Consider the following 57,671-nt stretch of genomic DNA (forward strand, 5'->3'; position numbering starts at 1 on the left):
CCGCCACAGACGGCGTCCCGGACGCCTCGGACCTCGGCTACCTGCTGCACAAGCATCCCGATCGGGTGCAGACGTTCGAGTTGTCCGTGGGCACCGCGACGGTGCTGTACCCGGAGTCGACCCGGGCGCGGTGCACCGCGGCGCTGCTGCTCGACGTCGATCCCATCGAACTCGCGCGCAGCAAGTTCCGCCGCGGCAGCGACGGATTCGCGCTGGGCCAGTATGTGAACGACCGGCCGTATGCCGGGTCGTCGATGCTGGCGGTTGCCCTGTCACGGGTATTCAAGTCGGCGTTGGCAGGCGTCTGCAAGACACATCCGGAGCTTGTCGACGCCGCGATGCCGCTGCAGATCACGATTCCGGCGATGCCCGCTCGTGGCGGGGCAGATCTGCCCGGCCGACTGTTCGGCCCGCTCGGCTGGGACGTGACTTCGATCCCGCTGCCCCTCGACGAGACGATTCCGCGGTGGGGCGACGCGGACTACGTGCGCCTCGAGCTGGCGGGAACCACGACACTGTCGGCGGCTCTGCGTCACCTGTACGTGCTGCTGCCGGTGCTCGACGACGTCAAGCACTACTGGGTGGGCGAGGACGAGGCGGACAAGCTGGTGCGGGTGGCCGGCGAATGGCTCGCCGGGCACCCCGAGACCGGACTGATCGCGTCGCGGTACCTCGCACACCGCCGAGAACTGGTGTCGTCGGTCGTCGATCGACTGACCGACGATGTGGCAGGGCAGGACGCCGACGCGCCCGCACCCGACACGAGCCTCGCGCAACTACGCCAGGACGCGGTGCTGACGACCCTCGAGAACCTGGGTGCAGCACGAGTGGTGGATCTGGGCTGCGGGGAGGGTCGACTGCTGCGGGCCCTGCTCGCCCGACCGTCGTTCACCAGGATCGTCGGCGTCGATGTCAGCGACCGCGCACTCCGCAAGGCCGAGAGCAGGCTCGGCGTCGACGAACTGCCGGACGGTCAGCGGGACCGTGTCGCGGTGCTGCAGTCCTCGGCCACCTACCGCGACGCGCGGCTTCGTGGCTTCGACGCGGTGGTGCTGATGGAGGTCGTCGAGCACGTCGACGAGTCGCGCTTGCCCGCCCTCGTGCAATCGGTCTTCGGTGACATGCGGCCGCGGGTGGTACTGGTGACGACACCCAACGCGGAGTGCAACGTGCTCTACCCGAACCTCGAGGCGGGCGCGTTCCGGCATCCGGATCACCGGTTCGAATACACCCGAACACAATTCGAGACCTGGGCGGCCGACGGCGCCGCCACGCATGGCTACGACGTGAGTTTCACCGGGATCGGCGAGCACGACGAGACCCACGGCGCGCCCACCCAGATGGCCGTATTCACCCGAAAGGAGGGCTCGTAGATGAGTGTCCTCGAGATTCCCGAACCGTCCTTGGTCGTGCTCGTCGGGATCAGTGGATCCGGCAAGTCTTCGTTCGCTGCCCGGCATTTCGGCCCCTACGAGGTGATCTCCAGTGATCACTGCCGGGGGCTCGTCAGCGACGACCCGAACGCGCAGGCCGCGACGGCCGACGCGTTCGAGGTGCTCGAGTTCATCGCGGCCAAGCGTCTGCGTGCGGGCAAACTGACCGTCGTCGACGCCACGAGTGTTCAACCGGCGGCGCGGAAGAAGCTGGTCGACCTCGCCCGCAGCCACGACACTCTTCCCGTGGCGATCGTCATCAACGTCCCGGAGCCCGTCTGTGCCGAACGCAACGCGGCGCGCGGGGACCGAGCCTTCGATCGCGCCGTGCTGCGCCGTCAGCACCAGCAACTGAGCCGTTCGTTGCGCGGGTTCTCCCGTGAGGGATTCCGGGTCGCGCACGTGCTCGACGGCGTCGACGCCGTCGAGTCGGCCCGGATCGTCCGACAGCCGCTGCGCAGCGACCGCCGCGACCTGACCGGACCGTTCGACGTGATCGGTGACATCCACGGTTGCCTCGGTGAGCTCGAAACACTGCTGGGTGCGCTGGGGTACACGGTGCTCCGCGATGACCTGGGTCGGGCGGTGGACGCGGTTCCGCCGGCCGGCCGGACCGCGGTCTTCGTGGGCGACTACGTCGACCGGGGACCCGACTCTCCCGGTGTGCTCCGGTTGGTGATGGGGATGGTCGGCGCCGGTCATGCGCTCGGCGTGCCCGGAAACCACGAGAACAAACTGGTCAAGGCGTTGCGCGGTAGGAAGGTCAGCGCCACGCACGGTCTCGAGCGCACTCTCGAGCAGCTGGCCGGCGAGCCCGAGGAGTTCCGCAGACAGGTCGCGGACTTCTGCGACGGGCTGGTCGCGCACCTCGTTCTCGACGGGGGACGCCTGGTCGTCGCGCACGCCGGGCTCAAGGAGGAATACCACAACCGCGCGTCGGGCCGGGTGCGCAGCTTCGCACTGTACGGCGAGACCACCGGGGAGACGGACGAGTTCGGGCTTCCGGTGCGCTATCCCTGGGCCGAGGACTATCGGGGTGAGGCAATTGTGCTCTATGGGCACACACCCGTGCCGGACGTGCGTTGGGTCAACCGCACCGCCTGCCTCGACACCGGATGCGTCTTCGGCGGCGCGCTCACCGCAATGAGATACCCGGAACGCGAAGTGGTGTCGGTGCCCGCCGAGCGGCAGTGGTACCGACCGGTGAAGCCGATCCACCAGCCCACCTCGGATCCGCAGGCCCTCGACATCGACGACATCCTTCGGGCCGGGGGAGTGGAGACGTCGACTCGCGGGCGGATCTCGGTTCGCCCGGAGAATGCGGCGGGCGCACTCGAGGTGATGAGCCGCTACGCGGTGGACCCGCGGTGGCTCACCTACCTTCCGTCGACGATGTCGCCGTGCGCGGCGTCCACACTCCCGGGACTGCTCGAGCACCCTGCTGAGGCCTTCGCTGCCTATCGAAAGGCGAAGGTGGACAAGGTGATCTGTGAAGAGAAGCACATGGGTTCGCGCGCTGTGGCGCTGGTGTGCCGTGATGCGTCCGTCGCCGCGGAGCGTTTCGGTGTCGGCGACGGGCTGTCGGGGATGGTGCACACCCGCACCGGTCGGCGCATGTTCGGAGAGACGCAGACCGAGTTGCTGGTCGCCAAGGTCGCGGATGCCGTCGGGGCCGCCGGGCTGTGGGACGAACTCGGCACCGACTGGCTGCTGCTCGACACCGAACTGCTGCCGTGGTCGGCGAAGTCGGAGGAGCTGCTGCGGTCGCAGTACGCGGCCGTTGGTGCGGCCGCGTCCGCGGACCTGTCCGCGCGCGCGGCGGTGCTCGATGGCGCGTCCGGGCGGGGACTCGATGTCGGTGCGCTGCTGGCCGTGACCAGGTCCCGAGCCGACGACGTCGAGCGCTACGTCGAGGCGTACCGGAGATACGTGTGGCCGACGGACGGGCTCGACGGCGTGCGGCTCGCGCCGTTCCAGTTGCTCGCGACCGAAGGGGCGAGCTACGGCGACCGTGACCACGGTTGGCACCTCGAGGTCGCCGACCGACTCGCCGACGTCGCGCCCACGCTGTTCACGACGACGCGGCGAGTGGTCGTGGACACGACAGTGCCCGAGTCGGAGGAGTCGGGCGTTGCCTGGTGGGAGGAGCTGACCGCGGCGGGCGGGGAGGGAATGGTGGTCAAGCCGTTCCACAACCAGAGCGGTGGCGGACGCGTGCAGCCGGGCATCAAGGTGCGGGGACGCGAGTATCTGCGGCTGATCTACGGCCCGCACTACACCGAGCCGGAGAACCTGGCCCGACTGCGGAATCGGAGCCTGGGCCACAAGCAATCGATGGCGTTGCGCGAGCACGCGCTCGGAATGGAGGCGATCGACCGGCTGATCAAGGCCGAGTCGCTGTGGCGGATCCATCAGGCGGTGTTCGCCGTCCTCGCGCTCGAGTCGGAGCCGGTGGACCCGCGGTTGTAGGTTGAGCCGACTAGGTCAGGATGATCAGTTCGCCGTCGGAGGCGGTCTCGACGGTGAGACCGGCCTTCGACGCGACGCGGGCGACACCTTTGATGTCGGTCGGCTCGGCGCGCGAGACGATCAGTGCCCGCGCGAGCAGGCCCTTGTGGTGCTTGTTGAAGTGGCTCACCACTTTTCGGGAGCCGTCCGGCTGCTCGGTGAGTACGGTCGCGATGATCGCACCCGGCACCGGGCCCAGCTGCTGGTAGGTGCCCGAGCGCAGATCCACCACCAGTCCGCCGGCCGCCTCGGCGACCAGGGCGTCGGAGAGTTCCGGCTTCCACAGCGACTGCAGCGTCCCGAAGCCGGGCAGCTTGGATCCGCCGGACAGCCGGTACGCGGGAATCGGGTCCCCGGCCCGCACCGCACCGAACAGCGCCGAGCCCATCCCGAGCCGGCGATACGCCTTCTCCCGCTGCACCTTCGTGAAGGACGTCGCATCGAGTGCGTCGAACAGCACTCCCGTGTAGCGCTCGAGCGCGGGCCGGGTGGCGGAGACCCACAGCTTCGCGTTGCGTTCGATCTCGTCGGCCTGCTTCGGGCCCAGTCCCAACGCCAGATTCGATGCCTCGGTGTCCTCCGCCAGGTCCACGAGCGCCTGCACCAGCATCTCGCGCGTCTCGGTCAGCTGCGGCATCGACAGCTCGCTGAGATCGAGCGGCGCGCCCTTGCCGCCGTCGGACTTGGTTTCGGAAGGGGGAAGCAGGACAAGCACGAACGCCAACGCTACCGGGCGGCCGCGGCGCCGACGCTCGCGGCGTGCGGATCTGAGTCGCGAACCGTCGGGCACACGAAACAGGTCTGGCCTCCGCTCCGGGGAGCGAAGGCCAGACCTCAGTTGTTCTGCGGGTTCAGCTCGGGTGCGACGACCTCAGGAGCGACGACCTCAGGAGCGACGACGCAGTGCCGTCACGGCCAGGCCGGCAGCGATGACGCCACCAATGGCCAGCGGAGCGACCGGCGGGCCCTCACCGGCGTCGGACTGGACGCTGGCGACGTTCTGGATCTCGGGAGCATCGACGACCGGTGCGGAAACCGGTGCGGCAGCAGGCGCCGTGAAGGTGATCGGGGTCTTGGTGTCCTGGCTGCGGTCCGTGGAGCCATGGGCCATGACGGTGTAGATCGAGCACGCGTTCACGAAGCAGTTCGAGACGCCGTTGACGGCGGTCGCGTTGATGGTGGCGGTCCAGGCACCGCCCACGATCTGACCTTTGGTGATGAATCCGGTGGTGATCCACGCGCCGGCGTTGGTGGTCGAGAACTGGTCGTCCTGGACGATGCCGTAGTACAGGCCGGTGCCGGCCGCGGCACCTTCGAAGCCGGTGCCCGAGACGGTGATCGTCTCGCCGACAGTCAGGTTGGTGGTCTTGTTCGCGGTCACCGCGGGTCCGGTGGGCACGACGACCGGCGGCGCGAAGGTGACCGGCGTCTGGGTGTCCTGGCTACGGTCGTCGATCGTGTTGTGATCGGCGAGCGTGAAGATCGAGCACGCGTTCTCGTAGCAGTTCGCGTCACCCTTGATCGCGGTGGCCTTCAGCGTGGTGGTGAAGCCGCCGTCCACGATCTGAGCGGCCTTGATCCACTCGGTGGAGTGGAAGGCGCTGCTGTTGGTGCCGGAGTACTTGTCGACCTGGGCGAGACCGACGTAGATGCGCTGGCCCTCGCGGCCGAAGCCGGTGCCGGTGACGGTGATCTCCTCGTCGTTCGTCAGACCGGTCGTCTTCGAGATCGTCACGGCAGGGCCGGCCGGCACGACGACGGGCGCCGCGAAACTCACCGGGGTCTGGGTGTCCTGGGTGCGGTCGGGCGAGCCGTGTGCGGCGACGGTGTAGATGGAGCAGGTGTTCTCGAGGCAGTTCGAGTCGCCCTTGACGGCGGCGACGTCGATGTCGGCGGTCCAGGCGCCGCCCACGATGTCGGTTGCCTCGAGCCACTTGGTGGTCATCCAGGCGGTGGAGTCGGTGGCGGAGTACTTGCTGTCCTGGATGAGGCCGACGTAGATGCCGGCGCCGGCGCCGGAGAAGCCGCTGCCCGTGACGGTGATGGTCTCACCGTCGGCGACGAGGTCGGTGGCCTTCGACAGCGACACCAGTGGCGTCACCTCGCCGGGTTCCTCGGTTCCCGGGTCGCTGGAGCCGAGGCTGCCCAGCGAGCCGAACGGGCTGGTCTGCGCTGCCGCGACGCCCAGCGGCATCGTGCAGGCGACCGTGGTGGCAACCGCCACGATCGCGGACTTTGTGAACGCGCGCATTTTCCTACTTTCTGATGTGGGCCGCCGGAACGCGGCAAAGATTAGGCAAAGCTAGCCTTAGTTGGATTCGCGGTAAAGGGGTAGCCGGAAGCAGATTTCAGGGCCGCGGATGTTCGCATGTAGCCAGTTCAGGGCACGTTCAGGTGAGGGGCATCCGGTTCGGATGCCCCTCACGCGAAAAGGGGTGGCGCTAGGTGCGGCGGCGCAGTGCGAACGTCGCTGCCACTGCAATTCCGGCTCCGACGACGCCACCGATGAGCAGTGGCAGGATCCAGGCGGTGCCGTCGGTGAACGCGTCCGACAGATTGCGGATCGCCGAGGAGGCGGTGTTCGAGTTGTCCGAGGAGGTCGTGCCTCCGTCGTTCGAGCCGCCGTCTGCACCCGCCGCCAGTGCTGCTTCTTCGGCCTTGTCGGCGTTGGGTGCGTTCGGGTCGTCGCCGAAGCTGACGGGAGTCTGCGTGTCCTGGCTGCGGTCGCTCGAGCCGTGAGCCGCGATCGTGTAGATCGAGCACGCGTTCTTGGTGCAGTCCGAGTCGCCCTTGACGGCCTGCACCTTCATGGTGGTCGACCAGGCGCCGTCCTTGATCCTGCTCGGCGTGATGAACGCCGTGGTCATCCAGGCGCCGGCGTCAGTGGTGGAGAACTTGTTCTCCTGGATCAGGCCGACGTAGATGCCGGGTTGCGCACCGGAGAATCCGGTGCCCGAGATGGTGATCTCGTCGCCCTCGACCTTGAGTCCCTTGGCCTTCGACAGCGTCACGGCCACGGTCTTCGCGGCGCCGGGAGCGCCGGCGGCATTCAGCACCGGAGGCGCCGTGACGGTGCCCGGTGCGACTCCGCCGACGAAGCTCACCGGGGTCTTGGTGTCCTGGCTGCGGTCCGAGGAGCCGTGGGCCATGACGGTGTAGATCGAGCACGCATTCTTGATGCAGTCGAAGGCGCCCTGGGTAGCGATCATTTCCACGGGGAGGGACCAGTTGCCACCGGAGATCTGCTCCGGCTTGATGAACGCCGAGGTCATCCAGGCCGACGCGTCGGCGGCCGAGAAGACGTTGTCCTGCACGAGGCCGACGTAGAGGCCCGGAGCGGCGCCGGAGAAGCCGGAGCCGGAAACCGTGACGGTCTCACCCGACGGGTTGATATCACTCGATTTCGAGAGCGACACCGACAGGCTGCTGTTCGCCGTGAACGTTTCGCCGGGCGCAGCGCCGGCCGCGCCGCCACCAGCAGCCCCGCCGGTCCCGGCTCCGCCGCCGCCACCACCGCCACCACCGGTGACCGGGGGTGCGGTGCCGACGAAGCTGATGGAGGTCTTGGTGTCCTGGCTGCGGTCACTCGAGCCGTGCGCGGCGAGCGTGTAGAGGGCACACTTGTCGGCGATGCAGTCGCCGCCCTCGAATGCGCCGATCACGTCGATGCTCGTCGAGAACGAACCACCCGGCATTTCGGACGGCTTGATGAACTTCGGCTTGTAGAAGACCGAAGCGTCGGTGGACGAGTACTTGTTCGTCTGCGCGATGCCGACGTAGATACCCATGCCGGCAGTCGAGAACCCGCTGCCGCGGACATTGATCGTGTCACCGGCGGCATTGAGTCCGCTCGTCTTGCTCGCGTTGACCCGGGGGCCGCTGCCCGTGACCGGAGGCGTCGTCGGCTTGGTGGTCGTGGTCGGCGGCGTCGTCGTGGTCGTCGGCTTGGTGGTGGTGGTCGTCGTCGGCTTGGTGGTCGTCGTCGGGGGAGCCGTGGTGGTGGTGGTGGTCGTCGTCGGCGGTGTCATGGTGGTCGTCGGAGTGACTGCGGCAAAGGACACTGGGGTCTCGGTGTCCTGGCTGCGGTCGGCGGAGCCGTGCGCGGCGACGGTGTAGATCGAGCACGCGTTCTGGGTGCAGTCCGAGTCGCCCTTGACGGCTACGACATCGACGGTGGTGTTCCAGGAGCCGCTCTTGATGTCGGCTGCCTTGATCCACGCGGTGGTCATCCATGCGCCGGCGTCGGTGGCCGAGAACTTGTCGTCCTGGACGAGGCCGACGTAGATGCCGGGTTGTGCGCCGGAGAAGCCGGTGCCCGAGACGGTGATGGTCTCACCGTCGACCAGGCCGGTCTTCTTCGAGACGGTCGTGACCGGAGTGCCGGAGGTGGTCTTGACCACCGGAGCGCCGGCTACGGTCGTGACCGGGGTGCTGGAAATGGCTTGGGCGGCAGCGTCGCTGCCGTCTGGGGTATCGGGAGCAGCAATGGCGATGCCCACCGGCGTCGTCAATGCCAAGGCGACCGCCGTGGTCGCGAACGCAGCCCTGCTGAACGCGCGCATCTTCCTTCTTCCTGGTCACAGCCGCAGTCCACGGCGCCATAGGGCGAACAGACCCCAAGTGAGGTTAGCCTATGTTTGCCTAGGCGAGCCTAAGCTACATCACTTTTCGTGATCTTGGTGAGCCAGGATTTCGGGTCGGGTTCGTAGCCGACAGATTTCGGTCCAGGGAGGAGACGGCGGACGAGCGCTCTGCCGACCGTGAGTGGCGGACGGCTAGGGCGTCGCGGATCCGGGCGTTTGGATCTGCACGGCCAGCCAGGGCAGCGCGTCGGCGAAGCCCTGTGCCGCGAACTGCCAAGTGTGACGACCGTTCGATGTGTGCACCTCGCAGGAGATCCCGGCCGACGACGCGGTGGCACACAGTTGCTCGGCCGTACCGGTCTCGCCGGCATCGTGGGTGTCGTCGTGGCCACCCGTTCCGTCCATCCCCGGACTCGGCGCCGGCGCGGGGCCGGACAGGTTCGCGCCCTGCCGCGGAGGTACGTCGCTGTCCTGGAACCAGCCCGAGATCCCTTGGTACAGCCCGTGTTCGGTCATCGCCTTCGTCGGATCGAACCGGTCCCGCAGCGCGGTGTCGCCGCCGTACAGGCGGTCCAGGGTCTGCTCGTCGGTGCCGGCGGTCGGGGCGACGTCTCCCGCGATGTCCTCGAAGGTGCTGAACAGGTCCGGATGCATCACGATGAGATCGACCGCGCACGTGCCACCCATCGACCAGCCCACGACACCCCAGCTCTCGGGGTTTGCCGATGCCCCGAACGTGGACACGACGTACGGGCGGACGTCGTCGACCAGGTGGGATGCCGAGTCTCCGCGCGGGCCGTCGACACATTCGGTGTCGTTGTTGAAGCTGCCGCCGGCATCGACGAACACGAGGATCGGGGCCTGGCCGCCGTGTGCCTGCGCATAGGCGTCGACGGTGTCGACGGCGCCGCCGGTCCGCAGCCAATCCGCAGCAGTGTTGAACTCGCCGCCGACCATCATGATGACCGGCAACGCGGGAGGCGTGTCGCCTGCGAACCACGCCGGCGGCAGATACACGTACTCGGTCCGATGCTTGAAACCGCTCGCGGCGTCGGGGACGTCGACCGGCACCACCTTCCCCGTCGACATGGTCGTGTTTCGAAGGACAGGGAGGTCCGCGGCAGCCACCTGATCCGGGACCGGGCCGGCCGTCGCTGCGCCCCACGCGGTCTGCACGGTGGGGTAGTAGCCCACCCACTGGTTCAACGTCAGCGCCACACACGCGAAGGTCAACGGGATCAGAACGATCGACAGGCCGCGTCGCCACCAGCGGGTTCCCCGCCACCCGAGCACCGCGATCGCGATCGCGGCGACGAACACCGCCGACCACGCCCACAGCTGGATCGGTGCCGGATCCGACGCCAGCCCCTGCTGTCCGACGAACCAGTCCGCGGTCGCCGCGGCCGCCACGCCCAGCGCCGCGGCGACCGGCACCCACAGCAGCCACCAGCGCCTGCTGCGGCGGACCAGGACGGCGATCAACACGACGACGCTGACAATCTCCACCGTCAGTGGAAGCCAGCCGCCCAGCAGCGATACGCCGCTGCGGTAACCGCCCTGCGCAGCCACCCCGGCGGCCGGAGCGGCCGCGAGAAGGAGGGAGACCACGGAGTCCACCTACCCAGTGTGCGACGCGAACCTGGCAACCGGCTGTGCCCTCGATCGGTCTCGCACGCTCAACCCCTGTGCCCTCGATCGGTCTCGCACGCTCAACCGACTAGGCTGCTACACCGTGATCACCCGCATGTCGCACCTGTTCCTCCGTACCCTCCGCGACGACCCGGCCGACGCCGAGGTCGCCAGCCACAAGCTGCTGGTCCGTGCCGGCTACGTGCGGCGTATCGCGCCAGGCGTGTACTCGTGGCTGCCTCTGGGTCTGCGGGTGCTGCGCGAGGTGGAGCGCGTGGTCCGCGAGGAGATGAACGCGATGGGTGCGCAGGAGATCCTGCTGCCCGCGCTGCTGCCGCGCGATCCCTACGAGACGTCGAACCGCTGGACCGAGTACGGCGCAAGCCTGTTCCGCCTCCAGGACCGCAAGGGCAACGACTACATGCTCGGCCCCACCCACGAGGAGCTCTTCGCGCTCACCGTGAAGGGCGAATACAACTCGTACAAGGACTTCCCGGTCACCCTGTACCAGGTGCAGACCAAGTACCGCGACGAGGAGCGTCCCCGCGCCGGCATCCTGCGCGGCCGCGAGTTCGTGATGAAGGACTCGTACTCGTTCGACCTCACCGACGAGGGCCTGACGGCGTCCTACCAGGCGCACCGCGACACCTACGAGCGGATCCTGTCCCGGCTCGGCGTCAAGTACGTCATCGTGTCCGCCACGTCGGGTGCGATGGGTGGCAGCGCGTCGGAGGAGTTCCTGGCCGAGAGCGAGATCGGCGAGGACACCTACGTCCGCTGCATCGAGTCCGGCTACGCCGCCAACGTCGAGGCCGTCAAGACCCTGGCTCCCGCGCCGATCCCGTTCGACGGGCTGCCGGCCGCCGAGGTTCGTGACACCCCCGGCACCGAGACCATCGACACCCTCGTCGAGTGGGCCAACGGCGCCGACCTGGGCAAGACCGTGACCGCCGCGGACACGCTGAAGAACATCATGGTGAAGACCCGCGTGCCCGGCGGCGAGTGGGAACTGCTCGCGATCGGCATCCCCGGCGACCGCGAGGTGGACGAGAAGCGCCTCGAGGCTGCGCTCGAGCCGGCCGAGTACGTGCTCATCACCGAGACCGATTTCAAGAACAACCCGTTCCTCGTCAAGGGCTACATCGGCCCGAAGGCGCTGCAGGAGAACGGTGTCCGCTACCTCGTCGACCCGCGCGTCGTGGACGGCACCAGCTGGATCACCGGCGCCGACGAGGAGGGCAAGCACTACGTGGGCCTGGTCGCCGGACGCGACTTCACCCCGGACGGCACCATCGAGGCCGCCGAGGTGCGCGACGGCGATCCGTCGCCCGACGGCGCCGGTGCACTGGTCGCCGCCCGTGGTATCGAGGTCGGTCACGTGTTCCAGCTGGGCCGCAAGTACACCGACGTGTTCAATGTCGACGTGCTCGGCGAGAACGGTAAGCCTGTCCGCCCCACCATGGGCTCGTACGGCATCGGCGTCTCGCGTCTCGTCGCGGTCATCGCCGAGCAGCATCACGACGACAAGGGCCTGCGCTGGCCCGCCGAGGTCACCCCGTTCGACGTGCACCTGGTCATCGCGAACAAGGACGACGCGGCCCGCGAGGGCGCCGAGGCCCTGGCCGCCGAGCTGGACAAGGCCCGCGTCGAGGTGCTGTTCGACGACCGCAAGGCGTCGCCGGGCGTGAAGTTCAAGGACTCCGAGCTGATCGGCATCCCGCTGGTCGTGGTCGTGGGTCGCGGCTTCGCCGAGGGCAACGTGGAACTGCGCGACCGCTTCACCGGCGAATCCCGCGAGGTCCCCGTCGAGGGCGCGCTCGGGGAGATCCTCACCGCGATCCGCGGCTGACGAAGCTCCGCGTACCGCCACCGCGGCACGTTTGATCAGTGGCCGCCCACCCCTGACCGGGGTGGGCGGCCACTCGTATACATTCGGCCGACGGACAGCTCGAGGGGGGCAAGCCCCCGGCCCGCGGGCCGTCACGCCGACTGCCATCGGTGAGTCCGTTCGGATCAGCGCTTGATCCCGGCGTCGTACTCGGCGCGTCCGGCGTCGACGTCCAGGAACACCCGCTCGAGTCCGGTCGCCCGCCGCAACAGGCGGGCGACCGGTCGCGGGAACAGCGGCCACAGCAGCGCACCGGACAGGCGTCCCGGCACGACGGCCCGGCGGCGACCGGTCCGCAGGATCTGCACGACTGCCTGCGCGACCTGTTCCGGCCGGATCGGGGCGATCAACCGTCCGGGATGAGTACCGGCGAGCAGTCCGGTGCTCGTGAACGTCGGCAGCACCGTGCCGACCCGCACCCCGTGCGCGGCCAGTTCGGCGTCGGCGGCGTCGCCGAAGCACAGCACCGCGGCCTTGGTGGCGTTGTAGACGGCCATGCCCGGAGCCGGGATGCATCCGGCGATCGAGGCGATGTTGACGATCCGGCCGCCGCCGGATGCCCTCATCGCCCGTCCCGCGGCGCGGGTGCCGTGCACCACCCCGCGCAGGTTGACGTCCACCACGGTGTCGACGATCGCGTCGTCCTGCTCGAGCAGTGGGCCGAGCGGCATGACGCCGGCGTTGTTGATCCAGCCCCACGGGGGACCGAGGGTCGACCGCACACGGGCGAGGAAGGACTCGACCGAACGGGGATCGGTGACGTCGAGGACCGCACCGAAGACGCCGACGGCGTCGGCGGTGCGCCGCACCTCGGCCTCGTCGATGTCGCCGATCGCGACCAGTGCGCCGGCGTCGCGCAGCGCCGTTGCGGTCGCCCTCCCGATGCCCCGCGCTCCGCCGGTCACCACGACGACGCGACCGGTGATGTCGGTTCTTCTCACGAGTGGCTCTCCTTCAGTTCGTCGAGCGTGCGGCGCAACACTTTTCCCGACGATCCGCGGGTCCGCGCGTCGACGAACACGACGTCGCGGGGCATCCGGGATCGGGGGAGTTCGGCTGCGAGATAGTCGCGGACGGCCTGCTCGTCGAGGCCCTGCTCGCACACCAGGTACGCCCGCAGGCGCTGCCCGAAGTCGGCGTCGGGGACGGGGGCGACCACGGCATCGGTGACGGCCGGGTGCGCCAGCAACACCACCTCGACCTCCTCGGGGAAGACGTTCTCGCCCCCGGAGACGATCATCGCGTCGGAGCGGCCCGCGACGTGGAGTCGGCCCGCCGCGTCGAGGTGGCCGCGGTCGCCGGTGTCGAGGAAGCCGTCGGCGTCGCTCTTGCGGGTGCCGTCGGTGTAGGTCTCGATCTGGCCCGGGGTGCGCACCAGAATCCGGCCCTCGGCGCCGGGTGGGACCGGACCGTCGTCGGTGTCGGCGATGCGAACTATGTTGCCGCGCGGGGGAACCCCCGCGCAGTCGGGCGCTACGGCGAGGTCGGCGGGTGTCGCGATGCTGATGTACGCCGCCTCGGTCGAGCCGTACAGGTTGTGCAGCACCGGGCCCCACGCGTCGGTGACCTGCGCGACGAGGGAAGCGTCCAGTCGTGCGCCGCCGCTCGCGACGATCCGCAGCGCGGACAGGTCGGCCTCCGGCATCGCGTCCACCACACCGAGCAGTCGGCGCAGCATCGTCGGCACCGCGATCAGGGCGGCGCAGCGGTGGGTATGCAGGTCGCGTAGCGCCTGGACGGCGTCGAATCGTCGCCGCAGCACCAGCGTGGACCCGAGGGTCAGCGTCAGCGTCGCGACCAGTAGACCCCAGCCGTGGAAGATCGGCGCCGCCACCAGGACTCGTTCGTCGCCGCGCAGCGGGATCTTCGACAGCAGACCCGCCGGCAGCAACAGCGTCGGCGAATCCCCGCGCGGTGCGCCCTTCGGCGTCCCGCTGGTGCCGCTGGTCAGGATCACCAGCGACGGCGGCCGCGGCGGCCGCGGCGGCCTGGGCGACAGGGTGTCCGGGGCGCCGGTCAGGAGAGCCGACAGCGACCCCTCCGTGTCCGGATCCTCGGTCCACGCGCACCAGCGCGGGCCGTCGAATCCCTCTACGACCGGGGTGAACTCCTCGTCGTGGATCACCGCGTCGAGGCGCTCCCGCGCGGCCACTTCGGTGACCTGACGGCGCCCGAAGTCGGAGTTGAGCAGCACCACACGGGCTCCGGCGGCCGACGCCGCGCACAGCGCGACGACGGCGTCGGCGTGGTTGCGGCACAGGATGCCCACCTCGTCGACGATGTGCATGGCTCGCCTCATGCTCGGTGCCGCACTGCGAGCAGGGCGCGGGTGCCGGCGTTCATCGCGGCCAGCAGGGGCCCGCGGAGTCGGTCGGGGTAGGCGGTCGCGACGCGTTGGGTGGTGACCGTCTGCGGTTCGGTGTAGCGGACGATGCCCTCGCGACCGTGTCGGCGCCCGGTCCCGCTGGTGCGCATGCCGCCCATCGGGGCGCCCAGTGACGCGATCGCGGACAGGTAGCCGTCGTTGACGTTCACCGAACCGGCCACCACCTGGGCGGCGATCCGGCGTCCGCGCCGCACGTCGCGGGTCCACACGCTCGCGCTCAGTCCGTACTCGCCCTCGTTGGCCCGACGGACCGCCTCCACCTCGGACGCCACGGGGTAGACGGAGACGACCGGACCGAAGGTTTCCTCGGCGTGGACCGCCATCTCGGCCGTCACGCCGGTGAGGACGGTCGGCTCGTGGAACAGCGGGCCGAGATCGGGGCGTGCCCGGCCGCCGGTCACGGCGGTCGCGCCCTTCGCGAGAGCGTCCGCGATATGCTTCTCGGTGGCCTCCAGCTGGCGGCGGGACGTCAGCGAACCCATGTCCACGTCGTAGCCGTACCCGGCGCCGATCCGAAGCCGCTCGGTGCGCGTGACCAGTTCGCGCACGAACCGGTCGAACACGCTCTCGTGCACGTAGATCCGCTCGATGCCGATGCACATCTGCCCGGCGTTGGAGAACGCCGCCTGCACCGCGCCGCGCACGGCGGCCGCGAGATCCGCGTCGGCGCACACGATCATCGGGTTCTTCCCGCCCAGCTCGAGCGAGGCCCCGATCAGTCGGTCCGCGCAGCGCCGGGCGATCTCCCGGCCGGTTGCGGTGGACCCGGTGAAGCTCACGTAGTCCACCTCGGCCACCAGCGCGGGCCCGATGCGGCTGCCGGGACCGGCCACCACCTGCCACACCGCCTCCGGCGCCCCGGCCCGAATCGCCAGGTGGCGGGCGTAGAGCAGCGTGAGCGGTGCCTGCGAGTCGGCCTTGCTGAGCACCGCATTGCCGGCGAGCAGCGCGGGGATCACATCGCCGACGGCCAGGAACAGCGGGTAGTTCCACGGCGCGATCACCCCGACCAGGCCCTTGGGCCGGTAGCCGACGCGGGCGGAGACCAGTCCCGGCACCGCGCCCCGGACGCGACGTTCGCCCAGATAGCGGGTGCTGTGGGCGGCGTAGTGCAGCGCGGTGGCGACGACGCCCTGCACCTCGACGGCGGTATGCACGCGGGCCTTGCCGGTCTCCCACTGCATGAGGTCGCACAGGCTGTCGTGGTGGTCGACGAGCAGACGCGCGAAGCGCGCCGCGATCGCCTGCCGGTCCCGGACCGGCCGGGCCGCCCAACCCGGCTGCGCTGCCCGGCCCACGGCTGCGACGGCGGCCACCGATTCCGAGGACGTCTGCGGGACGGCGGGGAGCGGCTCGCCAGTGAACGGAACGGCGGCGCAGGAGAATTCGGAGGAGGTCGGCAGCTGGGCCAGCAGGCCCTCGTGCAGGGCGGTCAGCACGGCGCACCCGCGCGCGTGCGGACGGTGGTCACCACACCAGTCGGGTGAGGTACCTCTCGGCGTAGCGGCGCACCGCGGCGGGATCGGTCGTGTCCAACTGCCCGTGCGGATGCAGCATCAAAGACATCGCGATGCGCATGAGGATCTCGGAGGCCGCGAGCAGATCCTCCTCGGGCATCGCCGCCCCACTGTGACGCAGCGCCGCGGCGACCCGGGCGGCGGTCACCGCGATCGGCGCCCCGTCGGTCCGCGAGGTCACCTCGACCATCAGCTCCGGCTCGCTCTCGAGGATGCGCCCGATCAGCGGGATCTCGCGGGTCAATTGGATTCCCCGGGCGAAGCACTCGACGACCGCCTGCGCCGGGTCGAGATTCCGGGCAAGGGCGTCGAGTTGATCGAAGAACAGCCCCGCCTCGCGCAGGATCAGCACTTCGACCAGCGCGTCCTTGTTCGGGAACCGTCGGTAGAGGGTGCTGCGGCTGATTCCCGCCCGCTTCGCGATGTCGTCCATGTTGGTGCGCCGAATTCCGTAGCGCTCGAACTCCTCCCGCGCGGCGTCGAGCATCGCCTGCTCCGCGGTGGCGGCGGGTAGTGCGGTGGGAGTGCGGCGCGTGGTCATCACCGGTCAGCATATCCATCGTCAGATCGCCCGCAGCGTCACCGGGAGGCGGTCCTTCGGAACCGGCAGCGTGGTGTTGTCGAGCTTCCAGGTGTAGCCGTCGGGGACCGACCACTCGTACTCGAGCAGGAGGTTGTGCATGATCGTCTTGATCTCCATCTGGGCGAAGTACAGGCCGATGCACTTGTGCACGCCACCACCGAACGGCATCCATGCGTACCGATGCGACTTGTCCTCGGCGCGTTCGGGGGAGAAGCGGTCCGGATCGAACCGTTCGGGATCCGTCCACAGCGCCGGGTTGTGGTGGTTGACCATTCCGATCGCGCTGACGTACGTGCCCTTCGGGACGAAGTGTCCGTCGATCTCCGTGTCCTCCAAGGCTCGTCGGGCCAGACCGGGCACCGGCGAGTTCAGCCGCAGCGACTCCTTCATGACGGCGTCCAGCACCGTGAACTCCGCGAGGTTGTCGTACGTGATGTCCCGCGGCAGCGCGCGGGACTGCGCGCGGGCCTTCTCCTGCCACTCCGGATGCAGGGCAAGGTAGTACGCCATCGTGGTGAGCGTGATGGTGGAGGTGTCGTGTGCCGCCATCAGCACGAAGATCATGTGGTTGACCACGTCCTCGTCGGTGAAGGTGTGGCCCTCCTCGGACCGTGCCCGACACAGCACGGAGAACAGGTCGGGGGTTTCGGTGGCGCGCTTGGCCGGCAGGTGCGCGCGGAAGAACTCCTCGAGCACGGCACGACCGGCCAGGCCGCGGGCCCACTTGGTTCCGGGGATGTTCCTGCGCACGAGGGACATCCCGGCGTTGACGCAGTCGATGAAGGCCTTGTTGATCCGGCCGGCCTCCGGGCGCGGCAGATCCATGCCCAGGAAGATCTCCAGGGCCAGGTCCAGGGTGAGTTCCTTGAAGCGGTCCAGGATCAGGATGTTCTCGCCGACGGGTAGGCCACGGACGCCGTCGCGCAGCATCGGCTGCATGTCGTCCAGGTAGCCGCGCAGGTGCTTGTTGTTGAAGGCCTGCTGCAGGATCAGCCGGTGGTGTCGGTGTTCCTCGAAGTCCATCAACAGGATTCCACGGCGGAAGAACGGCCCGATGAGGAACCCCCACGCCGGCTCGGCGGCCAGCGCCTTCTGCCGATTCGCGGCCACCGACTCAGCGCCGTCGGCGGTGAGCGGCACGGCGAACTTCTGGCCGAACGCGTTGATGTAGGTGATGTCCCCGAAGGCCTCCCGGCGCTGCGCCACCAGCCGAACCGGGTTGCGGAAGAATCGCAGGAGTTCGATGACCCCCGGATCGCCGGTACCGTTGATCGGGCGGAGGTCGCTGCCGGCCGGCGGTGGTGCCAACTGCTTGGTACGCACGGGATCTCCTATCGGGTGGGGGCGGATTCGCCGAGCGAGTTCAGCAGCGGTCGGGGGTCGATCCCGACCCGGCGCCACGCCTCGTACGCCCAGGGCAGGTACAGCGCGCGGAGCGGAAGCCGGTTGACGAGCGGGTTGATGCGGCGCGAGAACGCTGCGAAGCGTTGGAACTGCCTCTCCTTCTTCGGATTCCAGTCGAGTCCGCACACCTCGCGCATCTGCGGGGGAAGCGTGCCGACAACGACGATGCGCATGAACGCGTTGATCGGCGCGGACAGCAGGTTCCACACGGGCGCCGGAATCCGCCACGGTCGCGGCACGCCCTTGCGGATGTACCCGGTGGCGTACAGGATCGTCGGCGTCGGCACGAACCGGTCGAGCATCTGCGCCCAGTACTCCAGGAACTCCTCGTAGGTCTGCGGCTGGCTCCGATCGCTGACCCCGTAGATCTGGTACCAGATCCGGCCCTCCTCGAAGATCCGCACCTTCTCCTCGTACGAGAGCCGGCGGATGAAGGTGTCGGTGATGTAGAGGACCTGGTCGACGAAGGTGGCGTGCGCCCAGTAGAAGAGCTCCGGGTTGAGCGCGTGATAGCGCGAGCCGTCGCTGATCGTGCCCTTGATCGGCTTGTGGAAGTCGCGGACCGTGCGTCCCCAGTGATAGGGGTCGTCGCTGTAGACGGTCTTCATGATCGGCGGCCCGCTGCGGCGGGCCCGGCCGAGGGTGTCGGAGAAGATCACCGAGTGGTCCTCGACCGCCTTACCGAGCTGCTCGACGCAGTTCTCGGTCCCGGCGAGTCGCTGGAAACCCAGTAGTCCGCGCACGTCGCCGTAGTACTTCCAGATCAGTGAATCGGGGCCCAGGCGCGGCGAGTCGGCGGCGGACTCTGCGTCGACGGGCATGGGGACCGCCTCGCGGATGGCGGCGTCGAAGTCGAGCGGCATCGGTAGTTCCCTGTCTGCTTTGGGACGGTGGAACAAAAGTGTCTCGCTGTGTCAGAAACTAGCACCGAGTGATCTGTGACACAAGAACGGATCCGCTCGAACGACGAGTTGCTTCGCGAGAAAGTCCGCGCATGCGACGGGTCTCGGGGAGAGTGGACGATGAGCCCCTCGACGGGCGCCGCTTCCGTTTCCCGGAGGGTGATGACAGTGGGCGAGCTGCTGCTGAATCCGCACGACTACGACCCGAAGGACTTCGATCCGAACACGCGCCGACTGCTGCGCGCGACGATCGACTGGTTCGAGGCCCGGGGCAAACGCCGGCTGCTGCAGGACGACCTGCACGCGATCTGGACCGGGGACTTCCTGGACTTCGCCGGGCGAGAGGGTCTGTTCGCGACGTTCCTCACCCCGGCCTCCGAGGCGAACGGCGATCCCAACAAGCGGTGGGACGCCGCCCGCAACGCCGCGCTGAGCGAGATTCTCGGGTTCTACGGGCTGTCCTACTGGTACCTGTGGCAGGTGACCGTGCTCGGGCTCGGGCCGATCTGGATGAGCGACAACCCGACGGCCCGGCGACGCGCGGCCGAACAGTTGGATGCCGGCGGGGTCATGGCGTTCGGCCTGTCCGAACGCGAGCACGGCGCCGACGTGTACTCGACCGACATGCTGCTCACCCCCCGTACCGACACGGCGGACGGCACGGCCGCGTTCCGCGCGAACGGCACCAAGTACTACATCGGCAACGGCAACGTCGCCGGCATGGTGTCGGTGTTCGGGCGCCGCACCGACATCGAGGGGGCCGACGGCTACGTCTTCTTCGTCGTCGACAGCCGGCACCTGCACTACCGCCTCATCGACAATGTCGTGCACGGGCAGATGTACGTCAGCACGTTCGCGCTGCGCGACTACCCGGTGCGGGAGGAGGACATCCTGCACACCGGTGCGGACGCGTTCTCGGCGGCGCTCAACACCGTCAACGTCGGCAAGTTCAACCTGTGCACGGCGTCGATCGGGATCTGCGAGCACGCCTTCTTCGAAGCGATCACGCACGCTCACAACAGGGTTCTGTACGGCCGGCGGGTCACCGACTTTCCGCACGTGCGGGCCAACTTCGTGGACGCCTACACCCGGCTCGTAGCGATGAAGCTGTTCAGCGCCCGCGCGGTCGACTACTTCCGCAGTGCGGGACCGGAGGATCGCCGGTACCTGCTGTTCAACCCGATGACCAAGGCGAAGGTCACCTCGGAGGGCGAATCGGTGATGGCGTTGCTGCACGACGTCATCGCCGCCAAGGGCTACGAGAAGGACACCTACTTCCGGGAGGCCGCCGAGCTGATCGGCACGTTGCCCAAACTCGAGGGCACCGTCCACGTCAACGTCGCGCTGATCCTCAAGTTCATGCCGAACTACCTGTTCAATCCGGCGTCGTATCCCGATGTCGCCACCCGCACCGACCCCACCGACGACGCGTTCTTCTGGGCGCAGGGCCCCACCCGGGGCGCGGGCAAGGTCCAGTTCCAGGACTGGACCCGGGTGTTCGACGAGCATGCCGACATCCCCAATGTCGCGCGGTTCCACGAGCAGGCGCTCGAGCTACGTGAGTTGCTCGCGACGGCCGGGCCGGACGACGCGCAGCGGGAGGACCTGGACTTCCTGCTCACCGTCGGGCATCTGTTCGAGCTGGTCGTCTACGGGCAGCTGATCCTCGAGCAGGCCGACATCGTCGGCCTCGACCGTGATCTGCTCGAGCAGATCTTCGACTTCCAGATCCGCGACTTCTCCCGGTATGCCGTTGCTCTGCACGGCAAGCCGTCGTCGACGGACGCGCAGCAGGAGTGGGCGATCAGCGCGATCCGCAAGCCCGCCGTCGACACCGAGCGGTTCGACCGGGTGTGGGAGCAGGTCGTGGGGTACGACGGCGCGTACGAGATGCGGCCCTAGGCTGACGGCATGACTGACAGCAAGGATGACGCGAATCGGTGGGCCGAGGTCGATCGCTACCTGGTCGAGACGGTGGTCGGCGCGGACGACGCACTCGACCACGCACTCGCGGCCAACGCGTCGGCGGGGCTGCCGCCGATCGATGTGTCGCCGACGCAGGGCAAGCTGCTGAACCTGCTGGCGCGCATGGTCGGCGCGACGCGCGTGCTCGAGATCGGCACCCTCGGTGGGTACAGCACCATCTGGCTCGCCCGTGCGGTAGGGGAGTCCGGGCGGGTGGTCACGCTCGAGTACGAACCCCGGCATGCTGCGGTCGCCCGGGACAACGTGGACCGCGCCGGTGTCGGCGGCCGGGTCGACATCCGGGTCGGTGCGGCGCTGGACAGCCTGCCGGCCGTCGAGGCCGACGGCATCGCGCCCTTCGACCTGGTGTTCATCGACGCCGACAAGGTGAACAACTCCAACTATGTGCGGTGGGCGCTGCGGTTGTCGCGGCCCGGCACGGTGATCGTCGTCGACAATGTCGTCCGCGGCGGATCGGTGTCCAACCCCGACCTCGACGACGAGGCCGTCCGCGCCAGCCGCGAGGTGCTCGACCTGCTGGCGGCCGAACCCCGACTCGATGCCACCGCGCTGCAGACCGTCGGGTCGAAGGGCTGGGACGGTTTCGCTCTTGCGCTGGTGGTGAATTGAAACGCGGTCCCCGACGCTGTTCGAGCTGACGCGGACGCGTCGTGCACGTATGGTGTGACGCGCGTGAATCGAACTGACCGTCGAACCTGGGGGACACCGCCGAATGCACAAGCTGAGAACCACTATTGCCGCGGCCGGGCTGGCCGTGCTCCCGCTCCTCGCGGCTGCCCCGGCACATGCCGCCTCGCTCAACATCCCGGGACTAATCAATCAGGGCATCGACACCCTCGAGTACACCGCCGGGTCCGGGGTCTCCGACACCGTTGCCTCGTTGGGCCAGTACGCAGCCGCGCACGCGTATCTCACCGGTGATCCTGCCTCGCGCTACATCGTGGTGCTCGGTGCCCGACTCGACGCCGACGGGTTGCTGCCGGGGGTTCTCAACGCTCGGTTGGATACCGCGGCCGCGATCGCGCGCCTCCATCCGATGAACAAGGTGATCGTCGCGGGTGGGCCGACGCAACCTCTGCCGTACAGCGAATCGCAGGCGATGTTCGCCGGCCTGGTGCTGAGGGGTGTCAATCCCGCGAGCATCATCCTCGAGAACGCCTCGTACTCGACGGTCGACAACGCGCGCAACACCACCGGAATCCTCTCCGCAAATGGCGCGGACGGAGCCGTCCTCGTCACCTCCGCGTCGCACATCGACCGGGCGCTCGGGGCGTTCCGATCCGCGTCGGGCCAGTTCCGGTACACGCCCGTGGCCGTTCCCGGTTGGTGAAACCGGATCGTCGCGCCACGGCAGGCTGAGTGGGCGGCCGCGGCGGGGAGGTAAGGCATGGCGGTTGTGTTGGCTCTGCCGTTCACGGGTCGGTGGCTGGTGCAGAACAGTCCGGCACGGCGAGTGCCCAGCCATGGTGTCGACGTGTTCGGCCAGCGATACGCGATCGACTTCGTCGGGGTCGACGATCGAGGCAGGACAGCGTCGGCACGTGACTGGCGCACGTTTCTTGCGACGGAGCCGCCGTCCCGGTTCTTCGCCTTCGGGCGCCCGATCCTGGCTCCGGTCGACGGTGTGGTCGTTCAGGCGCATGACGGGGAGCCCGATCACCAGGCGCGCAGATCTCAGTTCGCTCTGATCCCCTATGCGGTGGGGCAGCCGTCCCGCCTGCGGCAAGGTCCGGCCTCGATCGCGGGGAACCACCTGATCATCCAGGACCGGCGCAGCGGGATGTTCGTCGCGGTGGTCCACCTGCGGGCAGACACGCTCAGCGTCGCAGTGGGCGACGAGGTGGCGCTGGGGCAACAGATCGCCGAGTGCGGGAACTCGGGAAACTCGACGCAACCGCACGTGCACGTCCAGGTCATGGACAGCCTCGACCTTGCTGTTGCGCAGGGTGTTCCGATGGAGTTCGGGAACTATCGCCAATGCAGCCGTGACGGCACGGGCCTGTGCGACGTCGACTCGGGTATCCCCGAGGAAGGCACGATCGTCACCGCACTCGTTCCCGACGGTCGCTAGGCGCGGGGGCGGGCGGACCGACCCGAATCGGACTCGCCTCCCGGTGTGGGGCGCCGGCCGGTCGTAGCATCGGGTCCGTGGCCAATCCGACCGTCCGCTCCGATGCCTCCGATCCGCTGCGTGTGCTCGTCTACAGCAGTGACGCCTCGACACGCGAGCAGGTGATGCGAGCCCTCGGTCGGCGCCCGCATCCGGACCTTCCGGAGTTGGAGTACGTGGAGGTCGCGACGGCGCCCGTGGTGGTCCGCACGATGGACGCGGGCGGGATCGATCTGGCGATTCTCGACGGCGAGGCGGCGCCGGCAGGTGGCCTGGGAATCGCCAAGCAGCTCAAGGACGAGCTCGATGTGTGCCCGCCGGTGGTGGTGCTGACCGGACGCGCCGACGATGCCTGGCTCGCGGACTGGTCGCGGGCGGAGGCTGCGGTGCCGCACCCGATCGACCCCTTCCGCCTGGCAGCGGCCGTTGTTCCGCTGCTGCGGCGGCCGTGATGTAACCGGTTCCGGCTCGATATTGCGCCGGCATCGGAAGACTCGCGGGGTAAAACCGAAGCCAAGGGTGGCGCCTGTCCCGGTAGGCTGAGGCGTAGATCACATTCTGCGGGTGGATTCTCCTGATTGCGTGATTGTGCGTCTCTCGTGGCTACCCGCCGCTCGTGGTCTGGGTGCGACCGTCCGGCATCGGGCATGGGCGGCCAGGCTCGCGACGAGAGGAGCTGAGGCGACGTGAACGCATACGTGCCGATTCTCGTGCTCGGGGCGATTGCCGCCGCGTTCGCGGTCTTCTCCGTGATCGTCGCGTCGGTCGTGGGACCCAGGCGGCTCAACCGTGCCAAGCTCGAGCCGTACGAGTGCGGGATCGAGCCAACCCCCGCGGAAGTCGGGCGTGGCCTGGCCGGACAGCGGATCCCGGTGAAGTACTACCTCACAGCGATGCTGTTCATCATCTTCGACATCGAGATCGTGTTCCTCTACCCGTGGGCCGTCCACTTCGACGCGCTCGGTGTGTTCGGTCTGGCCGTGATGGCCGTGTTCGTGTTCAACGTCGCGGTGGCCTACGTGTACGAGTGGCGGCGTGGGGGATTGAGCTGGGACTAGGCGTGTTTCGGGTGACTACCGAGCGGAGGTGAACCGGGTATGGGTCTCGAGGAGAAGCTGCCGAGTGGTTTCGTGCTGAGCACGGTCGAGACCGTTGCCGGCTACGCGCGCAAGGGCTCGCTGTGGCCTGCCACCTTCGGCCTGGCCTGCTGTGCGATCGAGATGATGGCCACCACGTCCGGCCGGTTCGATATCGCCCGCTTCGGGATGGAGGCGTTCCGGGCGTCCCCACGCCAGGCCGATCTCATGATCGTCGCCGGCCGGGTCAGTCAGAAGATGGCACCGGTGCTGCGTCAGGTCTACGACCAGATGGTCGAGCCCAAGTGGGTGCTCGCGATGGGGGTGTGCGCGTCGTCGGGTGGGATGTTCAACAACTACGCGATCGTGCAAGGCGTCGACCACGTGGTTCCGGTCGACATCTACCTGCCCGGCTGTCCGCCGCGCCCCGAGATGCTGCTCAATGCGATCCTGATGCTGCACGCCAAGATCCAGGAGATGCCGCTCGGGGTCAATCGTGAGCAGGCCGTGCGGGCGGCGGAGGAGGCGGCGCTGGCCGCCAGGCCCACGATCGACCTCGGCTTGCCGGGGCACGGCGCGGGGACGGTGCTGCGATGACGGACGAGCGTGACCGCGGCCTCGGTGGCCCCGATCCCGAGGCCACCGCCGGTCCGGAGGGGACGGTGCCACCCGAGTCGGTCGCGGGCGGCGAGATGATCGGTCTCCGGCAGGGCATGTTCGGGGTCGGTGGCACCGGCGACACATCCGGTTACGGTCGACTGGTGCGACCGGTCACGTTGCCGGGCGGCACAGCTCGTCCCTACGGCGGCTACTTCGACGTTGTCGTCGACACGCTCGCCGCCGCGCTCGACGGCAGCGGCACGCTGTTCGACGACGCCGTCGAGCGGGTCGTCGTCTTCCGCGGGGAGCTGACCCTGCACGTGCGGCGCGAGTGCCTGCCGACGGTCGCACGGTTGTTGCGCGACGACCCGGACCTGCGGTTCGAACTGTGCCTGGGGGTCAGCGGGGTGCACTACCCGCAGGACTCCGGGCGGGAACTGCACGCGGTGTACCCGCTGATGTCGATCACCCACGGCCGCCGGATACGGCTCGAGGTGGCCGTGCCGGACGCCGACCCGCACGTCCCGTCGCTGTACGGGGTGTACCCCACCACGGACTGGCACGAGCGGGAGACCTACGACTTCTTCGGCCTGATCTTCGACGGTCACCCGTCGCTCGCCAGGATCGAGATGCCCGACGACTGGGTGGGACACCCACAGCGCAAGGACTACCCCCTCGGCGGCATTCCCGTCGAGTACAAGGGGGCGAAGATCCCGCCACCGGACGAACGGAGGGCCTACCAGTGAGCCATCCTCGCGATCCCTTCGCTCGGAACGGTGACGGCGACGCGGTGTTCACCGTCGGCGGGCAGGACTGGGACGAGTTCGCGGACGCGGCCACCGCGGCGCACGACGCCGGGGCGGAACGCATCGTCGTGAACATGGGTCCACAGCATCCGTCGACGCACGGGGTGCTGCGGCTGATCCTCGAGATCGAGGGGGAGACGGTCACCGAGGCCCGCTGCGGTGTCGGATACCTGCACACGGGGATCGAGAAGAATCTCGAGTACCGCAACTGGACGCAGGGCGTCACGTTCGTCACCCGGATGGACTATCTGTCCCCGTTCTTCAACGAGGTCGCGTACTGCCTGGGCGTCGAGAAGTTGCTCGACGTCACCGACCAGATCCCCGACCGCGCCACCGTCATCCGTGTCCTGCTCATGGAGCTCAACCGGATCTCGTCCCATCTCGTCGCGCTCGCGACGGGCGGCATGGAACTGGGCGCGATCACCCCGATGCTGTTCGGCTTCCGGGAACGCGAACTGGTCCTGGACGTGTTCGAGATGATCACCGGATTGCGCATGAACCACGCGTACATCCGCCCCGGCGGGCTGTCGCAGGACCTTCCCGACGGCGCCGTCGGGAAGGTGCGCGAGCTGCTCGACCTCATGCCGCGCCGGTTGAAGGACATCGAGGACCTGCTGAGCGCCAATCCGATCTGGAAGGCCCGAACGAAGGGGATCGGCTACCTGGACCTGACGGGCTGCATGGCTCTCGGTGTCACCGGACCCGTTCTGCGTGCCACCGGCCTGCCGCTGGACGTGCGCCGGTCGGATCCGTACTGCGGCTACGAGACCTACGAGTTCGACGTCGTCACCGAGTCCGGATCCGACTGTTACAGCCGCTACCTCATCCGTCTGCGCGAGATGGCCGAGTCGCTGAAGATCGTCGAACAGTGCCTCGATCGCCTGCGCCCGGGACCGGTCATGTTGGCGGACAAGAAGATTGCCTGGCCCGCCGACCTGGCCGTCGGCGCCGACGGGCTCGGGAACTCGCTCGAACACATCCGGCGGATCATGGGCACCTCGATGGAGGAACTGATCCACCACTTCAAGCTGGTCACCGAGGGATTCCGGGTACCTCCCGGCCAGGTGTACATCGCGGTGGAGTCGCCGCGCGGCGAGCTGGGCGTGCACATGGTCAGCGACGGTGGAACCCGGCCCTTCCGGGTGCACTACCGGGATCCGTCGTTCACCAATCTGCAGGCCGTCTCTGCGATGTGCGAGGGAGGCATGGTGGCCGACGTGATCGCGTCCGTCGCCAGCATCGATCCCGTCATGGGGGGAGTGGACCGATGACCGACGCGCGAGAAGCCGACGGACCGGGCCCGGTGTTCGTCGAGTTGGGCCGTCCCGGCGACCGTCCGAGCTATCCGCCGGACGTGCACGCCCGGCTGGCGGCCGACGCCGAGGAGATCATCGCCCGCTACGAGACCCGCGATGCCGCGGCGGACCACGAGCACGGCCCCGACGGCCCCGGCCGTTCGGCGTTGCTGCCGCTGCTGCACCTGGTCCAGTCCGAGGACGGCTACGTCTCCCCGGCGGGAATCGACTTCTGCGCACGACAACTCGGTCTCACTGCTGCCGAGGTCACCGCGGTCGCCACGTTCTACACGATGTACCGGCGCAGTCCCACCGGCACGTACCACGTCGGCGTCTGCACCAACAGCCTGTGCGCGGTGATGGGTGGTGACGCGATCCACGCCGCGCTCCGTGAACACCTCGGGATCGACGACGCCGAGACCACCGCGGACGGATCGGTGACCCTCGAGCACATCGAGTGCAATGCGGCCTGCGACTTCGCGCCCGTGATGATGGTGAACTGGGAGTTCTTCGACAATCAGACACCGGCGTCGGCGACCGGGATAGTGGACGCCCTCCGGTCGGGAGAGACCGTCACCCCCAGTCGCGGTGCGCCGCTGTGCTCGTTCCGCGACACGGCCCGGGTGCTCGCCGGGTTCCCCGATCGGCGCCCCGGGGCGCTCGAGGCGGGCGGCGGGGCCGGCGACGCGACACTGGCCGGCCTGCGTGCCAGTCGCGAGCATCAGGATCGTCCGGGGCACGACGGGGCCGACGCACTGACACCGGTGCTGAGCCGGTACTGGGACGAGGCTCGGTCGTGGACCCTCGACACCTACCACCGCCATGACGGCTACACCGCGCTGCGGAAGGCGCTCGGAACGAACCCGGACGAGGTGATCCAGACGGTCAAGGACGCCGGGCTGCGTGGCCGCGGCGGGGCCGGGTTCCCGACCGGCATGAAGTGGTCGTTCATCCCGCAGGACCCGCCCGTCAGCAGCGCCGCCGGCACCGCCAAGCCGCACTACCTGGTCGTCAACGCGGACGAGTCGGAACCTGGGACCTGCAAGGACATTCCGTTGATGTTGGCGACGCCGCACGCGCTGATCGAGGGGGTGATCATCGCGGCGTACGCGATTCGGGCCGCGCGCGCCTTCATCTATCTGCGCGGCGAGGTGGTCCCGGTGCTGCGCCGACTCCAGGCCGCGGTGGCCGAGGCGTACGACGCCGGATACCTCGGCCGCGACATCCTCGGATCCGGCTACGACCTCGACATCGTGATCCACGCCGGCGCCGGCGCCTATATCTGCGGTGAGGAGACCGCGCTGCTCGACTCGCTGGAGGGGCGCCGCGGGCAGCCGCGTCTGCGCCCGCCGTTCCCGGCGGTGGCCGGTCTGTACGCCTGCCCGACGGTGGTCAACAACGTCGAGTCCATCGCGAGCGTGCCGCCGATCATCCTCGGCGGACCCGAATGGTTCCGCAGCATGGGCAGCGAGGCGTCACCCGGGTTCACCCTCTACTCCCTGTCCGGCCACGTGACCAGGCCCGGACAGTACGAGGCACCGCTGGGAATCACGTTGCGGCAGCTGCTCGACTACGCGGGCGGCGTCCGGGCCGGGCATCGCCTCAAGTTGTGGACGCCGGGCGGATCGTCCACGCCGATCTTCACCGACGAGCACCTCGACGTGCCGCTCGACTACGAGGGCGTCGCCGCGGCCGGGTCCATGCTGGGCACCAAGGCGCTGCAGATCTTCGACGAGACCACCTGTGTCGTCCGGGTGGTGTTGCGCTGGACGGAGTTCTACGCCCACGAGTCGTGCGGCAAGTGCACCCCCTGCCGGGAGGGCACGTACTGGCTGGTGCAGATCCTCGAACGGCTCGAGCGCGGCGACGGCACCGAGGAGGACCTGTCGAAGCTGCTCGACATCTCGGACACCCTCCTCGGCAAGTCGTTCTGCGCACTCGGTGACGGCGCGGCCAGCCCGATCATGTCGTCGCTGAAGTACTTCCGCGACGAATACATCGCTCACCTCGACCACCACGGCTGTCCGTTCGACCCGGGCGAGGCGGCACTCGTCTCCCGGGTCGCCGCGGGACCGGAAAGGGGGACGCCATGACCGTCAACGTCAACGTCGACGCCTCCGGGCAGCCGGTGCTGTCGGACCGGGTGACCTTCACGATCGACGGGGTGGAGGTCACCGTCCCCAAGGGGACACTGGTGATCCGCGCGGCCGAGGGGATCGGGATTCAGATCCCCCGGTTCTGCGACCACCCGCTGCTCGAACCGGTGGGTGCGTGCCGCCAGTGTCTCGTCGAGGTGGAGGGGCAGCGCAAGCCGCTCGCGTCGTGCACCACCGTCGCGACGGACGGCATGGTGGTCCACACCCAGGTCACGTCCGAGGTCGCCGACAAGGCGCAGAAGGGCGTGATGGAACTGCTGCTCATCAACCATCCGCTGGACTGCCCGGTGTGCGACAAGGGCGGTGAGTGCCCGCTGCAGAATCAGGCGATGTCCAGCGGTCGGGCCGAGTCCCGGTTCGGTGGCGTCAAACGCACCTTCCCCAAGCCGATTCCGCTGTCGACCGAGGTCCTGCTGGATCGTGAGCGATGCGTGCTGTGCGCGCGGTGCACGCGGTTCTCGAGGCAGATCGCGGGCGACCCGATGATCGAACTCCTCGAACGCGGCGCGCTGCAGCAGGTGGGCATCGGGGAGGACGAGCCGTTCGACTCGTACTTCTCCGGCAACACCGTCCAGATCTGCCCGGTCGGTGCCCTCACCGGGGCGGCGTACCGGTTCCGGGCGCGGCCGTTCGACCTGGTCTCGAGCCCCAGCGTGTGCGAGCACTGCGCGAGCGGATGCGCGCAGCGCACCGATCACCGCCGCGGCACCGTGCTGCGTCGCCTGGCCGGTGACGATCCGCAGGTCAACGAGGAGTGGAACTGCGACAAGGGCCGTTGGGCGTTCACGTACGCCGGTGAGCCGGATCGGATCGAGACGCCGATGATCCGCGGCGCCACGGGTGATCTGGTTCCCGCTTCGTGGCCGGAGGCGCTGGCGGTCGCGGCGCGGGGGCTGCGATCGGCCGACGGCGGCGTCGGTGTGCTGGTCGGTGGGCGGGTCACGTACGAGGACGCCTACGCCTACTCGAAGTTCGCGCGGATCGTGCTGGGCACCAACGACGTCGACTTCCGTGCGCGCGTGCACTCGGCCGAGGAAGCGGACTTCCTCGCGGCCCGGGTAGCCGGCCGCATGCTGGGCGCAGATCCGGCGGCGGTCACCTACGACGATCTCGATCGGGCGCCTGCCGTCCTGCTGGTCGCGTTCGAACCCGAGGAAGAATCGCCGATCGTCTTCCTGCGGCTGCGAAAGGCAGTGCGTACCAAGAGGACCGTGGTGCTCTCGATTGCGCCGTTCGCGAGCCGTGGTCTCGGGAAGATATCCGGCCGGCTGCTGCGTGCGGTCCCCGGAGACGAGCCGGCGCTCCTCGACGAGTTGGGCAGTTCGGAGTTCCTGCGTTGCCCCGGCGCGGTGATCCTGGTCGGGGAGCGGGCCGCTGCGATCCCGGGCGCGTTGTCCGCGCTGGCGCGCCTCGCCGACGACACGGGGGCGCACCTGGCGTGGGTGCCGCGGCGGGCCGGTGAGCGCGGTGCGCTCGAGGCCGGGGCGCTGCCGTGCCTGTTGCCCGGCGGTCGGCCGGTCGTGGACGCCGAGGCCCGTCGGCAGGTTGCCGCCGCGTGGGGGGTCGGCGACCTCCCGGGCACGACCGGCCGCGACACCGCTGCCATGCTCGCCGCCGCCGTATCGGGGGATCTCGGTGGATTACTGGTCGGTGGTGTCGAACTCGACGATCTGCCGGATCCGCGGCTCGCATTGTCGGCGATCGACACCGCCGGGTTCGTCGTCAGCCTCGAGTTGCGTCGCAGCGCGGTCACCGACCGTGCCGATGTGGTGTTCCCGGTGGCGCCCGTCGCGGAGAAGGACGGCGCCTTCGTCGATTGGGAAGGCCGTGGGCGACCGTTCGAGGCCGCGCTGCGCACCACCGGCACCGTGCCCGACCAGCGGGTGCTCGACGCCCTCGCCGCCGAGATGGGTGCCCGCCTCGGTCTGCCGGACGTCGCCGCCGCGCACGCCGAACTCGGACGGCTCGGGGCGTGGGACGGGACTCGCCCCACCGCGCCCGGCGTGGTTCCGCGCGGGGCACGGGAACCGGGTCCGGGCGAGGCCGTGCTCGCGGGCTGGCGGATGCTGCTCGACGCCGGGCGGATGCAGGACGGCGAACCGTACCTCGCGGGCACGGCCCGCGCACCGGTGCTGCGACTCTCGGCCGACTGCGCCGACGAGATCGGTGCCCGGGACGGTGATCCGGTGACCGTGGAGAGCGACACGGGAGCCGTCACGCTGCCGCTCGAGGTGACCGACCTGCCCTACCGGGTGGTGTGGCTGCCGCTGAACTCGCCCGGGTCGGCGGTGTACCGGCAACTCGGCCGGGGGCCCGGCGACGTCGTACGCATCCGCCGCGGAGAGTTCGCCGGCGCAGCGGCGAATCCGGCACGGGGGGAGGCTCGGCGATGACCACCCCGATCACCACCCTGGCCTACACGGACCTGTCGATGTTCGGACACGACCCGTGGTGGCTGGTCGTCGCGAAGGCACTGGGCATCTTCGTGTTCCTGGTGCTCACCGTGCTGATCGCGATCTACGCCGAACGGAAGGTGCTGGCGTGGATGCAGATGCGGGTCGGCCCCGACCGGGTCGGCCCCCGCGGCATCCTGCAGAGCCTCGCCGACGGCATCAAGCTCGCGCTCAAGGAGGGCATCGTCCCCAAGGGCGTCGACAAACCTGTCTACCTCCTGGCGCCGATCATCGCGACCGTGCCGGCGTTCATGGCGTTCGCGGTGATCCCGTTCGGTCCCGAGGTCTCGATCCTCGGACACCGGACACCGTTGCAGCTCACCGACCTGCCGGTGGCCGTCCTCTACATCCTCGCCGTCACCTCCGTCGGCGTGTACGGAATCGTGCTGGCGGGGTGGGCATCCGGTTCGACCTATCCGCTGCTGGGTGGCCTGCGGTCCACCGCGCAGGTGATCTCGTACGAGGTTGCGATGGCGCTGTCGTTCGCGGCGGTGTTCCTCGATGCCGGCACGATGTCGACGTCGGGAATCGTTGCCGCGCAGAACGGCCACTGGTACGTGTTCCTACTGCTGCCGTCGTTCCTCATCTACGTCACGTCGATGGTCGGCGAGACCAATCGGGCGCCGTTCGACCTGCCCGAGGCCGAGGGCGAACTGGTCGGCGGTTTCCACACGGAGTACTCGTCGCTGCGGTTCGCGATGTTCATGCTCGCCGAGTACGTCAACATGGTGACGGTTTCGGCGCTGGCGGCGACGCTGTTCCTCGGTGGCTGGCACGCGCCGTGGCCGCTGAACATGTGGGATGGCGCCAACTCCGGGTGGTGGCCGCTGCTGTGGTTCGCCGCGAAGGTCTGGGGCTTCCTCTTCGTGTTCGTCTGGCTGCGCGGCACCCTGCCGCGCCTGCGTTACGACCAGTTCATGAACCTCGGATGGAAGGTGCTCATCCCGGTCTCCGTCGTGTGGGTCATGGTGGTCGCCGCGGTGCGCGCGATGCGCATCGAGGGCTACGAGACCCGGTGGATCGTCCTCGCGGTCGGCGGCGCGGTCGTGGGACTGCTCCTGCTGGCGCTGCTGTACCGCAAGCTGCGTTCCGGACCGCCGGTGCCGGGCCCGGAGACACCGTCGGTGCGCGAACCCTTCGACCCGATGGCCGGTGGATTCCCGGTTCCGCCCCTGCCTGGCCAGGGCGCACGGTCCGACCGCACGCTCGTGCGGTCCGGCCACTCCGGAAAGGAGGATTTCGATGCCTGACTTCTTCGACTCCGTAGCGGGTTTCGGTGTGACCTTCTCGACGATGTTCAAGAAACCCGTGACCGAGTTCTATCCCGAGCAGAAGGTGCCGACGGCCGAGCGGTACCACGGCCGCCACCAACTCAACCGCCACCCGGACGGCCTCGAGAAGTGCATCGGCTGCGAGTTGTGTGCGTGGGCGTGCCCGGCCGACGCGATCTACGTCGAGGGCGCCGACAACACCGACGAGGAACGGTTCTCGCCGGGGGAGCGGTACGGCCGCGTCTACCAGATCAACTACCTGCGCTGCATCGGCTGCGGGCTCTGCGTCGAGGCGTGTCCCACCCGCGCGCTCACGATGACCAACGAATACGAGATGGCCGACGACAACCGCGCCGACCTGATCTACGAGAAGGACCGGCTGCTCGCGCCGCTGCAGCCGGGCATGGAACCCCCGCCACACCCCATGGCGCCGGGCAGCACCGACGAGGACTACTACCGGGGGACGGTGACCGGCACGGCGACCGGTCCCGCGACGCGACCCGGGGAGGTGACCTAGTGGACGCCGGGATGTTGAACGCGACGGCGCTGCTGGCCGCGGACACCTTCACCCGGACATCCACCGGTGAGGGCGTGCAGTTCTGGATCCTGGGCACCATCGCGGTGATCGGCGCGCTCGGCGTGGTGTGCGCGCCCAAGGCGGTGTACTCGGCGATCTTCCTCGCGATGACGATGATCATCCTCGCGGTCTTCTACATTGCACAGGGTGCGCTGTTCCTCGGCGTCGTGCAGGTGGTGGTCTACACCGGCGCGGTGATGATGCTGTTCCTGTTCGTGGTGATGCTCATCGGCGTGGACTCGTCCGATTCGCTGGTCGAAACGCTTCGCGGGCAGCGGATTGCCGCGGTCGTGGCCGGGGTCGGGTTCGGGCTGCTGCTGATCGGGGGACTCGGCAATGCGACGGTCGGGTCGATCGGCCCGGACGGCACGCGGGTCGGATTCGTGGGCCTGGACCGGGCGAATGCCGGCGGAAACGTCGAGGGCCTCGCCGAGGTCGTGTTCATCAGGTACGTGTGGGTGTTCGAACTCACCGGCGCGCTGCTGATCACCGCGACGATCGGCGCGATGGTGCTGGCGCACCGCGAACGCTTCGAGCGGCGCCTCGGTCAGCGGGAGATGTCCCAGCAGCGGTTCCGCGACTGGGGTGCGGGCGAGCCCGACGCGACCGCCCGCGTCACGCCACCGCCCAGCCCCGGCGTCTACGCGCGGCACAACGCCGTCGACATGCCGGCGCGACTGCCCGACGGCACCTACGCGCGGGAATCGGTCAGCAAATTGCTCACGCCGCGCAGTGTTCCGCCGGCCGCCGAGTCGTCCGACCCGGAGGGGGAGCGATGAACCCGGAGAACTACCTGTACCTGGCGGCGCTGCTCTTCACGATCGGCGCGGCGGGAGTGCTGCTGCGGCGCAACGCGATCGTCGTGTTCATGTGCATCGAGCTGATGCTCAACGCCGCCAACCTGGCCTTCGTGACGTTCGCCCGGATGCACGGCAACCTCGACGGCCAGGTGTTCGCGTTCTTCACGATGGTGGTCGCCGCGGCCGAGGTCGTCATCGGACTCGCGATCATCATGACCATCTTCCGCACCCGTCGTTCGGCCTCGGTCGACGACGCCGACCTGCTGAAGTACTGACGTGAACGGGGGGACGGGAATTCAGTCACTCATCTGGCTCCTGCCGGCACTGCCGCTGGTCGGCGCCGCGGTCCTACTGCTCGCCGGTCGGCGCAGCGACCGCTGGGGCCACCTCCTCGGGTGCACCGCGGCGCTCGCATCCTTCGTGGTCGCGGTGGCACTGTTCGTCGACCTGATCGGCCGGGACGCGTCGGACCGTGTCGCGCAGCAGGATCTGTTCACGTGGCTTCCGGTGGCCGGGCTGCAGGTGGACTTCGGCCTCCGGCTCGACCAGTTGTCGATCAGCTTCGTGCTGCTGATCACCGGCGTCGGATCGCTCATCCACATCTACTCGGTCGGCTACATGAAGACAGATCCCGATCGCAGGCGGTTCTTCGCGTACCTCAATCTGTTCCTCGCCGCGATGCTGCTGCTGGTCCTCGCCGACAACTACCTCGGCCTCTACGTCGGCTGGGAGGGTGTGGGTCTCGCGTCGTACCTGCTCATCGGGTTCTGGCAGTTCAAGCCGACCGCCGCGACCGCGGCGAAGAAGGCGTTCGTGGTCAACCGCGTCGGCGACATGGGTCTGATCGTCGCGCTGATGATCATGTTCGCGACGTTCGGCTCGGTGTCGTTCACCGACGTCCTCGGCGGTGTGGGCGACGCGAGCGGCGGAGTGACCACCGCGCTCGGCCTGACCTTGCTGCTCGCGGCGTGCGGCAAGTCGGCGCAGGTTCCGCTGCAGTCGTGGCTGGGCGACGCGATGGAGGGCCCCACACCGGTGTCGGCGCTCATCCACGCGGCGACGATGGTCACCGCGGGTGTCTACCTGATCGTCCGATCCGGCCCGATCTTCGAGGCGTCGCCCGGCGCACAGGTCGCGGTCGTGCTCGTCGGAGCGGTCACCCTGCTGTTCGGCGCGATCATCGGCTGCGCCAAGGACGACATCAAGAAGGCGCTCGCGGCGTCGACGATGAGCCAGATCGGCTACATGGTGATGGCTGCCGGACTCGGTCCGGCGGGTTACGCGTTCGCGATCATGCTGCTGCTCGCCCACGGGTTCTTCAAGGCCGGACTGTTCCTCGGCGCCGGATCGGTGATGCACGGGATGAACGACGAGACCGACATGCGCCGTTACGGCGGACTGCGGACACTGATGCCGATCACGTTCGCCACCTTCGGTTTCGGCTACCTCGCAATCATCGGGATACCGCCGTTCTCCGGCTTCTTCTCCAAGGACAAGATCATCGAGGCCGCGTTCGGGTCGGGCGGTGTCGGTGGCGCCGCCCTCGGCACCGTCGCGCTGCTCGGTGCCGGTCTGACGGCGTTCTACATGACGCGCGTGATGCTGATGACGTTCTTCGGCGAACGGCGCTGGGAAGCGGGCACCCATCCGCACGAGTCGCCCGGTGTGATGACGGTGCCGATGGTGGTGATCGCGGTCGGCTCGGTCGCGGCCGGTGGGTTGCTCGCGATCGGCGGCACGCTCGAGCACTGGCTCGACCCGGTCTGGACCGAGTTCGGCGCGGCCGCGGAGCATGCGGAACTCGCCGTCCCGGTGTGGGCGATCACCGTCGTCACGCTGGCGGTGGTCCTGGTCGGTGTCGGCATCGCGTGGCGGCAGTACGCGACACGCCCGGTCCCCACCTCGGCGCCGGAGGAGGTGTCGGTCCTGACCGTCGCCGCGCGCAGCGACCTCTACGGCGATGCCGTCGACGAGGCCGTGTTCATGCGCCCCGGACAGCAGTTGGTGCGGGCGTTGACGACGGTCGAGGACAAGGGCATCGACGGAGTGGTCGGCGGTGTCGCCGGCCTGCTCGGTGTCGCGTCGGTGGCGCTGCGGCGGTTGCAGACCGGCTTCGTCCGGTCGTACGCCCTGTACATGTTCGTCGGCGCGGCCGTCGTGGTCGCCGCCGCACTGGTCGGGAGGGCGGGATGAACGACTTTCCCTGGCTGACGGTGCTGTGGGCACTGCCACTGGTGGGTGCGGCCGCGGCACTGGGGACGCCGGCCCGGACGAGGGTCGTCGCGAAGTGGCTGGCGGTGGCGGCGGCACTGCTGACCCTCGTGGTGGCCGTGGTCCTCGCGATCCGCTTCGACCCGGGTGGCGAGCAGTATCAGTTCGTCGAATCGCATTCGTGGATACCGGCTTTCGGGACCCGGTACGAGCTGGGTCTCGACGGCATCGCGTTGGCGCTGGTGCTGCTGACCGCCGTCCTCGTGCCGCTGCTGTTGCTGGCCGGGTGGCGTGATGTGGCCCCGGACGATTCTCGGCCGCGCGCCACGCACATGTACGTCGCGCTGATCCTGATCGTCGAGTCGATGGTGCTGATGTCGTTCCTGTCCCTCGACATCCTGCTGTTCTACGTCTTCTTCGAGGCCATGCTGATCCCGATGTACTTCCTCATCGGTGGGTTCGGGCCGGCCGGCATCGGTCGGTCCCGCGCGGCCATGAAGTTCCTGCTGTACAACCTGTTCGGCGGCCTGATCATGCTCGCCGCGGTGATCGGTCTGTACGTGGTGACGGCGGGGGCGGACAGCCCGTTCGAGACGGGGACGTTCGACTTCCGGGCCATCGTCGACGCCGTGTCCTCCGGCGCGCTGCCGATCGATGCGCCGGTCGCCAACGCACTGTTCCTCGGGTTCATGTTCGCGTTCGCGGTGAAGGCGCCGCTGTGGCCGCTGCACAGCTGGCTCCCGGACGCCGCGGTCGAGGCCACCCCGGTCAGCGCCGTCCTCATGATGGCCGTGGTCGACAAGGTGGGCACGTTCGCGATGCTGCGCTACTGCCTGCAGCTGTTCCCCGACGCCGCACAGTATTTCGCGCCGCTCGTGGTGACGCTCGCCGTGATCAGCATCGTGTACGGCGCGCTGCTGGCGATCGGTCAGACCGACGTGATGCGCCTGATCGCGTACACCTCGATCTCCCACTTCGGCTTCATCGTGCTGGGCGTGTTCGCGATGACCAGCCAGGGCCAGAGCGGCTCGACCCTCTACATGGTCAATCACGGATTCTCCACCGCCGCACTGATGCTGGTGGCCGGATTCCTGGTCTCGCGCCGCGGCACCCGGGCCATCGCGGACTACGGCGGTGTGCAGAAGGTGGCGCCGCTGATGGCCGGCACGTTCCTGATCGCCGGCCTGGCCACGCTGTCGCTGCCGGGGCTGGCCCCGTTCATCAGCGAGTTCCTCGTGCTGATCGGGACCTACACCCGCTATCCGCTGGCCGCGGTCCTCGCGACGATCGCGCTGGTCCTCGCGGCGCTGTACGTGCTGTGGCTGTACCAGCGGATGATGACCGGCCCGGTCCGGACCGGGAACGAACGCATCCGCGATCTGAGACGTCGTGAGATCGCGGTGGTCGCGCCGCTGATCGCGCTGCTCCTGATCCTCGGGGTCTATCCCAAGCCGATCCTCGACGTCATCACACCCGCGGTCGACAACACGCTGACCACGATCGATCGGCAGGATCCCGGGCCGGTCGTCGCCGAGCAGGACGGAGGTGGCCCCCGGTGACTCTCGCCGACGGAGTTCTGCCCGCCCCCAGCATCGAGTACAGCCTGCTCTCGCCGATGCTGATCGTGTTCGGTGTCGCGGTCGTCGGTGTCCTCGTCGAGGCGTTCGGGCCCCGGCGCATCCGGTACGCGACCCACGTCGTGCTCGCGCTCGGCGGTCTCGCTGCGGCGTTCGTCGCGGTCGTCGCGCTGTCCGGGACACGGGCCGTCGCCGTCTCGGGGTCCGTCGCGATCGACGGTCCGACGCTGTTCCTGCAGGGGACGATCCTGCTGGTGTCGATGCTCGCGATCGCGCTGATAGCCGACCGGGGCACGGACCGGAGCGCCGATCGGGTCGGTGCGGCGGCCGGCGGCGGACCGGTCGACGCGTTCACGCCGCGCGCGTCCGCCGTCCCGGGCAGTGTGGCCGAGAAGGAGGCGACCAGGGCCGGGGTCACACAGACCGAGGTGTTCCCGCTGACGATGTTCGCGGTCGGCGGCATGCTGCTGTTCCCCGCGGCCGACGACCTGCTCACGATGTTCGTCGCGCTCGAGGTCCTGTCCCTGCCGCTGTACCTGCTGTGCGGGTTGGCCCGTCGACGGCGACTGCTCTCCCAGGAGGCCGCCCTCAAGTACTTCCTGCTCGGAGCTTTCTCGTCGGCGTTCTTCCTCTTCGGCGTCGCGCTGCTGTACGGCTATGCCGGCACGGTCGAGCTGTCCGGCATCGCCGACGCCATCGCTCCGGGGACCGGCGACGAGGCCCTGGCTCAGATCGGCCTCGGATTGCTCTCGGTGGGCCTGCTCTTCAAAGTCGGTGCGGTGCCGTTCCATTCGTGGATCCCGGACGTGTACCAGGGCGCGCCCACGCCGATCACGGCGTTCATGGCGTCGGCCACCAAGATCGCGGCCTTCGGTGCGGCGCTGCGAGTCTTCTACGTGGCCGTGCCCGGGCTGGACTGGGACTGGCGTCCGCTGCTGTGGGCGGTCGCGATCCTGACGATGGTCGTCGGCGCGGTCCTCGCGGTCACCCAGACCGACGTCAAACGGATGCTGGCGTACTCGTCGGTGGCGCACGCCGGATTCATCCTCACCGGGTTGATCGCCGGCAACGAGGCCGGACTCTCGTCGACGATGTTCTATCTGCTCGCGTACGGCTTCAGCACGCTCGGGGCGTTCGCGGTGGTGAGTCTGGTCCGTGACTCGCGCGGGGCCGAGGTCACCGACCTGGCGCGGTGGGCAGGGCTCGGCCGGACCTCGCCGATGCTGTGCTCGGTCTTCGCGCTGTTCCTGCTCGCCTTCGCGGGCATCCCGCTCACCAGCGGATTCGTCAGCAAGTTCGCGGTGTTCCAGGCCGCGGCGTCGGGCGGTGCCGTGCCACTGGTCATCGTCGGCGTGATCAGCAGCGCGATCGCCGCGTTCTTCTACGTGCGGGTGATCGTGCTGATGTTCTTCTCGGACCCTCCGGCGGGCGCGCCGACCACGGTGGTATCCAGTGGTCCGACCATCGCGGCGATCACCGTGGCGGCGGCGGTGACGGTGATCCTGGGCATCGTGCCGCAACCAGTGCTCGATCTCGCGGAGCGGGCGGCGAGCGCCCTCGTCTGATCGGGCGGTTCTGGCACGCAACCTCGGGCGCGGGGTGCGACACCCGACGTTCACCTGGGTTACGCAAAACCCACACGCAGGGAAACGAGCGACGTTATGGTCAGCGCCATCCTTCCACGCGAACCCCGAGGTGGCCCATGAGCTTTCCGGACCGGAACGTCTCCCGTCGTAGTTTCCTCACGGGGTTGTCGGTGGTCGGCGCCGCGGCGGTGTTCCCCGTCGCCGCACAGGCGACGCCGGTCCTGCGCCAGGCCCCCGACTCGGGGGCCGGATTGATTCGGAATCCGGAGTTCGGGAACGGAATCATGGCCGGTGTGCCGCGCACCGACGGTGCGACGCTGTGGACGCGGATCGGTGCGCCGGGTGGGGGCGGCAGCCTCGGTTCCGCCAGCGCCGGCGGCAGTCTCGGCCCCGGCAGCCTCGGTTCCGGCGCGCTCGGCAGCGCCGGCGCCGCGGGCGGCGAACTGGCGGTGATCGTGTCCACCCGGGAGGACCTGTCCGCGCCGGTCCTGGCCGAGCGGGTCCAGGTGCGCGAGGATGCTGACGGCACAGTGCATTTCGATGCGACCGGGCTCGCCCCCGGCGAGACCTACTACTACCAGTTCCGCGGCGACGGGGGAGAGTCCCCGGTCGGCCGATTCCGGACGTTGCGGCCCGCCGACTCCAACGAACCGGTCCGCATCGGTTGGTTCACCTGCCAGGGATTCGAGGAGGGCTACTACGCGGCCCACCGCCACCTCGCCGAGGAGGACCTGGACTTCGTGGTGTGCCTCGGCGACTACGTTTACGAGTTCACCATGCCCGGGGTCCGTGGGTTCGATCTCAATGCGTTCCCACAGGGGCTCGACAGCATTCGGGACAAGTACCGCAGGTACCGCTCGGACGCCGACCTGCGGCTGATGCACAGCCGGCACGCGTTCCTGCCGATCTGGGACGACCACGAGTTCCGCAACAACTACAGCAAGGACGGATGGACCTTCCCGGTGATCTCACCGATCGACGGCGCGATCGGGTTCCAGCAGAAGAAGCAGTGGGCGTGGCAGGCGTGGTTCGAGCACATGCCGGTGCCACGGTTCGCGGACGACCCGTTGCGCACCTACCGGTCGCTGCGGGTGGGGCGGACGGTGGAGTTGTTCGCACCGGATACCCGGCAGTACCGAGACCGTCAGGCGTGCGGCGATTCGCTCGATCACATCGTGTGCGCGGACGCCGATGCACCGGGCCGCACGATGCTGGGCGCGCCGCAGAAGCGGTGGCTGCTCGACGGCATGACCGGGTCGGACGCGACCTGGAAGGTGGTCGCGAACGCGAACATGATGATGGGCATGGTGGTGGCGGACAACGGCACCCGGGCCTACATGGACACCTGGGACGGCTACGGCGCCGAGCGGGCCGAGATCCTGTCCACCGCGGCCCAGTCGGTCGAGAACATGGTCCTCGTCACGGGAGACGACCACGACGGGTGGGCGGGGGAGTTGTGGGACACCGGATTCGCCCCGGGCACGTCGAGCGGTGAGCAGGTGAACGCGCCCGGCACTGCGCGGGCGGGCGTCGAGTTCGTGGTCCCGTCCGTCACGTCCACGAACACCGGGGACGGCGGGTACACCGTCGGCGGCAGCAGTGGCGACCCGGTCGGCGCGGCACGGGCCGAGGAGATCAACCGGCGCGACCACAACCCACACATCAAGCACGCCGACATGGTCAGCCACGGCTACGGACTGCTCGACGTCGACGCCGGCGAGGCGCGTTTCAGCTTCCGCACGGTAGACAAGCTGAACCCGAACGCCGATGTGGTGACGTCGAAATCGTTCCGCACCCCCGCCGGGCAGGCGGTGCTCGAGTCGGACTGACGGTCGGCCGGGATCGGGCCGTGACACAACCATCTGGAGGCCCCACCGTGTCGGTGGGGCCTCCAGCGGGTCGTGCGTCAGGAACCGAAGTTGAACCCGCCACCGGCGCCACCGGCGCCGCCACCGGCAGCTCCTGCCTCGGAGCCGGCCGAACCGCCGTCCGAACCGAATCCGATATTGCCTCCGAACATCGCGGACAGCAGGGCCGAGAAGATCGCGGAGATGGACATATTCGCTCCTGTGGGTCACTCGATCCAGGTCGACACCGGTTGGTGTCAGGAGCCAGTGGACCGTGCACGGGGCCGCCGACGTGGGGGATCGGCGGCAGGTTAGGGGGCGATTAGGGGACTGCTAGGGGAATCGTCCTGCCTCCCCGTTCACCTACGGAATCCCCTACTCGGGGCCCCTGATTCGGGCATTCGACCGTCGCACGTGGAGGTGATCTGGTAGCGGTCGCGCGCCGGTCGGTGGGGCGAGCGTCGACGTCGGTCGGTGCCCGTGTCGATCATCCGCACATGGCCGTTCAACTGGGCTGGCAGTGTGGCGGTTGCGTCGCTCCATTCGATCCGGCCGGCGTGCTCCGGATCCACTCGACGTCATCGCCGAGCAGACCCTCGGATTGCCGAGGGAGCCGCGGTGACCGGGTTACCGCAACGGAGCAGCCGGCCGGGTGGTGACGGTGACTAGGCTGCACCCGTGAGCGATTCCGTTGCCGTGCCGATGAGCCCCGACGACATGACCGATTCACAGCGCGAGCGTCGGCGGCACCTGCTCGACACCGTGATCGCCATGCTGGCCGAGACGAGCCCGGACAGGATCCAGATGCGAGAGGTCTCCGAACGGTCGGGGGTGGCTCTCGGCACGCTGTACCGGTACTTCCCGGCGAAGCAACACCTGCTCGCGGCCTCGATGGTCGCGTGGAACGACATTCTCGCCGAGCGTCTGGCCGAGGAGAAGGCCTCGGGGAGTCGCAGTCGCGCACAGGGTTCGGTCCTCGACCGGGTGGTCGACCTCTACAGCCGCCAGATGAAGGCGTTCCAGCGCGGACCGAACTTCGCGCGCCTGGAGGTGGAACTGCAGACCTCGGACGACCCGTACGTTCGCGACACGCTCGACGAGCGATCGGCCGTGAACAGAACGGGGCTGTTCGAGTTGATGGACGGCGTTCCCGCCGAACGGGCCCGGCTGGCGTCGCTGTCGATCGGCAGCACGATGCTCAATTCGCTGGTCCTGTGGACCACCGGCCGCATCGGGTTTCCCGAGGCCCTGCGCAACGTCCAGGACGTGAGTCGGCTGGTCCTCGCCGACTATTCCTGAGCGGCGAGCAGCGTCCCGATCCGGTAATCGGTGAAGTGGCGGACGACGATGTCGAGAATCGGTGACTGGCTTCGTCCCAGTAGTGAGTGCGACCAGAATGGATCGCACCGGTACCGAGGAGAAACACGATGGCCAAGTACTTGCTGCTCAAGCACTACCGTGGCGCCCCGGCTGCGGTCAACGACGTGCCCATGGACCAGTGGACGCCCGAGGAGGTCTCGGCCCACATCCAGTTCATGCAGGACTTCGCGGCTCGGATCGAAGGGACCGGTGAGTTCGTCGACGGTCAGGCGCTCGCCCCCGAGGGAATGTGGGTCCGGTACGACGGCGAGGGTCGCCCGCCGGTCACCGACGGTCCGTTCGCCGAGACCAAGGATCTGATCGCCGGCTGGATGGTGATCGACGTCGACAGCCGCGAGCGGGCCCTCGAACTGGCCGGGGAGCTGTCGGCCGCGCCCGGTGCAGGCGGAAAGCCCATCCACGAGTGGCTCGAGGTGCGCCCGTTCCTGACCGAGCCGCCCACCATCACGGAATGACCGCCGAGGTGAACGAGGTCCTGGTCCGGAGCCTCACACCGAGCGTCCTCGCGATCCTCGTCCGCCGCGGAGCCGACTTCGCGGCAGGCGAGGACGCCGTGCAGGACGCGCTGGTCGAGGCCGTTCGCGTCTGGCCGGCCGACCCGCCGCAGGACCCGAAGGGCTGGTTGGTCACCGTGGCCTGGCGCCGGTACCTCGATGCGACCCGGGCGGACGCGGCGCGCCGTCGGCGTGAGGAGTTGTTCGAGGAGGAGCCCGAGCGCGGGCCCGCGCAGGGGTGGACGACACGCTCCAGTTGTACTTCCTGTGCGCCCACCCGTTGCTGACGCGGTCGTCTGCGGTCGCGCTCACGCTGCGCGCCGTCGGGCATCGAGATCCTGCAGGCGGCCCTGGCCCGCGACCGGCTGGGCGAGTTCCAGGCCCAGGCCGCCATCGCGGCACTCCACGCCGACGCGCCCGCTGCCGAGGAGACCGACTGGGTGCAGATCGTCGAGTGGTACGACGAGCTCGAGCGCCTGACCGGCAGCCCGGTCGTCCGGCTCAACCGCGCGGTGGCCGTGGGCGAGGCCGACGGACCGCGCGCCGGCCTGGCGGCGCTCGCAGCGCTGGACGATTCACTGCCCCGCCACACCGCGGTGGCGGCGTACCTCCACGAACGCGACGGCGACCTGCCGACGGCGGCACGGCTGTACGCCGAGGCGGCGCGGCAGGCACCGCCCCGGTCAGCCCGCGGCCCCGGCGGCGGCGTCGAGGCTGTTCCCGAAGGCGCAGACCGACAGTTCCGCCAGCGCGGGGTCGTTCTCGGCGTGCTGGGGCGCCTCCATCGCGAGCAGCGTGTTGAGCAGCATGCCGTTGGCGATGAAGGTTCGGGCCTGCTCGGGGGTGCACCCGGTGCGGGTACGGATCTGGGTGTAGATCTTCGACATCCAGTCCCGGGCCTGCGCGCCGATCTCCGGTGTCGATCCGGCCGCGAAGCCGTGCATCATCACCAGCAGCAGGTCTCGGTCGGCGAGTAGTTCGGCGTACGCGGCACCCATCTGTGCCCACCGTTCCTCGTCGTCGGGATCCTCGGCGACCTGGTCGAGCGCGGGTTCGAACGCATCCATGATCCGGCCGATCGCGTGGGCGAACACCTCGCGGAAGAGGTTCGCCTTGCTGCCGAACATGCGCACCACGTAGGGCTGCGAGACCCCGGCCTCCCGGGCGACGGCGTCGGTGCTGGTTCCGTGGAAGCCGCCACGCGCGAACGCCGTGGTGGCCGCTGCGAGGACGAGTTCGCGGCGGGCCTCGGCGCTCATCCGCGTCTGTTTTCCCGACTTCTCTGCCGTCGACATACTTGACAGGTTATCACTCGATTACTAACGTCGGGCGGCGTAAGTAATCATCTGATGCTTACAACAAGAGTTTCCGTCCTCCAGGCCTCAGGAGCCGACATGACGACCATCTCCGATCAACTCGATCCGCACTTTGCCGACGCGTCCACCGGATCACCTCCTGGTCGCGCCGTGCCCGTCTGGCTGGCGATCGTCGCGGCGTCGATCCCGATGTTCATGGCCACGCTCGACAACCTCGTGATGACCAGTGCGCTGCCCGTCATCCGCGACGATCTCGATGCCTCGGTGGGGCAGTTGCAGTGGTTCATGAACGCCTACACGCTCGCGTTCGCGACGCTGATGCTGCCGCTCTCGACACTCGGTGACCGGCTCGGGCGCAGGCGCGTGTTCCTCTGGGGCATAGCACTTTTCGCCGTAGCCTCGATCGCGTCCGCGCTGTCGACCACGCCCGGGATGCTGATCGCGGCCCGCGCGTTCCAGGGTGTCGGCGCCGCGGCCATCATGCCGCTGTCGCTCACCCTGCTCGCGGGGGCGGTCCCGCTCGCGAAGCGGGCGCTCGCGATCGGCGTCTGGGGTGGGGTGTCCGGACTCGGAGTCGCGCTCGGTCCGGTCGTCGGCGGAGCCGTCGTCGAGGGGGTGTCGTGGCAGGCGGTGTTCTGGATCAACGTTCCGGTCGCGCTGGTCGCGGTGCCGCTCGCGCTGTACGCGCTCGCCGAATCGCACGGACACCGGCAGCCGCTGGACCCGCTCGGCGTGGTCTTCGCAGGTGGTGCCGTGTTCCTCGCGGTGTGGGGAATCGTGCACGGCAACGACGACGGCTGGACCAGCGCCTCGGTCCTCGGCGCACTGATCGCGGCCGCGGTCCTGCTGGTGCTGTTCCTGATCCGGGAATCGCGTACCGAGTTCCCGGTGATGCCGCTGCGACTGTTCCGGTCGCGCCAGTTCTCGATCGCGAACGTCATCGCGTTGACGTTCACGCTGGGAATGATGGGCGCGGTGTTCCTGCTGTCGCAGTACCTGCAGATCGTCGCCGGATACAGCCCGTTCGCGGCGGGCCTGCGGACGCTGCCCTGGACGGCGGCGCCGATGATCGTCGCACCCATCGCCGGCCTGCTGGCGCCCCGCCTCGGACTGCGGGCGCTGCTCGTGACCGGACTGGTGCTGCAGGGGCTGTCGCTGGTGTGGATGGCGCAACTCATCGAACCCGGTGTGGCCTACTCGAGCCTGGTTCCGGCCTTCGTGATGGCCGGTGTCGGTATGGGACTGACGTTCGCGCCGAACGCGACCGCGGTCCTCGCCGACATGAAGGAGTCCGACCAGGGCGCGGCGAGTTCGATCAACGCCACGCTGCGCGAGATCGGCGTCGCGCTCGGTATCGCGCTCCTCACGGCCGTCTTCCTCGGCGCGGGCGGCAGCCTCACGCCGACCGGATACACCGACGCGCTCGCCCCCGCACTGTACGTCGGGGCGGGGTTCGTGGTGATCGCGGTGATCGCGGCGGCGTTGATGCCCGGAGGCACCCCCGCCGCCGGCGACACCGAAGGCGATCAGCCCGCGGTGACGACCGCGCCCTCACCGAGCGGACGCGTCATCGACCACAGCGTGATCGACTGACACTTCGACATCTTCCACTCACCGTTCTCGATCACATACTCGTCGACGTACTCGATGGAGCGAACGGTCTCGGTGTTGTCGATGAGATTGACCTGGCGGAAGGCGAGCGTCCACTTGCCCGACGCCAGGTCTTCGCCGTGCAGCGTGATGTCCGGATGGAACGCGTGGTGCATGTCGAGGATGACGTTCTTGCCGTCCACCTTCTGCAGTGCGATGGTGCGGAACACCTCGGCGATCGGGTCGGCGTCGTCGAACTTGCCGAGCGGTCCGTAGTCGATCACGGCACCGCGATCGATGAAGCACGCGCGGAAGGTGTCGGCGTCCTTCGCGTCGCACGCCCGGAGGTACCGGTGCTTGAGCGCCTTGATCGCCTCGATCCGCTCCAGGTCGTCGAGGCGTTGTTCGATGGTGCGTTCCGTCACGGGGGTTCCTCTCGATCGCGAACTGATGTCGAAGAACCTAGGTCCTGCAACGCGATTCGCGGACGACTTTCCCGCTCAGTGGGTGAGTGGGCGCTGCCTCGGCAGGGTCAGGGCTGTCCCGGGAAGGCGGTGGTGGGGGGAACGACCCCGAGGATCGCGCGCCAGTTCGCTGCTCGCACAGCGGCTTCGGTGAGGGCGGTGACGCCCACCTCGCGGGTGTGCTCGGACTGGCTGCGTTCGATCACCGACCGCCATGCCACCGCGGTATCGGCTTCGACCTGCGCGGCCAGCTGGGCGGCGGAGGTCGGATCGCTCACCGGGAACGGCACGGAGTACGCGGGCTGCGGTTGGGGGGCCTCGACGTCGGCTGCCGTCAGCGCGTCGATCGTCGCGTCGCGGCGCGCCCGGTGCGCCGCGGTGTTCGCCGAGACCAGGTCGGAGCGGGTGGGATTGGAGAAGGCCGCGACCAGCCCGTAGGCGAAGACGGCGGCGTACTCGGCCTGCAGCGCATCGATGAGCGCCTGCTGTTCGGGTCCGGGGCTCTGCTTGCTCACGGCAGCAACACCGCCTGCTGCGCGGCGCAGGCCGCGCTGATCGAACCCAGTAGCCCGGCGCGGTAGCCGGACTGGGTGCGTGCCAGCCGGGCAGCCTCGCGTTGCGCGTCCGCGATTTCGGCGCGCAGCTGCTCGAGTGTCGGTGGTGCCGGCACCTGCGGGGAGGGTGTCGTCGTGTCGGACGACGCGGAACCGGCGGCGCGTGCGATCTCCGCGTCCAGCGCGTCGGCATGCGCGGTCCGCTCGGCAGCCACCACGCCGAGCGCCCCGGCCCGATCGGGGTACGTCGCAATCGCCGTCGTCGCGTTCGCGGCATCCCGGCGCGCGAGTTCGGCCTGGGCGGTGAGGGCATCGATTTCGGCCGGGGTGTCGGCCTGCCCCGAATCCGAGCAACCCGTCGTCAATGTGAGCGCTGTCGTCCCGAGCGCGGCGCTGCCCACGACGCGCAGCGCGGCGCGTCGGGAGAGCGGGTGAGTGAGAAAGGGCGTTCGCACTCGATCATGGTGCCAGGAATCGGTCGGATAGTCGGCACCGCGCAGGTCGCGGCGAAGTGCCGGGCCGTCACATCGGACCGGATGGTCGGCCGGTCGCGTCGGACCGCATGGTCACGAACGCCCCGGAAGCGCGATACCCTGAATGCTCCACAGTCCACCTCGTGGTGCGTACCGTCCTGCGACGACGAAGTCGATCGGCGCAGGGTGAGACCACCACACGTCAGTGATGACCACAACTGAAGCGAGGAGCGTCCCAGATGCCGGTGCCGTCGAGGGAGAGGGTTATCGAGCTTCTCGCCGAACCTGTCGAGCGTGAGGGCTACGACCTCGAGGATGTGACGATCACACTCGCGGGCCGGCACAGCTCGGTCCGCGTCATGGTCGACAGTGACGCCGGGCTCGAACTCGACGCGGTCGCCCGGCTCAGCCACGTCATCTCCGACGTGTTCGACGCCGCCTCGGATTTCGGTGAGTCCCCGTACACGCTCGAGGTGACGTCGCCGGGTATCGACCGGCCGCTCACCGAGGAGCGCCACTGGCGGCGCGCCCAGGGGCGCAAGGCGTTGATCGAACTCGAATCCGAGTCCGTGACCGGCCGGATCGGCCAGCTCGCCGACGGTGGTGTCGATGTCGTCGTCAAGGCCAAGGGTGGCCCGACGGTGCGTCGTGTGGAACTGGAAGATGTCAGGAAAGCTGTTGTGCAGGTGGAATTCTCGCGACCCGATGCGAGGGAGATCGAGCTTGCGGGTGGAATCCCGGAGGGTCGTGTCGCACCTGCGGACGCGGATGCGTCGAACGAAGAAGTAGAAGGGTCGGACAAGTGAATATCGATATCGCCGCGCTGCGGGCAATCGAGACGGACAAGGGAATCTCCGCGGGCACGATCATCGCGGCGATCGAGACGGCTCTGATCACCGCGTACCGACACACCGAGGGACACCAGCCCCACGCGCGTATCGACGTCGATACCAAGACCGGCATCGTGCGAGTCATGGCGCACGAGGTCGATGCGGACGGCAATCGTGTCGGCGAGGAGTGGGACGACACCCCGGAGGGCTTCGGGCGTATCGCCGCGACCACGGCTCGTCAGGTCATCCTCCAGCGCCTGCGTGACGCCGAGCACGAGCGCAGCTTCGGCGAGTACGCCACCCACGAAGGTGAGATCGTCGGCGGCGTGATCCAGCGCGACACCCGCGCTAACGCGCGCGGCATGGTCGTCGTGCGGATCGGTAGCGAGGCCAACGGGGCCGAGGGTCTGATCCCGCCGGCCGAGCAGGTGCCGGGGGAGACCTACGAGCACGGCGACCGGATCAAGTGCTACGTCGTCGGGGTCTCCCGGGGTCAGCGTGGGCCGCAGATCACGCTGTCGCGGACCCACCCGAATCTGGTCCGCAAGTTGTTCGCCCTCGAGGTTCCCGAGATCGCCGACGGCTCGGTCGAGATCATCGCGGTCGCGCGCGAAGCCGGCCACCGGTCCAAGATCGCGGTTCACTCCCGCGTGCAGGGGCTGAACGCGAAGGGCGCGTGCATCGGCCCGATGGGTCAGCGCGTGCGAAACGTCATGAGCGAACTCGCCGGTGAGAAGATCGACATCATCGACTACGACGAGGATCCGGCGAAGTTCGTCGGCAACGCGCTGTCGCCGTCGAAAGTGGTGTCCGTCACTGTGGTGGATCCCGATGCGCGGGCTGCGCGGGTCGTCGTCCCCGATTTCCAGCTGTCGCTGGCCATCGGCAAGGAGGGGCAAAATGCGCGTCTCGCTGCACGGTTGACCGGGTGGCGTATCGACATCCGCAGTGACGCCGCCCCGGGCCCCGAGTCACAGGTCGGTCGCGAAACGACGGGTGCTTAGAAACAGAATGCGGAGTTCACGCCAATACAGCGGTAGAGTGGTCGATGGTTCAGCGTGAACTGTCGGTGTCTACGCGTGTCCAAGCCGGTGAACCGGTGCGGACGTGCGTTGGATGCAGGCAGAAAGGGCTGGCCGCCGACCTGCTCAGGGTCGTGGCGCGGGAGGCCGAGTCCGGTGGATTCGTCCTCACCCCCGATCCGAAGCGAAGGCTCCCAGGGCGCGGTGCGTGGTTGCACCTCGACCCGAAGTGCCTGGCTGAGGCGGGTCGGCGCCGAGCATTCGGCAGAGCACTACGGGTGTCCGGAAGTCTGGATTCCTCGGAACTCGACCGGCTGACCGAGCCGGGCGGGATGTTCGAGACATCGAAGGCGGGTCATTCGAACCTGTGAAAACAGGCACAGTGATCACGCAGGACGTAGTACCACTCGGGACCTCTCGGGTTGCACAACACTCGGGAATGTCGAGCAGTACCTCAGAGAACAGGCACAAGCACTCATGAGCACACCGTGAAGCACCAGCGATGAACGTCCATCGGAGATAACCGAGGTCGTGCGGGCAAGTCGCTCGCTCGACCTCTCAGTAGAGGAGAGCAGTGGCAGGCAAGGCCCGCGTGCACGAGTTGGCGAAAGAACTCGGTGTCACAAGTAAGGAACTACTCGCACGGCTCAAGGAGCAGGGCGAGTTCGTGAAGTCGGCGTCCTCCACGGTGGAGGCGCCCGTCGCGCGTCGTCTGCGGGAGTCGTTCCCGTCCGCGAAGTCGCAGACCGAAGGCAAGACGGAAGGCTCGGACAGTGCTCCGCGTCCGTCCGCCAAGCCCGGTGCGGTCGCGCCCAAGCCCGGTGCCCCGCGCCCCGGCCCCAAGCCCGCTCCGGCCGCTCCCGCGGCCCCGGCGGCAGAAACCCCGGCGGCTCCGGCCGCTCCCAGCGCTCCGGCCGCCAAGGTGCCCGGTCCGCGCCCCGGCCCGGCACCCACGCCGGCGCCGAAGCCTGCCCCGCAGGCACCCGCTGCTCCGGCCGCGCCCGCTGCTCCGGCAGCTCCGGCGGCCTCGGCCGCTCCGGCTCCAGCAGCCCCGACCGCTCCGGGCCCCAAGCCCGGTGGTCCGCGCCCCGGCCCCAAGCCGCCGCGCGTCGGTAACAACCCGTACTCCTCGGCTCCCGCCGACCGTCCGGCTCCGCGCCCGGCACCCGGTGCCCCGCGTCCGGGTGCTCCGCGTCCGGGTCCGCAGGGCGGTGCCCCGCGTCCGGGTGCTCCCGGCGCTCCGCGCCCGGCCGCAGGTCCCGGTGGCCCGCGTCCGGCTCCCGGCCAGGGCGGCCCCCGTCCCAGCCCCGGATCCATGCCTCCCCGTCCGAGCCCCGGTGCGATGCCGGCCCGCTCGTCGCGTCCCGCACCCGGTGCGGGTCGTCCCGGCGGCGGCCGTCCCGGCGCTCCCGGCGGTCGTCCGGGTGGTGGTGGCGGTGGCTACCGCGGTGGCGGCGCTCCCGGTGCCGGTGCTCCCGGTGCCGGTGCAGGTGCCGGCGCTCCCGGTGGATTCCGCGGTCGCCCCGGTGGCGGCGGCGGACGTCCGGGTGGTCGCGGCGGTGCCGCGGGCGCCTTCGGTCGCCCCGGTGGCGCTCCGCGTCGCGGTCGTAAGTCGAAGCGGCAGAAGCGTCAGGAATACGATTCCATGCAGGCGCCCGCCGTCGGCGGCGTGCGGTTGCCCCGTGGCAACGGTGAGACCATCCGTCTCGCTCGCGGCGCATCCCTCTCCGACTTCGCGGAGAAGATCGACGCGAACCCGTCGGCACTGGTCCAGGCGCTGTTCAACCTCGGCGAGATGGTCACGGCCACTCAGTCGGTGAACGACGAGACCCTCGAGCTGCTCGGCGGCGAGATGAACTACGTCGTCCAGGTCGTGAGCCCGGAGGACGAGGACCGCGAGCTGCTCGAGTCGTTCGACCTCACCTACGGCGAGGATGCCGGTAACGAGGACGACCTCGAGTCGCGTCCGCCGGTGGTCACCGTCATGGGTCACGTCGACCACGGCAAGACCCGCCTGCTCGACACGATCCGCAAGGCCAACGTCCGCGAGGGCGAGGCCGGTGGCATCACCCAGCACATCGGCGCCTACCAGGTGCTGACCGAACTGGACGGCAACGAGCGTCTGGTGACCTTCATCGACACCCCGGGTCACGAGGCCTTCACGGCCATGCGTGCGCGTGGTGCCAAGGCCACCGACCTTGCGATTCTCGTGGTCGCAGCCGACGACGGCGTCATGCCGCAGACGGTGGAAGCGATCAACCACGCCCAGGCGGCCGACGTGCCGATCGTGGTCGCGGTGAACAAGATCGACAAGGAGGGGGCGAACCCGGACAAGATCCGCCAGCAGCTCACCGAGTACGGCCTCGTCACCGAGGAGTACGGCGGCGACACCATGTTCGTCGACATCTCGGCCAAGCAGGGCACCAACATCGATGCCCTCCTGGAAGCGGTGCTGCTGACCGCGGATGCCTCCCTGGATCTGCGCGCCAACCCGGACATGGATGCCCAGGGTGTCGCGATCGAGGCGCACCTCGACCGTGGCCGTGGTCCCGTGGCGACCGTGCTCATCCAGCGCGGCACCCTGCGGGTCGGCGACTCGATCGTCGCGGGCGACGCCTACGGCCGCGTCCGTCGCATGATCGACGAGCACGGAGACGACGTCGAGGAGGCACTGCCTTCGCGTCCCGTCCAGGTCGTCGGCTTCACGTCGGTCCCCGGCGCAGGCGACAACCTGCTCGTGGTCGACGAGGACCGGATCGCCCGCCAGATCGCGGACCGGCGTAATGCACGCAAGCGCAATGCGCTCGCTGCCCGCAGCCGCAAGCGCATCAGCCTGGAAGATCTGGATGCCGCGCTCAAGGAGCACAACGAGCTCAACCTCATCCTCAAGGGCGACAACTCCGGCACCGTCGAGGCGCTGGAAGAGGCCCTCATGGGGATCGAGATCGACGACGAGGTGCAGCTGCGCGTGATCGACCGCGGTGTCGGTGGCATCACCGAGACCAACGTCAACCTGGCGTCCGCGTCCAACGCGATCATCATCGGCTTCAACGTCCGTGCCGAAGGCAAGGCGACGGAGCTGGCGAACCGCGAGGGCGTCGACATCCGGTACTACTCGGTGATCTACCAGGCCATCGACGAGGTTGAGAAGGCCCTCAAGGGCATGCTCAAGCCGGTCTACGAGGAGGTGTCGCTGGGCAAGGCCGAGATCCGTGCCATGTTCCGCTCCTCGAAGATCGGCAACATCGCCGGCTGCCTCGTCACCTCGGGCATCGTGCGCCGCAACGCGAAGGCACGCCTGATCCGTGACAACGCGGTGATCGCCGAGACGATGACGATCTCGTCGCTCAAGCGGGAGAAGGACGACGCGACCGAGGTCCGCGAGGGCTACGAGTGCGGTCTGACCGTCACGTACTCCGACATCAAGGTCGGCGACGTGATCGAGGCCTACGAGCTTCGCGAGAAGCCGCGGGACTAGTCGCACCGCACGTGTCCCTCCCCGGTGGCCTGGTGTCACCGGGGAGGGACACTCCGGCTGTGCCGGTAGTCGACATCTCACACCGGAGGGAGGACTGGTGTATCTCGGTGCGCTCGAGATGGACATCCTGTTCGGCGATGTGCGGTCATTGAAGGAGAAGCGGTCGCTGGTCCGACCGGTTCTGACCGAATTGCGCCGATATGGGGTGTCAGCTGCCGAGACCGGCGAGCAGGACCGCTACAGGCGGGCCCTGCTCGGTGTCGCGGTGGCCAGTTCGGGGGTCGATCATGTCCACGAGGTGCTGGATCAGTGCGAGCGGCACGTCGCTGGACGACCGGAACTGCAGTTGCTGGCAGTTCGACGAAGAATTTTCGGCCCCGAGGATTAACGGGCTGACGGCGGAGATATCCCAGAGAGGAGACTGATTGCCATGGCAGATCCTGCACGCGCACGCAGGCTCGCTAAGCGAATCAGCACGATCGTCGCGACGGCGATCGACCACGAGATCAAGGACCCGCGTCTGGCCTTCGTGACCATCACCGACGCGAAGGTCACGGCCGATCTGCACGACGCCACCGTGTACTACACGGTGATGGGGGCGGACCTCGAGTCCGAACCCGACGTCGCGGGTGCCGCCGCCGGTCTCGAGAAGGCCAAGGGTGTGCTCCGCTCCAAGGTGGGCGCCGGGACCGGGGTGCGGTTCACGCCGACCCTGACGTTCGTCGCGGACACCGTGCCGGACACCGCTCGGCACATGGAAGAGCTGCTCGCTCGTGCGCGCGCCGCGGACGATGCCGTGGCACGTGCCCGGGAGAACGCGCAGCCGGCGGGCGACGCCGACCCCTACAAGGAGTCGCGCGCGGCCGACGGCGACGAGTCTGCCGGCGGGGACGTGTCCTCGTCCGAGGACAACTGACCCGCGGCGCCCATGACCCACTGCTCGGAAACCTCGCCCCCGGCCCTCGGCCCGCAGAACCTGCATGCGCAGGATGCGGTCGAGGTGCTGGCGGGTGCGACGTCGGTGACGATCCTCTGCCACCTCCAACCCGATGCCGACACGATCGGTAGCGGTCTTGCTCTCGGAATGGTCTTCGAGCGCAAGGGAATTCCGGTCCAGGTGTCGTTCGCGGCGCCCGCTGACCTGCCGGTGTCGATGTCGGGTCTGCCCGGCACGCACCTGCTGGTTCCGGCGGACGACGTCGACGAGGACGTCGATCTACTCGTCACCGTCGACTGCGGCAGCACGGGACGGCTCGGCAAGCTGGCGTCCCGTCTGGGCGGGGCGCGGCGGTCGCTGGTGATCGACCATCACCGGTCCAACACCCGTTTCGGGATGTTCAACCTGGTCGACGAGTCCGCCGAGGCGACCACGGCCGTGCTGGCGGAAATATTCGACCTGTGGGGTGTGGAGATCGACGCCGACCTCGCGCACTGCCTGTACGCCGGACTCGTGACCGACAGCGGATGCTTCCGCTGGGTGCAGCCGGGCACACACACCCTCGCCGAGCGACTGCTCGGCACCGGCATCGACGGCGCCGCCATTGCGCGCCGACTGCTCGACACCCACCCGTTCGGCTGGCTGCCGATGCTCGGCTCCGTGCTGTCGTCGGCGGCCCTGGTGCCGGACGCCGCGGACGGCCGCGGACTGGTGCACGCGGTGATCCGCTGCGCCGACTCCGCCGGACTCGGGTCCGAGGAAGTCGAGAGCGTCATCGACATCGTGCGCACCACCTCCGAGGCGGAGGTCGCGGCGGTGTTCAAGGAGTCCGCGCCGGACGTGTGGTCGGTGTCGCTGCGCTCGAAGGAGTCGGTGGACGTCTCTGCGGTCGCGGAACGGCTCGGGGGCGGCGGGCACCGGTTCGCGGCCGGCTACACCGCGACGGGCACCAGCGAATCGGTCGTCGCCGCGTTGCAGGAAACCCTCGGCTGACTTGACCGGCACGACAGACCGCACCACCGAGATCGCCGAGGGCGACGTCGGGGCCCGCCGGATCCTCGGGCTCGCGCTGCCCGCGCTCGGCGTTCTCGCCGCGGAGCCGCTCTACCTCCTGCTCGACATCGCCGTCGTCGGGCATCTCGGTGCCCTCGCGCTCGCGGGCCTCGCCGTCGGCGGGCTCGTCCTCGCCCAGGTCAGCACCCAGCTCACGTTCCTCTCGTACGGGACCACCGCGCGGGCGTCGCGCATGCACGGCGCCGGCCGGGAACGGGACGCGGTCGGGGAGGGTGTGCAGGCCACGTGGCTGGCCCTCGGCATCGGCGCGGCGCTCGTCGCCGTCGTCCAACTGCTGGCCGGGCCCATCACGTCGCTGATCGCGGGGTCCGGCGACATTGCCTCCGAGGCGGAGCAATGGCTGCGTGTCGCGGTGTTCGGGGCGCCCCTGATTCTGGTCGCGATGGCCGGCAACGGCTGGATGCGCGGTGTGCAGAACACCATGCGGCCCTTGCGGTTCGTACTGGTGGGGCAGGCGATCTCGGCGGTGCTGTGTGTGCTGCTGGTGCACGGCGTGGCCGGGGCGCCCCGGCTCGAGTTGGTCGGGTCGGCGATCGCGAACGTCGCGGGTCAAGCGACGTCGGCGGTGCTGTTCGGGGTGGCGTTGCTGCGCTCTGGTGTGCCGCTGCGGCCGCGCGCCGGGATCATGCGGGCGCAGATGGTCCTCGGCCGCGATCTGATCCTGCGGAGCCTGGCCTTCCAGGCGTGCTTCCTGTCGGCGGCGGCTGTCGCGTCGCGGTTCGGTGCCGCGTCTGTCGCCGCCCACCAGGTGGTGCTGCAGCTGTGGAACCTGGTGTCGCTGACGCTCGATTCGCTCGCGATCGCCGCGCAGACCCTGGTGGGGGCCGCACTGGGCCGCAGCGACGTGCGCGGAGCGAAGCGGCTCGCGTGGCGTCTGACGCGTTGGTCGGCGGTGTTCGCGATGGTGCTGGCCCTGGTGTTCGCGGCCGGGCACACGGTGATCCCGGCGCTGTTCACCGAGGATCCCGCCGTGCTCGACCAGGCGGCGGTGGCGTGGTGGTTCTTCGTCGGCATCACGCCGGTCGCGGGCGTGGTGTTCGCGCTCGACGGCGTGTTGCTGGGTGCGGGCGATGCCGCGTTCCTGCGGACCGCGACGCTGGCCTGCGCACTTGTCGGATTCCTCCCGCTCATCTGGGCGTCGCTGGCCTGGGACTGGGGACTGGCCGGAATCTGGACGGGGCTTACTGTGTTCCTCATGCTGCGGATGTTCGCTGTGTTGTGGCGCACAGCGTCGGGCCGCTGGGCCGTCGGGGGTTCCGATCTCCAGTTCCGGGAGACGAAAGGGTAGTGGTGTGGCAGGGAAGTTGATGGCGGTGAGCGACACACACGTCGGACACCGGGGGAATCGTCCGATCACCGAGGAGATCTTCCCGGACTCGCCCGACGACTGGCTGATCGTCGCGGGCGACGTCTCGGAGAAGACCGACGACATCCGCTGGGCACTGACGTTGCTGAAGAGTCGTTTCGCGAAGGTGATCTGGGTGCCCGGCAACCACGAGTTGTGGACCACCGCCAAGGATCCGGTGCAGATGCACGGGAAAGCCCGCTACGACTACCTCGTCGACATGTGCCGCGAGATCGGCGTGCTGACGCCGGAGGATCCGTACCCGGTGTGGGAGGGCGAGGGCGGTCCCGCCACGATCGTGCCGATGTTCCTGCTTTACGACTACTCGTTCCTGCCGGCCGGGGCGATCGACAAGGCCGACGGCCTGCGCATCGCGCGGGACAAGAACGTCGTGGCCACCGACGAGTTCTTGCTGTCGTCGGAGCCCTACGCGACCCGGGACGCCTGGTGTCGGGCCCGGATCGAGGAGACCCGGCGGCGACTCGACGCCCTGGACCCGACGGTCCCGACCGTCCTGATCAACCACTTCCCGCTGGTCCGTGAGCCCACCGCCGTCCTGTACTACCCGGAGTTCGCGCTGTGGTGCGGCACCGAGGCGACCAAGGACTGGCATACCCGCTACAACGCCGTGTGCTGTGTGTACGGCCACCTCCACATTCCCCGCACGACGTACTACGACGGGGTGCGGTTCGAGGAGGTGTCCGTCGGTTACCCGCGCGAGTGGCAGCGCCGCGGCCTGCCCGACAAGCTGCTGCGCCAGATCCTGCCGGTGCCGGACTACGCGCCCGGCACCCTGAACAAGTTCGGCGGACACTTTCGGATCACCGCGGAGCAGGAAGCGGAGTACGAGCGGATGAGAGCGCAGCGTTGAGAGGAACTGGGTTGATCGAGCGCATTCTGCCCACCGGTGTCGCCTCGGCGGAGCTGTTCGAGGACCCGCCCGGCCTGCAGCCGCATCCGCAGGAGGAGTCGCTGATCGCGAAGGCGGTCGAGAAGCGCCGCCGCGAGTTCATCGGCGCCCGCCACTGCGCCCGGCTCGCTATGGCGGACCTGGGGATGGAACCGGCCCCGATTCTGCGGGGCGACAACGGTTCTCCCGTGTGGCCGCGGGGCGTCGTGGGGAGCCTGACGCACTGCGACGGCTACCGCGCCGCGGTCCTCGGCTACGCGATGCAGGTCCGCAGCGTCGGCATCGACGCCGAGCCGAACGGGCCACTGCCCGACGGCGTTCTTGACGCCGTGAGCCTGCCCGAGGAACGCGAGTGGCTCACCGGCGTCGACCCGGCCGTCGTGCACTGGGATCGGCTGCTGTTCTGCGCCAAGGAGGCCACCTACAAGGCGTGGTTCCCACTGACGCGGCGCTGGCTCGGTTTCGAGGACGCACACATCACGTTCACCGGCGGGACCGAAAGCGCCGGCGGTGGGGCGATGGGTTCCTTCCATTCGAGGCTTCTGGTGCCGGGCGGAACGACCGACGGATCAGCGCCGCTGGTCAGCTTCGACGGCCGCTGGCTGGTGTCGGACGGGCTG

At 69.0% G+C, this 57,671-nt stretch carries 49 protein-coding genes and 2 pseudogenes (2 of these 51 only partly in view); 36 read left to right on the top strand and 15 right to left on the bottom strand.

The annotated features are described in order from the left end of the window. Positions 1-1,373, top strand: partial view of a 3' terminal RNA ribose 2'-O-methyltransferase Hen1 gene (locus HUN07_RS10830; RefSeq protein WP_254622894.1) — the 3' portion only. 22 nt of this gene lie to the left of the window's left edge; the window shows 1,373 of its 1,395 coding nt (coding positions 23-1,395); its start codon lies off the left edge, out of view; it ends in the stop codon at positions 1,371-1,373. After that, positions 1,374-3,902 carry a polynucleotide kinase-phosphatase gene (locus HUN07_RS10835; RefSeq protein WP_174909653.1) on the top strand — a complete coding sequence of 843 codons (2,529 nt, stop codon included), beginning with the start codon at positions 1,374-1,376 and terminating at the stop codon, positions 3,900-3,902. It abuts the gene before it with no gap. A gap of 10 nt (positions 3,903-3,912) precedes the next feature. Here HUN07_RS10835 and yaaA read toward each other — a convergent pair whose 3' ends face one another. The 4 genes from yaaA to HUN07_RS10855 form a co-directional block, all read right to left on the bottom strand. Continuing rightward, positions 3,913-4,656: a peroxide stress protein YaaA gene (yaaA, locus tag HUN07_RS10840; protein ID WP_174909655.1), complete on the bottom strand. Its 744-nt coding sequence runs from the start codon at positions 4,654-4,656 to the stop codon at positions 3,913-3,915. A gap of 171 nt (positions 4,657-4,827) precedes the next feature. After that, complete coding sequence (locus HUN07_RS10845) at positions 4,828-6,192, bottom strand: hypothetical protein (RefSeq protein ID WP_174909657.1); 1,365 nt, start codon at positions 6,190-6,192, stop codon at positions 4,828-4,830. Positions 6,193-6,382: 190 nt separating this feature from the next. Further along, positions 6,383-8,503, bottom strand: coding sequence for a hypothetical protein (locus HUN07_RS10850; RefSeq protein WP_174909659.1), 2,121 nt, complete (start codon positions 8,501-8,503; stop codon positions 6,383-6,385). Positions 8,504-8,716: 213 nt separating this feature from the next. Beyond that, positions 8,717-10,132: an alpha/beta hydrolase gene (locus HUN07_RS10855; RefSeq protein WP_441346810.1), complete on the bottom strand. Its 1,416-nt coding sequence runs from the start codon at positions 10,130-10,132 to the stop codon at positions 8,717-8,719. Between the two features lie 124 nt (positions 10,133-10,256). Here HUN07_RS10855 and HUN07_RS10860 point away from each other — a divergent pair, with 124 nt between their 5' ends. Beyond that, the gene (locus HUN07_RS10860; RefSeq protein WP_114719669.1) at positions 10,257-12,002 is read left to right on the top strand and encodes a proline--tRNA ligase; all 1,746 of its coding nucleotides are present in this window, start codon (positions 10,257-10,259) and stop codon (positions 12,000-12,002) included. Between the two features lie 164 nt (positions 12,003-12,166). Here the strand turns inward: HUN07_RS10860 and HUN07_RS10865 are convergent, their stop codons facing one another. The 6 genes from HUN07_RS10865 to HUN07_RS10890 are packed head-to-tail and all read right to left on the bottom strand — an operon-like array spanning position 12,167 to position 18,794. Further along, the gene (locus HUN07_RS10865) at positions 12,167-12,982 is read right to left on the bottom strand and encodes an SDR family NAD(P)-dependent oxidoreductase (protein WP_174909661.1); all 816 of its coding nucleotides are present in this window, start codon (positions 12,980-12,982) and stop codon (positions 12,167-12,169) included. Then, entirely contained in the window at positions 12,979-14,328 is a 1,350-nt protein-coding gene (locus HUN07_RS10870) for an AMP-binding protein (RefSeq protein WP_254622895.1), read from the bottom strand. The genes HUN07_RS10865 and HUN07_RS10870 overlap by 4 nt, the downstream gene beginning before the upstream one ends. Positions 14,329-14,336: 8 nt before the next feature. Further along, positions 14,337-15,866 carry a succinic semialdehyde dehydrogenase gene (locus HUN07_RS10875; protein ID WP_174909665.1) on the bottom strand — a complete coding sequence of 510 codons (1,530 nt, stop codon included), beginning with the start codon at positions 15,864-15,866 and terminating at the stop codon, positions 14,337-14,339. Positions 15,867-15,894: 28 nt separating this feature from the next. Then, entirely contained in the window at positions 15,895-16,485 is a 591-nt protein-coding gene (locus HUN07_RS10880) for a TetR/AcrR family transcriptional regulator (RefSeq protein WP_114719680.1), read from the bottom strand. Between the two features lie 21 nt (positions 16,486-16,506). After that, a complete protein-coding gene (locus tag HUN07_RS10885) occupies positions 16,507-17,850 on the bottom strand; it encodes a cytochrome P450 (protein ID WP_174909666.1) in 1,344 nt (447 codons plus the stop codon). 8 nt (positions 17,851-17,858) lie between these two features. After that, positions 17,859-18,794: an oxygenase MpaB family protein gene (locus HUN07_RS10890; RefSeq protein WP_174909668.1), complete on the bottom strand. Its 936-nt coding sequence runs from the start codon at positions 18,792-18,794 to the stop codon at positions 17,859-17,861. A 201-nt stretch (positions 18,795-18,995) separates the two neighbouring features. Between HUN07_RS10890 and HUN07_RS10895 the strand changes: the two genes are divergently transcribed. The 19 genes and pseudogenes from HUN07_RS10895 (at position 18,996) to HUN07_RS10985 (ending at position 41,166) form a co-directional block, all read left to right on the top strand. After that, a complete protein-coding gene (locus HUN07_RS10895) occupies positions 18,996-20,735 on the top strand; it encodes an acyl-CoA dehydrogenase family protein (RefSeq protein ID WP_174914631.1) in 1,740 nt (579 codons plus the stop codon). A 9-nt stretch (positions 20,736-20,744) separates the two neighbouring features. Further along, complete coding sequence (locus HUN07_RS10900) at positions 20,745-21,428, top strand: O-methyltransferase (protein ID WP_114719688.1); 684 nt, start codon at positions 20,745-20,747, stop codon at positions 21,426-21,428. 103 nt (positions 21,429-21,531) lie between these two features. Beyond that, entirely contained in the window at positions 21,532-22,149 is a 618-nt protein-coding gene (locus HUN07_RS10905) for a YdcF family protein (RefSeq protein ID WP_114719690.1), read from the top strand. Positions 22,150-22,206: 57 nt separating this feature from the next. After that, positions 22,207-22,890: a M23 family metallopeptidase gene (locus tag HUN07_RS10910; protein WP_114719692.1), complete on the top strand. Its 684-nt coding sequence runs from the start codon at positions 22,207-22,209 to the stop codon at positions 22,888-22,890. Between the two features lie 77 nt (positions 22,891-22,967). Further along, positions 22,968-23,381: an Rv3143 family two-component system response regulator gene (locus tag HUN07_RS10915; protein WP_174909670.1), complete on the top strand. Its 414-nt coding sequence runs from the start codon at positions 22,968-22,970 to the stop codon at positions 23,379-23,381. 234 nt (positions 23,382-23,615) lie between these two features. Further along, on the top strand, positions 23,616-23,987 hold the full coding sequence (locus tag HUN07_RS10920; RefSeq protein WP_114719694.1) for an NADH-quinone oxidoreductase subunit A: 372 nt from the start codon (positions 23,616-23,618) through the stop codon (positions 23,985-23,987). A 39-nt stretch (positions 23,988-24,026) separates the two neighbouring features. After that, positions 24,027-24,602 carry a NuoB/complex I 20 kDa subunit family protein gene (locus HUN07_RS10925; protein ID WP_114719696.1) on the top strand — a complete coding sequence of 192 codons (576 nt, stop codon included), beginning with the start codon at positions 24,027-24,029 and terminating at the stop codon, positions 24,600-24,602. Continuing rightward, on the top strand, positions 24,599-25,351 hold the full coding sequence (locus HUN07_RS10930) for an NADH-quinone oxidoreductase subunit C (RefSeq protein WP_174909672.1): 753 nt from the start codon (positions 24,599-24,601) through the stop codon (positions 25,349-25,351). Before HUN07_RS10925 ends, HUN07_RS10930 begins: the two co-directional genes overlap by 4 nt. Next, positions 25,348-26,682 (top strand): NADH dehydrogenase (quinone) subunit D, encoded by a 1,335-nt coding sequence (gene nuoD, locus HUN07_RS10935; protein ID WP_174909674.1) that lies wholly within the window; start codon positions 25,348-25,350, stop codon positions 26,680-26,682. Before HUN07_RS10930 ends, nuoD begins: the two co-directional genes overlap by 4 nt. Continuing rightward, positions 26,679-28,799 (top strand): NADH-quinone oxidoreductase subunit NuoF, encoded by a 2,121-nt coding sequence (gene nuoF / locus HUN07_RS10940; RefSeq protein WP_174909676.1) that lies wholly within the window; start codon positions 26,679-26,681, stop codon positions 28,797-28,799. Before nuoD ends, nuoF begins: the two co-directional genes overlap by 4 nt. After that, on the top strand, positions 28,796-31,255 hold the full coding sequence (locus HUN07_RS10945; protein WP_174909678.1) for an NADH-quinone oxidoreductase subunit G: 2,460 nt from the start codon (positions 28,796-28,798) through the stop codon (positions 31,253-31,255). Before nuoF ends, HUN07_RS10945 begins: the two co-directional genes overlap by 4 nt. After that, positions 31,252-32,499: pseudogene (nuoH, locus tag HUN07_RS10950) on the top strand (NADH-quinone oxidoreductase subunit NuoH); the annotation flags it as partial. The gene HUN07_RS10945 and the pseudogene nuoH, both read left to right, overlap by 4 nt. Positions 32,500-32,557: 58 nt before the next feature. After that, the gene (nuoI, locus tag HUN07_RS10955) at positions 32,558-33,103 is read left to right on the top strand and encodes an NADH-quinone oxidoreductase subunit NuoI (protein WP_114719708.1); all 546 of its coding nucleotides are present in this window, start codon (positions 32,558-32,560) and stop codon (positions 33,101-33,103) included. An 11-nt stretch (positions 33,104-33,114) separates the two neighbouring features. After that, entirely contained in the window at positions 33,115-33,942 is an 828-nt protein-coding gene (locus tag HUN07_RS10960) for an NADH-quinone oxidoreductase subunit J (RefSeq protein WP_114720020.1), read from the top strand. Next, positions 33,939-34,238, top strand: coding sequence for an NADH-quinone oxidoreductase subunit NuoK (gene nuoK, locus HUN07_RS10965; protein WP_107985339.1), 300 nt, complete (start codon positions 33,939-33,941; stop codon positions 34,236-34,238). Before HUN07_RS10960 ends, nuoK begins: the two co-directional genes overlap by 4 nt. A gap of 1 nt (position 34,239) precedes the next feature. Then, a complete protein-coding gene (gene nuoL / locus HUN07_RS10970; RefSeq protein ID WP_114719712.1) occupies positions 34,240-36,156 on the top strand; it encodes an NADH-quinone oxidoreductase subunit L in 1,917 nt (638 codons plus the stop codon). Then, positions 36,153-37,733, top strand: a complete 1,581-nt coding sequence (locus HUN07_RS10975) for an NADH-quinone oxidoreductase subunit M (protein ID WP_174909680.1) — start codon at positions 36,153-36,155, stop codon at positions 37,731-37,733. Before nuoL ends, HUN07_RS10975 begins: the two co-directional genes overlap by 4 nt. After that, a complete protein-coding gene (gene nuoN, locus HUN07_RS10980) occupies positions 37,730-39,316 on the top strand; it encodes an NADH-quinone oxidoreductase subunit NuoN (protein WP_258557710.1) in 1,587 nt (528 codons plus the stop codon). Before HUN07_RS10975 ends, nuoN begins: the two co-directional genes overlap by 4 nt. Positions 39,317-39,453: 137 nt before the next feature. Beyond that, complete coding sequence (locus HUN07_RS10985; RefSeq protein WP_174909682.1) at positions 39,454-41,166, top strand: alkaline phosphatase D family protein; 1,713 nt, start codon at positions 39,454-39,456, stop codon at positions 41,164-41,166. Between the two features lie 77 nt (positions 41,167-41,243). Here HUN07_RS10985 and HUN07_RS10990 read toward each other — a convergent pair whose 3' ends face one another. Continuing rightward, the gene (locus HUN07_RS10990; RefSeq protein WP_174909684.1) at positions 41,244-41,396 is read right to left on the bottom strand and encodes a hypothetical protein; all 153 of its coding nucleotides are present in this window, start codon (positions 41,394-41,396) and stop codon (positions 41,244-41,246) included. 490 nt (positions 41,397-41,886) lie between these two features. Here HUN07_RS10990 and HUN07_RS10995 point away from each other — a divergent pair, with 490 nt between their 5' ends. The 3 genes and pseudogenes from HUN07_RS10995 to HUN07_RS11005 form a co-directional block, all read left to right on the top strand. After that, the gene (locus HUN07_RS10995; protein ID WP_114720024.1) at positions 41,887-42,483 is read left to right on the top strand and encodes a TetR family transcriptional regulator; all 597 of its coding nucleotides are present in this window, start codon (positions 41,887-41,889) and stop codon (positions 42,481-42,483) included. Between the two features lie 128 nt (positions 42,484-42,611). Next, positions 42,612-43,019 carry a YciI family protein gene (locus tag HUN07_RS11000; RefSeq protein WP_114719718.1) on the top strand — a complete coding sequence of 136 codons (408 nt, stop codon included), beginning with the start codon at positions 42,612-42,614 and terminating at the stop codon, positions 43,017-43,019. An 8-nt stretch (positions 43,020-43,027) separates the two neighbouring features. After that, positions 43,028-43,732, top strand: a pseudogene (locus tag HUN07_RS11005) (sigma factor); the annotation flags it as partial. A gap of 9 nt (positions 43,733-43,741) precedes the next feature. On the opposite strand, the gene HUN07_RS11010 reads toward HUN07_RS11005, so the two are convergent. Then, complete coding sequence (locus HUN07_RS11010) at positions 43,742-44,353, bottom strand: TetR/AcrR family transcriptional regulator (RefSeq protein WP_114719720.1); 612 nt, start codon at positions 44,351-44,353, stop codon at positions 43,742-43,744. 99 nt (positions 44,354-44,452) lie between these two features. Here HUN07_RS11010 and HUN07_RS11015 point away from each other — a divergent pair, with 99 nt between their 5' ends. Next, positions 44,453-45,967: an MFS transporter gene (locus HUN07_RS11015; RefSeq protein ID WP_174909686.1), complete on the top strand. Its 1,515-nt coding sequence runs from the start codon at positions 44,453-44,455 to the stop codon at positions 45,965-45,967. On the opposite strand, the gene HUN07_RS11020 is transcribed toward HUN07_RS11015, so the two are convergent. From HUN07_RS11020 to HUN07_RS11030, 3 genes are all read right to left on the bottom strand, one after another. Beyond that, entirely contained in the window at positions 45,901-46,389 is a 489-nt protein-coding gene (locus HUN07_RS11020) for a nuclear transport factor 2 family protein (protein ID WP_114719724.1), read from the bottom strand. The two genes, HUN07_RS11015 and HUN07_RS11020, sit on opposite strands and share 67 nt — an antisense overlap. 107 nt (positions 46,390-46,496) lie before the next feature. Then, on the bottom strand, positions 46,497-46,943 hold the full coding sequence (locus tag HUN07_RS11025) for a ferritin-like domain-containing protein (protein ID WP_174909687.1): 447 nt from the start codon (positions 46,941-46,943) through the stop codon (positions 46,497-46,499). Beyond that, a complete protein-coding gene (locus tag HUN07_RS11030; RefSeq protein ID WP_114719728.1) occupies positions 46,940-47,437 on the bottom strand; it encodes a hypothetical protein in 498 nt (165 codons plus the stop codon). The genes HUN07_RS11025 and HUN07_RS11030 overlap by 4 nt, the downstream gene beginning before the upstream one ends. Positions 47,438-47,694: 257 nt before the next feature. Between HUN07_RS11030 and rimP the strand changes: the two genes are divergently transcribed. The 10 genes from rimP to npt all read left to right on the top strand — a co-directional run. After that, positions 47,695-48,261, top strand: coding sequence for a ribosome maturation factor RimP (gene rimP, locus HUN07_RS11035; RefSeq protein WP_174909689.1), 567 nt, complete (start codon positions 47,695-47,697; stop codon positions 48,259-48,261). Continuing rightward, positions 48,258-49,289, top strand: coding sequence for a transcription termination factor NusA (nusA, locus tag HUN07_RS11040; protein WP_114719732.1), 1,032 nt, complete (start codon positions 48,258-48,260; stop codon positions 49,287-49,289). The genes rimP and nusA overlap by 4 nt, the downstream gene beginning before the upstream one ends. A gap of 44 nt (positions 49,290-49,333) precedes the next feature. Beyond that, positions 49,334-49,678, top strand: coding sequence for a YlxR family protein (locus tag HUN07_RS11045; RefSeq protein ID WP_114719734.1), 345 nt, complete (start codon positions 49,334-49,336; stop codon positions 49,676-49,678). 203 nt (positions 49,679-49,881) lie between these two features. Then, positions 49,882-52,785 (top strand): translation initiation factor IF-2, encoded by a 2,904-nt coding sequence (gene infB, locus HUN07_RS11050; RefSeq protein WP_114719736.1) that lies wholly within the window; start codon positions 49,882-49,884, stop codon positions 52,783-52,785. Positions 52,786-52,882: 97 nt separating this feature from the next. Beyond that, positions 52,883-53,173: a DUF503 domain-containing protein gene (locus HUN07_RS11055; protein WP_114719738.1), complete on the top strand. Its 291-nt coding sequence runs from the start codon at positions 52,883-52,885 to the stop codon at positions 53,171-53,173. A gap of 42 nt (positions 53,174-53,215) precedes the next feature. After that, positions 53,216-53,701, top strand: a complete 486-nt coding sequence (gene rbfA, locus HUN07_RS11060) for a 30S ribosome-binding factor RbfA (protein ID WP_174909691.1) — start codon at positions 53,216-53,218, stop codon at positions 53,699-53,701. 12 nt (positions 53,702-53,713) lie between these two features. Further along, positions 53,714-54,715 carry a DHH family phosphoesterase gene (locus tag HUN07_RS11065; RefSeq protein ID WP_174909693.1) on the top strand — a complete coding sequence of 334 codons (1,002 nt, stop codon included), beginning with the start codon at positions 53,714-53,716 and terminating at the stop codon, positions 54,713-54,715. Between the two features lies 1 nt (position 54,716). Further along, positions 54,717-56,084: an MATE family efflux transporter gene (locus tag HUN07_RS11070; protein ID WP_174909695.1), complete on the top strand. Its 1,368-nt coding sequence runs from the start codon at positions 54,717-54,719 to the stop codon at positions 56,082-56,084. 4 nt (positions 56,085-56,088) lie between these two features. Next, positions 56,089-57,012: a metallophosphoesterase family protein gene (locus HUN07_RS11075; protein WP_174909697.1), complete on the top strand. Its 924-nt coding sequence runs from the start codon at positions 56,089-56,091 to the stop codon at positions 57,010-57,012. Positions 57,013-57,023: 11 nt separating this feature from the next. After that, positions 57,024-57,671: the 5' portion of a 4'-phosphopantetheinyl transferase Npt gene (npt, locus tag HUN07_RS11080; RefSeq protein ID WP_114719746.1), read on the top strand. Its footprint extends 27 nt past the window's final position; 648 of the gene's 675 nt are visible here — the first part of the coding sequence; its start codon is at positions 57,024-57,026; its stop codon lies off the right edge, out of view.

The sequence above is a fragment of the Rhodococcus sp. W8901 genome, assembly GCF_013348805.1.
Taxonomy (GTDB): Bacteria; Actinomycetota; Actinomycetes; order Mycobacteriales; family Mycobacteriaceae; genus Prescottella.

Bases quoted from the DNA above. Each gene is read 5' to 3' on its own strand.
- HUN07_RS10930 (WP_174909672.1), top strand. From the start codon at position 24,599: ATGACGGACGAGCGTGACCGCGGCCTCGGTGGCCCCGATCCCGAGGCC.
- HUN07_RS10845 (WP_174909657.1), bottom strand. From the start codon at position 6,192: ATGCGCGCGTTCACAAAGTCCGCGATCGTGGCGGTTGCCACCACGGTC.
- HUN07_RS10880 (WP_114719680.1), bottom strand. From the start codon at position 16,485: ATGACCACGCGCCGCACTCCCACCGCACTACCCGCCGCCACCGCGGAG.
- HUN07_RS10995 (WP_114720024.1), top strand. From the start codon at position 41,887: ATGAGCCCCGACGACATGACCGATTCACAGCGCGAGCGTCGGCGGCAC.
- rimP (WP_174909689.1), top strand. From the start codon at position 47,695: ATGCCGGTGCCGTCGAGGGAGAGGGTTATCGAGCTTCTCGCCGAACCT.
- HUN07_RS11045 (WP_114719734.1), top strand. From the start codon at position 49,334: ATGGTTCAGCGTGAACTGTCGGTGTCTACGCGTGTCCAAGCCGGTGAA.
- HUN07_RS10960 (WP_114720020.1), top strand. From the start codon at position 33,115: ATGTTGAACGCGACGGCGCTGCTGGCCGCGGACACCTTCACCCGGACA.
- nuoK (WP_107985339.1), top strand. From the start codon at position 33,939: ATGAACCCGGAGAACTACCTGTACCTGGCGGCGCTGCTCTTCACGATC.
- HUN07_RS10985 (WP_174909682.1), top strand. From the start codon at position 39,454: ATGAGCTTTCCGGACCGGAACGTCTCCCGTCGTAGTTTCCTCACGGGG.
- nuoI (WP_114719708.1), top strand. From the start codon at position 32,558: ATGCCTGACTTCTTCGACTCCGTAGCGGGTTTCGGTGTGACCTTCTCG.
- HUN07_RS11010 (WP_114719720.1), bottom strand. From the start codon at position 44,353: ATGTCGACGGCAGAGAAGTCGGGAAAACAGACGCGGATGAGCGCCGAG.
- HUN07_RS10895 (WP_174914631.1), top strand. From the start codon at position 18,996: ATGACAGTGGGCGAGCTGCTGCTGAATCCGCACGACTACGACCCGAAG.
- HUN07_RS10910 (WP_114719692.1), top strand. From the start codon at position 22,207: ATGGCGGTTGTGTTGGCTCTGCCGTTCACGGGTCGGTGGCTGGTGCAG.
- HUN07_RS10945 (WP_174909678.1), top strand. From the start codon at position 28,796: ATGACCGTCAACGTCAACGTCGACGCCTCCGGGCAGCCGGTGCTGTCG.
- HUN07_RS10975 (WP_174909680.1), top strand. From the start codon at position 36,153: ATGAACGACTTTCCCTGGCTGACGGTGCTGTGGGCACTGCCACTGGTG.
- rbfA (WP_174909691.1), top strand. From the start codon at position 53,216: ATGGCAGATCCTGCACGCGCACGCAGGCTCGCTAAGCGAATCAGCACG.
- HUN07_RS10850 (WP_174909659.1), bottom strand. From the start codon at position 8,503: ATGCGCGCGTTCAGCAGGGCTGCGTTCGCGACCACGGCGGTCGCCTTG.
- HUN07_RS11065 (WP_174909693.1), top strand. From the start codon at position 53,714: ATGACCCACTGCTCGGAAACCTCGCCCCCGGCCCTCGGCCCGCAGAAC.
- nuoF (WP_174909676.1), top strand. From the start codon at position 26,679: ATGACCGACGCGCGAGAAGCCGACGGACCGGGCCCGGTGTTCGTCGAG.
- HUN07_RS10870 (WP_254622895.1), bottom strand. From the start codon at position 14,328: ATGCACATCGTCGACGAGGTGGGCATCCTGTGCCGCAACCACGCCGAC.
- HUN07_RS10890 (WP_174909668.1), bottom strand. From the start codon at position 18,794: ATGCCGCTCGACTTCGACGCCGCCATCCGCGAGGCGGTCCCCATGCCC.
- HUN07_RS10905 (WP_114719690.1), top strand. From the start codon at position 21,532: ATGCACAAGCTGAGAACCACTATTGCCGCGGCCGGGCTGGCCGTGCTC.
- HUN07_RS10990 (WP_174909684.1), bottom strand. From the start codon at position 41,396: ATGTCCATCTCCGCGATCTTCTCGGCCCTGCTGTCCGCGATGTTCGGA.
- HUN07_RS10835 (WP_174909653.1), top strand. From the start codon at position 1,374: ATGAGTGTCCTCGAGATTCCCGAACCGTCCTTGGTCGTGCTCGTCGGG.
- HUN07_RS11015 (WP_174909686.1), top strand. From the start codon at position 44,453: ATGACGACCATCTCCGATCAACTCGATCCGCACTTTGCCGACGCGTCC.
- HUN07_RS10900 (WP_114719688.1), top strand. From the start codon at position 20,745: ATGACTGACAGCAAGGATGACGCGAATCGGTGGGCCGAGGTCGATCGC.
- HUN07_RS11000 (WP_114719718.1), top strand. From the start codon at position 42,612: ATGGCCAAGTACTTGCTGCTCAAGCACTACCGTGGCGCCCCGGCTGCG.
- HUN07_RS10925 (WP_114719696.1), top strand. From the start codon at position 24,027: ATGGGTCTCGAGGAGAAGCTGCCGAGTGGTTTCGTGCTGAGCACGGTC.